Source organism: Microcoleus sp. D2_18a_D3 (assembly GCF_036702455.1).
GTDB lineage: Bacteria > Cyanobacteriota > Cyanobacteriia > Cyanobacteriales > Microcoleaceae > Microcoleus.
In genome coordinates, this window is record NZ_JAUBTK010000008.1 from 57672 (window position 1) to 115342 (window position 57671).

Genomic DNA, 57671 nt, shown 5'->3' on the forward strand with positions numbered 1-57671 from the left:
CAATTAGTAGCGCTTGCTGCTTGGCCTCGCTGGGTTTTTAACTGGCCTAGCTCTGCTATATCATTTTATACTCACATCTTGCACCATTGCCCGCAACAGGCAAGATGCCTGTTCCACAAGGAAATTCACCCTTTGTGGAACAGGCATCTTGCCTGTTAATCAAAGCTTATTGAGAATGGTGCCACATCTTATTTTATACCAACTTGGTTTGAAATAGCGATCGGCGCGGTTGACCGAAAGCATCCAGGATACAAGCCCCCGGATTCATCCGTCCAGAAATAAAAAACCTGTATCCGATGAAACTTGCCTCCCGAATTTATCCGTGGGGTCAATACTTCAATCTAAAATCTAAAATCTAAAATCTAAAATCGGTTGACCGCAGCCAACCGGAAACAGCTTGATTGCGGGACAATCTCTCAACGAGCATAAGGCCCTTTTTTCAAAACCTTAGCCAAAGCGTTATCGTTATCTCGCAAACCTTCGTAAAAAAACATCACTTCTCCTTGAATCCCGCGAGAGCGGTTGTAAGCAATTACTTGCAACAACAGTTCGGGAGTTATGCTATATTTGCTGCCACGATTCGCCAACAAAATACCGGGCGACACGCACTTTACTTGCTGCCCGCTAAGCTGTCCCCCAATCATTTTATCGACCAATTGTTTGTAAGCATTAAAATCGCGGCGATAAAACTGCGGGTGAAACAGATCGACCAAGTTTTTGTCAACCCAAGCTTTAGAATCTTGCAAATATTCCACCAGCCCCCAGTCATAAGGACTCGGCGACATCGATAGCAGCAAATCAGGATTAACAGCTTTCACTTCTCGGTGTAAACGAGCCACAAACTCAGTAATAATATCAGCGCGCCACTGCACCCAATGTTGTTCTTTACAATCCGATGGTGCGGCTCTACCGCATTCTTCTCGATAGCGTTTAACCGTTTTTTCGTCGTAACCGCCTTCTACCGGAAACGCAATGCGATCGTCTCCTTGAACCCCGTTTACCGGATAATTCTTAGCAACTTCCAGCATCAACCCCCGCACAAAGTCTTGCACTTCCGGGTCAAGAGAATTCATCCAGTCAAAGTTATTTTTCTTAAGTAAATTGCCGCTGGCATCACGGGCAATCCACTCAGGTTTTTTCGCCAGCAAATGACCGCCCTTGCGATTGTAAGAACTCACAAATCCGTATTCAAACCAAGGAATAACTTTGAGTCCGGCTCTATTTGCCTCAACAATTAATTCTGCCAAGGGGTCGCGACCTTGATACCGCGCGTCAATTTCCACCCCAAAGTTTTCTCGCATAATTTGAGAAGGATAAGCCGTAAAACCCCCGTTCCAAACTACAGGAAAAACGGTATTAAATCCCGTATCGGCGAGAAAGTCCATTGCCTCAGCAATTCGCTCTTTTGATGTGAGAACTTTGCAGTCAGTGCTGGGTATCCAAACGCCGCGAATTCCACCAGGATTGTTAGTCGCAAACGAACTTGGCAGCCCAGATGGATTGGGTGCAGAAAATCCATTCGCCAACCGCTGTTGGAGCGAAGAGACCAAACTGCGAATTGCAGATTGGAAAGGTGTGAAAAATCGCATTTATTTATTCTTTTTTTGTTGTAAGGTGCGGAGTAGGCACGCTACGTTATTAATCTGTAGCACCCGATATTATTTATGGATAAGGTGCGCCGAAGAACACCCGATATTATTTATGGATAAGGTGCGCGTAGCGCACCCTACATTCATTGGTAGCACCCGATATTATTTATGGATAAGGTGCGCTGCGCGCACCCCGAAAGTGTACTATCCAGCTACTCCAGACAACTTCTGGCTCAAAGCTTCTTTCAAAAGTTCTGCCTTATCAGTTTCCTCCCAAGGCAAATCTAAATCAGTGCGTCCGAAGTGACCGTAAGCCGCCACATCTTGATAGAAACGGCCGCCTCTTTCAGCAGGCAAATTCTGCAAGTTAAATGCTTGAATGATGCCCGCAGGACGCAGTTCAAAATGCTGCTTCACAACTTCCAAAAGGCGATCGTCATCAACTTTCCCAGTGCCAAAAGTTTCGATCATCATGCTAACAGGCCGCGCAACGCCGATCGCATAACTCAACTGCACTTCGCACTTTTGGGCCAAACCAGCCGCTACGATATTTTTAGCAACGTAGCGACAAGCATAAGCCGCGCTGCGGTCTACCTTGGTGGGGTCTTTCCCAGAAAAAGCGCCGCCGCCGTGACGGGAATAGCCGCCGTAGGTATCCACAATAATTTTGCGGCCCGTCAAACCCGAATCTCCTTGAGGCCCGCCGACCACAAATTTGCCAGTGGGGTTGACAAGGAAGCGAGTTTCTGCATCCGGCTTCACGCTAATATCGGCAAACACCGGTTCGACGATAGCAGTCCACAGGTCTTCTTTGATCTTGGCTTGAACTGCCGCTGTGTCTGTGATGTCGCCGATCGTTTCGGTATGCTGGGTAGAAATTAAAATTGTATCTATGCCAACAGGTTTGCCGTCCTCATAGATGACTGTAACTTGGCTTTTGCCGTCGGGACGCAGGTAAGATAACTGACCGGTTTTGCGGACTGCGGCCAGTTGACGGCAAATCCGGTGCGCTAAACTGATCGGCAGAGGCATCAATTCCGGCGTTTCGTTGCAAGCAAAGCCGAACATCAAACCTTGGTCGCCAGCGCCGATGGCGTCTAATTCCTCTTCACTCGATTGTTCCCGGCTTTCGTGGGCTGTATTCACCCCTTGAGCAATATCGGGAGACTGAGAATCAAGAGCCACCAGCACTGAGCAACTATTGGCCGAAAAGCCGTTGTCAGCGTGGATGTAGCCAATATCGGCTATTTTTTTCCGGGCTAATTCTATGTAATTTACCTGAGCTTTAGTGGTAATTTCGCCCGTCAGCAGCATTAAGCCGGTGTTGACGACAACTTCGGCTGCGACGCGGCTTTTGGGGTCTTCAGTCAGTAAGGCATCTAAAATCGTATCTGAAATTTGATCGCAGATTTTATCGGGATGGCCTTCAGTGACCGATTCAGAGGTAAACAGGTAGCGACGTGACAATGATTATATCTCCTTAGATAGGGGCTCTTCCTGCGCGACCTCGACGACCGACGAGTTATTTTTCCGGTAAAGGCCAAGAACGATCGCGTCTGGGCTACCGTCGAATTTTTGTCGGTCTGCAGAGCCGTGTTGAAGCAGGGTTTGAGATTGGGTAAAGTGACACTACTATAGCAAAGTGAGTTCCGGGAAGTTCCTAAAAACTTAGATTTTGTAGGATTGTCGATCGATCTTGGACATTGCTCGTTTACCCCCTAACCTGACAAAGGTAAGATACAGTCAGGGTATCGCCTTGCGGAACGACTATGCCAGGACTCCAAAAATCACCAAACTTGATCCAAACACTTGCCGACCTAGAATTTCCCGGTGGCCCCATACCGATTGACTCTCGATTTTATATTGAGCGCTCAGGGGCCGAAGCCCTGGCCTGTGCAGAAATTAGCAAACCCGGAGGCCTCGTTCGCATTAAAGCTCCCAAAAAAATGGGCAAAAGTTCGCTGATGCTGCGGATAATTCACGCCGCAGTCGATCGTGGATACCGGACAGTAACTGTAGACTTTCAGCAAGCCGACACAGCGGTTTTTGCTAGTTTAGATAAATTTTTGCGCTGGTTTTGTGTCAATGTCGCTCGGCAACTCAAACTCGAACCAAATATTGATGAATTCTGGGATGAAGATATGGGCAGCAAGGTAAGCTGCACTATTTACTTTGAAAACTATTTGCTCGAACAAATTGACAGTCCCATTGTCTTGGTTATCAACGAAATAAATCGAGTATTTGAACGCACAAACATTGCTCAAGATTTTCTTTCGCTGATCCGTTTTTGGTATGAACAAGCTCGCGCTAGCAAAACTTGGCAAAAACTCCGCCTCGTTGTCATTCATTCGACAGAAATTTATATTGCTTTAAATCTTAATCAATCTCCCTTTAATGTAGGAATGCCGATTAAACTATCAGAATTTACTGCTGAACAAGTTCAAGATTTGGCGTGCAGACACGGACTGAACTGGAGCGATAGCGATCCGATAGAGCAATTAATGAACATGGTAGGCGGGCATCCTTATTTAGTGCATTTAGCCCTGTATCACCTGGCAATTTTGCAACAAAATCGCCTATCCGTCGATCGGGATGAGCCTGGGGAGGAACTGGGGCGAGCCGAGTTGGCAGAACTTTTAACAGCAGCTCCTACTCACAGCGGAATTTATAGCGACTACTTGCAAAATCAGTCGATCGCCATTCAACAGGAGCCAGAACTCGCCTCCGCATTCCAACAAGTTGTCGATGCTAAAAATAGCATTTACCTCGAACCTGTGATGGCTTATCAGTTAGACAGCATGGGACTTATAAAATTAGAGGGAAATAACTGTAGTTTGTCTTGCGAATTATACCGCCTGTATTTTCAAGGGCAAAATTTTTGCGAGGAGAAGTTGTCGGTGGTTGGTTTTGAGGAGTTGCAGCAGGAAAATCAAAGGCTGCAAAGTTTGCTGAATGTGGACGAACTTACTCAAATTGGTAACAGGCGGCATTTTGATAGTTGCTTGCGAGCGGAATGGAAACACATGGCTCGTGAGGGGTCTCCGATATCTTTAATTTTGTGCGACCTCGATTATTTCAAAATATATAATGATACCTACGGACATCAAGCAGGAGATGAGTGTTTGCGATCGGTAGCTCAGACAATTCGCCGATCGCTCCAGCGTCCTGCTGATGTAGCTGCTCGCTACGGTGGCGAGGAATTTGCTGTGATTTTACCGGAAACTGATGCGTCGGCGGCTGTGGTTGTTGCCGAACAAATTAGAGCGAAAGTGAAAGCTTTGAATATTGTTTTTAACCCCGATAGTGTTGACGGTCTACCTAATTCTGTGGTAACGATTAGTTTGGGAATTGCCAGCGTTGTTCCGGGGCCGGAAAATGATGCGACAACGCTGCTACTGGCGGCTGATGAGGCTCTTTATGACTCGAAAAGGCACGGGCGCGATCGGTTCACTATGAGTACGCTTTTAAATTTTCGATTTGCTGCTGTTAATTAGCTAATTCCGGGGAAATATAATTCGTTTCTACACCTACAAAGTCCGCCCGCGCGGACTCTGAAGAAAACGATAGTTAAGAACTGGATTTGATGTTAATAGCGGGGGACGGTTCGATCGACCACCATTGAGTAAGCATCGATACCGCCAACGATATTTTTAACGTTAGTAAATCCTTGAGCGGCTAACCAGTGGCACATTTGAGCCGATCGCACTCCATGATGGCACAGAACTAGGGTTTCTGTGTCGCGATCGAGTCTAGCGTCAATTTCACCCGACCATTCGGCAAACTCGCTCAACGGAAAAGCTACAAATCCCGGCAGCGCCGCGAGTTCAATTTCGTGAGGTTCCCGCACGTCTACAAGCTGCAATTTCTCAGCATTGGTTTCTGCTAATTGGCGAGCTAATTCTTCGACTGTAATTTGAGCAAAAATTTCTGACATTTGATTAGGAAAAGTAGTCATTAGTCATTAGTCATCAGTCATTAGTCATTAGTCATTAGTCATTAGTTAACAGTCAACTGTCAACTGTCAACTGTCAACTGTTAACAGTCAACCGTTATTAATTGACGGGCGAAGGCGGTGGAATTAGCTCCACAGGAGGGGTAGGTGCAGGAGGCCCGTCCAACTGGCTCACGCTGTCCCTCGGATCGAGACAAGTGGCGATTAACCTATCAGTGGGAAAGTCGAGCCTGCCGCTTAAGCCGACTACGCATTCAGCAAACTGTTGTGGCAATAAACTGCGGCGGCATCCATCGAGCACTAACAGGGGAGCTGCTGGTTGAGTTCGACTTTTGCCGTTAATATTCACTACGCAAGTAGCCAATTCCTTGGGACGCCTCACCCGCCTACAGCTAGAGAGCGCTTCGACACCAGAAATATTGGTTTTGCGGTTGATTTGGAGAGCGCATCTAGATATGTCGCGGGGGCGGAGGGCGTCAGCACAAGCGCCGGCTGCGGCCTCTGCTCCCACTCCGGCTTCTATTAGTTCCAGGGCGCAGACGCGATAGGGATTCCTAGAGCGAGGGATTCTAATAGTGATGGCTGATGCTGGTGAGATTGGCAGTGCTGTGGCTAACAAACCAAGTGCTGCTAGCTGCGTGCCGAGAGCCAAAATCCAGCGCGCGGTAGGGCTTGAGCCTGTCGGTGCTGGTTTTGGGGAAGAAGTGCGGGAAAAATTGGGGTTGTGCATGGCAGATCGAGTAGTGAGTTTTTTTTGCTGATTGGGGCGATCGATCGATCGGCTTTTCCTTCAGAATTTACCTCACATTATGGCTTGCGCTGCGGTCGATCGTTTTTTTATCGATCTTTATTTGAATTTTGACCGTTACCAACATATAATATAGAGTCTGCATAAATATTGCATACAGATATTAGAGAGGAAAATAAATGTCTCGATATCGAGGCCCCCGATTGAGAATCGTCCGTCGCCTGAAAGAGTTGCCGGGTCTAACCCGCAAAACCCCCAGACGAGATTATCCGCCTGGACAGCACGGTCAAAACCGCAAAAAGCTCTCTGAGTATGCGGTTCGCTTGCAAGAAAAGCAAAAACTCCGTTTCAATTACGGTGTGACGGAACGCCAACTGCTCCGTTACGTCCGCAAAGCCCGCCGTGTCACGGGCTCCACAGGTCAAGTGTTACTGCAATTTTTGGAAATGCGCTTGGACAATACTGTGTTTCGGATGGGAATGGCTCCAACCATTCCGTCCGCTAGACAATTGGTAAATCACGGTCACATAACTGTCAACGACCGTGAAGTCAATATCGCCAGCTATCAGTGCAAGCCTGGTGATGTGGTTGCTGTGAAAAATAGAGAGCGCTCGCGCACAATGGTAGAAGCTAATCTCAAAGACCCAGGCTTGGCTCACTTGCCGAATCACTTGGAATTTGATAAGCAAAAACTGGTTGGCAAAGTTAACGGCGTTATCGAACGCGAGTGGATTGCTCTACAAATTAACGAACTGCTAGTGGTGGAATACTACTCACGGCAAGCTTAAGTTATTAGTCATCAGTCGTTGGTCATTAGTCATCAGTTGGTTGCTAGCAGAATAATTAATAATTGGGTAGGAACCCAGTTATTGATTAATTGCTACTGAATAATGAGGACTAAGGACTGAGGACTAAGAATTCAGAATTTTCAACACTCCCACCCCCTCAAAAGGGATGGGATTTTTTGAAGGCTTGGCTTGTTAACTTCCTTGAGTTGCCATGTGCTCAGACTACACCTGGCTGATGCCATTAAATCATGTCCCCGCCTCAAATTATTCCCTTAAAAAGTTTTTTCTCCGGTTGGTTCTTTGTGCACAATACCTCGCTTTTGAAGGCGATAGTTCGCTACAACGGGGTAAACCACACCGCGTATCCGATTGATCGCGCCTACTGGACGATGAACTGCTAAGCCGTTCCAGGGAGAATATCTCAGGTTTTCGTTGAAATCAGATTGTTTTTCATAATCAATAATCTGATGCTTGACAGTGAGACGACCTACAATCATTTTTGGAGTTGGTTTGCGTCAATTATCTCGCAGTTTATTTGGGATTTTCAGGAGTTGGCGATCCTGGATTTATAAACATTAGGAAGCCTCGAAAAATATCAGTATAGCTGATTATTCCATCGAAGGTAAATTTACCACTATCAGAGTCTTTTGTGCAAACTACAAGAGCAGTAGGTCTATCCTTAGAATTATCGGGAACAAATGTTTCAATCACTTTAGAGGTAACAGTCCCAGGACTTACGGTATTTCTCTCATTTACCCGAAGCATAATATGTTTCAACGGCAATTCTGAGTATCGATCAAAAGTTATATCGTGTAAGAAAGTATTAACCATTATATCATCAACTATTCCGGTCACAAATCTACCATCTGGTGTTGTGATAGGAATATGAGTGAAGGGATTTTCATTCAACGTACTTCGGGCTTGCAACAAATCGTCATCCTCAGTTAATACAGTAAGATCCTCTCTTTTCTTAAATAGGCTATTTTGATCTATAGTTGCCCTTAAGAACTGTGTATGATTTGGATCGTTGATTTTACGCAATACATCGGTGTAGGATATTGTTCCTACGATAAGCTTATTGTCTCCATATACACATAGAGTCCGATATCGTCGAGTAAAATTTTGTCCTTCAGGTCTTACAGGATTCATTAAAGCCTCAAAAACATCTCCAACTCTACTATTTCTTAGAGAAAGAGTCTTGACAGGTATCGTCATAAGTTGTGCAAAATCTGGAATTTGATCGAGACGTTTTGCATGAATTTCTTTAGTGAATTTTTGCACTTCCGATTTTTGTTTAGGTGTCAGAGGAAATTCTGGCGGATATAGTTCATTGGGAGGGGTTAAAATTTTTGCTAGGTCTGTCTTGCTAATAACAGTTTTTAACTCCCCTCTTGGTTCATCACTTTTAGGATCAATAGGCTCAATAATGGGAACGTGCCTGATCTTCCGTATGTCCATCATAGCATCTAACTTGGCCACTTTATCAGTTGGCTTTAACCACCATAATGGTCTATTCTCTTGGAATTCAGGGAACCCCTGATTAAAAAGTGATCCTGGGTTATTAATAGACATGGGTAAAATCCTCCATTGTTATTTAATTTTGACGGTAAACTTGTAAGCGAAGTTGTAAGATATCAATCGGCGTTACTACCATTTTCGGGTAAGTTTGGCCGTCTAATTGCTCTATAATAACTACTTCCTTAAATCCCAAATGTAAGTAAGCATTAATACACTCTTGCAAGGTTTGACTTTTCTCAACCAAACATAGTTTAGTTACAGGTTTCATTATTTCAGATAAAGATATACCCATTAAACTAAAATACATGGGATGAGTCAGTGTTGTCACCTGCTTTTTATCAACCATTCCTAGCAAATTGCCATCGCGATCGCAGATAGTTATATGCTCTATCGGCAAATATTTCATCGCAAATCGAGCTTGAGCTAGGGTATCTGATGGTAGTAGAGTATATGGTTGTTCCATACCACTCACTTCCGATAACGCTAAAAAGCGTTCGGCTTTCAATTGACAAAATTTTTGATTAGATTTAATGTGACTTAAGATGCTTTCGGGAGAAGCTACGCCATAAACTGTTTCGTCCTCATTGATAATAGGTAAAACTCTGATTGCTGACGTTAATTTATAGGATTCCACTAATTTATCGATCGCATAAATTAGCCTCTGATTTTTAGAAGTATAAGGCTTGATTTTTTCTAGTTTAAATACCTCGCTTATCGGCTTTTCTAAACTATTAACCAATTCCTCATTTAATTGTTTGCGAAATTTAGAGATTTTAATTCTAAACTTAACAGGTACATCTAAAACTGGCGGTGGTAGCGATCGTAGAATTGATAAGTCAGTTAGGATACCCGCAAATTTTTTATCCTCATCTACAATAACAATTTCACTCGCATTTTGCACAGTAATTAAAGCTAATGCTTCTGCTACTGTATCTGTATCTTTCAAGATACAAAAGTCATTGGTTATAACTTTTGTGTCTTCTATACTAACTGCATCGCTATTTCCCATAAATTTTCAACGATTACATATAAGTTACTGATTGAGATAATTTTTGAATCGCTTTCCAGTCATCACTATTTGTGATTTTACCATCATTATAGTATGTAACTATAAAGTCTATTAAATTTCGATTTTCTAAGAATTGTGCAAATATTGGATTTTTGTTCGTAGACTTGATTAAATTATCTATGCTATCATCTGTTCCACCTTCATTTTGCCAAGCAGTGTATATTTGATCCATAAGTTGATGATTGTTAGCTAAACGATCGTAAAACTCAGGAAAATTTAACTGGAGTAAAATTATTTTGCAAAATTTATACTTGTCATCAGTATTCCAGTCTATTTTTTTCTTTTCAAGTATGCTTCGATCGTCGGTTAATCGGGGTTGTGCGAGCTTATCAGCAATCGTCGAGTTGTGTTTTTTTACAATCTCTTGAATCATATAAAAAGCCGTAATAAATTGTTGCATTTTACGGATATTTGAATTAGTCGCTTTAGAAATCATCCCCCATATTTTTTCATCATTACTATACTGAGCAGTTAAAGAACCTTGAAGCAGTCTATCTTTAACTTCATCTCGATCTTTATCAGATAGAAAAAAGTTAAGATGGATGATTTTTTCTATATATTCCCTACCAGTAATACCAAGCTCTTTAGGGTATCTTTGTCCCACCGCTTGCTCAATAATTCTTTTGTCAAGTCCAATCACAAAAATACAGTTAGACTGATCTAAATGTAATTTCAAGCATTCTAGGACAGATAAAGCATTTTCTGGTAAGCAACGATCCAAATCATCAATAAATATCATCAATCGACCATCGTTACCCACATAACTTTGCACTGCATTTTTAAATACATTTTCAAAGTTGTTGATAAATTGATAAGGATTAATGAGGTGAGGGTTTTCATCAGGATTAACCAACATTTCCAATTGTTTAGCTATGGCTTGTGTATTAACAAAACCTGCTGTTTGAGCATTAACATATCCTCTGGCTAAAATGCCAGCTAATTTAAAAGCGCAAACTGAATAGGTTAAAGCCGCTTTTGTAATATTTTTGCGCTCTTCTGCATTAATACTTGTGTCTTCACATATTTGACTAAGAATAGTCTGGATTATGGCATTTTTAATGTCCAGTTTATCGTCATATTTCCAAGCATTAAACCAAACCGTTTTATATTTTTTTGCAGAACGAGTTCCTAATTGTTCAAAGTCACTTCTCATTCGTGCCATGAGGCTGGTTTTGCCGCTCCCCCAAGAACCAAAAATACCAATGGTAAAAGCACCTTCTTTACGAGCTTGATTTTGTGGTTGTGTAGCCTCGATCGCCATATTACACAGTAATTCTGCGTAAATATCATAATTAAGCTCACTGCTACTTCCTGGGCCACCACGAATGATATTTCTATCAACTTGATTAAAAGACATAACTTGTGTACTCCTTGATTTATCAATTAAAGGACTTCACGATGTACGAAAAACATGGGTTTGAGATTGCGACGCACAGCGAACAATGACAGAATTGCGTTAGGTATGCGTAAGTCCTGAATTAGGACTTAGTGGGCTTTTTGACTTCTGACAAAACTTCTTTAATTGCTGATGTAACTGCCTCTTTAGACATAAACCCGTTGATGGTTTCTAGCAACAACCATTCACTATATAAATTGATTAAAGGTGCAGTTTCTTCCTGAAAAATTTGGATGCGCCGCCGAATAACTTCTGGAGTATCATCTGTACGATTTTCCTTGATGGCCCTCTTTCTCAGTCGCTGAACTAAAACTGAGTCTGGTACGTCAAAATTAATTACACAATCACAACTTGGCTGACCTAAATCCTTTAATAATTTGTCTAAAGCTCCAACTTGAGCGACGTTCCGAGGAAATCCGTCTAATATCCAACCTGGTGTTGCTTCTTTTTTAGTCAATTGTTCTTTTACAATATCTAGCACAATGCTATCAGGGACTAATGACCCTTTATCTATATAAGATTGTGCTTTTTGACCTCTCTCAGTTTTGTTTTTTCGCTCCTCGCGCAGTAGTTCGCCCGTTGAAATGTGATGAATCCCGAAGGTCGTGGCTACGATCGCAGCTTGAGTGCCTTTGCCTGCGCCATTCGGGCCTAAAAATATAATTCGCATACTTTTTATGATTCAACTGTTGGATAAGCTAGGATTGTTTTGTTGATAACGAACTTAAAGCTAACAAAAACTACCAAATTACGTTATTATTACATTAGCTTTTTTCCCAAAGACTCGAAACTGCCACAAAAAAAATATGACCACAAGCATGAAAGACCAATGTAATATCTACCTTAAAACAAATAAAAATAATCTGCAACTATTGAACATTATCAATTTATGCTACCATTACGTTAGCAATTTCCACCAAGACTAAAAATGGTTACACGAAAACCTACTAGAAAGGATCTATTTGCCGAAGCTGCCCAAACTTGGGACTTGAATCGCATCTATGAACTATTTACCGAAGCTAAACGTCGTATTTTCCCCAAAGCCCGCCAAGGGCTCACTGATACAGAAAAATTATATTTGCGTGGTCTTTTGTGCAATTACAGCCCTAGTGATATTGCGCGTCAATTGTCGAAAAGTGCTAGGGGGGCTGAGGTTTATATGTGCAAAACTCTCTATCAATATTTTAAGGGTATTCCTGAAACTCCTAGTGATGATGTTGGTAATTGGCGCAATGTTCATCAATGGTTGGATAAAGCTGGTTATAAAGTAGATTTATCGGGTGATTCTACTGTCGGTAGGTCTTTACCGAAAGACGCTAAAATACATATAACTGATATCAATTTTTTTAGTGAAAATAATAATGCAACAATTTCTATAGATATTAATATTAAGTTATCATTTCCTTCAGAGGTAACAAATCAAGGTGAGGATCAAATAGCAAATGATTAAAGATAAACTAACGCTAACAGACTGAGGAATCGCCGAATTTAAAACTAGGGCGTTCGCTTAATCTCCTTCGATCGCACCTTTCCTAAATCTTAACATCCCCAACGGTTTCAAACACAATCCCAAAACAAAGTTACCGAACCTAACAGGTGCTTGCAGCGTATATAAAAATACTTGCTCCAAGAATTTACCCAAAGCTATTATAAATCGCTTCAGCGCAAAAACACCAAAAATTATAATAATTATACTTAAAATTGCGTGTGCAACTCCCCACATAAAAGCTTGACTTGCCCTAGCGATCGCACGATGAGAATCGATCCAAACTCTTACAGAAGGACATCATATTACTACACAGAATCCGGTAACTTCTGCGAAACCGGGTTTCTAGGCTGTACTAAAATGTTTCTTCTCCGGTTGGTTCTTGGTGGACAATACCTCGCTTTTGAAGGCGATAATTCGCTACAACGGGGTACACAACACCGCGTATCCGATTGATCGCACCTACTGGACGATGAACTGCTAAGCCGTTCCAGGGAGAATATCTCAGGTTTTCGTTGAAATCAGATTGTTTTTCATAATCAATAATCTGATGCTTGACGGTGAGACGACCTACTCTCAAGAAGGGTGATTCTTTTTCCTTCCAGACATTGATGCCATCGTCGATCGGCATTTTTAGGCTGGTTTGGAACTGAATGCCAAAATCCCACCAGTATTGGGCATCAGGTTTCGCCAAGGCTTGAATTAGATCGTCCCGATAATAATTGTCTGGTTGATTGGGATCTAAACCCAAGGCTTTAGCGCGATCGACAAAAGGAATTTTAGGAATTCCAGGTCGAGATTGTTCTGGAATTATCTCGTGCGGTGGTTCGGATGAAACCGGAGTAAACCCATACTTAATTACAGCAGGGTATTCGACAGGAACTACACCAGGCTTAGAGGGATCGAAATCGGGATTGAGGCCCAAAGCAGAGGGTGAACCGCTCCAATATTTGGCTGTTAGCAAACTCTTCGGAGTCCGGCTACCCGTAAGCGTCGAGACCGCTAGAAAGTGTCTGGGATGTCGTATTAGCCACTTTTTCAATGCCTCTGGTGATTCAACCAGAGCCGAAAAAAAGCCGTAGTAGTCTTTGATGGTTTGGCTCACAAATAGCTCTGAATTGTGAACAATGATGTCCTGGGTTTTTGACTCGTGGCTTTGCGCCAGTCGTTCCCCTTCCACCCCGATCACTTTCACTGATATTGAGCGCGAATCTTTTTGGTAATCAGGGTATACTTTGGTAGCCCCGTTAGCAAATCGCAACCAAACAGTATATTCTTTGGGTTTTGCTAGCAAACCTTGCTTAAGGGAAATAGCATTGAGTCGCGAAGAACTTAACGAAGCGCGTGTGCCCAATTCCCGTTTAATCGCTTCCTCATCAAAGTCAAAAATTTCCAGAGTTCCTTTAACGCAGGCATGAGCTTTGGCGTGAGTATCTCGCAGCGCCCGCTCCTTATTGCCGTAAAGATTATCCATCCGAAGCTTGGCCTGCTCAACAAGAAGATCGTAGTATTTGAGTTCGTCCTGTTCCGGATATTCGGTAAATAACTTTTTGTTCATAACATAACCTTCGGTTAATCGCTAAAAAAGGCTCTACACAAACCGTTGCATCTGTTAAACACTATAACTGCTGGTGCAATTGCTCCCGCATTGCCGTAGCCGAGCGCTTGCGAAAAGATCGCCTTTTTCTTCCTCATTTTTGAGAGCGCAGGTGTGTTTGCGCCCCCCACTACCGGGAGCATCTCATATTTGTAAAAACACTTATTATGGCTCCTTCCTTCTTCCTCCTTCCTTCTTCCTTCTTCTTCTTTCCTCCTGACTCCTGACTCCTGACTCCTGGCTCCAATTTCTAGCGGAGGGCTGCTTTCATTGAGATGCTCCCCCACTACCTTGAGTCTTAGTTGTCAGCTACAACTTAAAGATCGAAGGAGACTTTGTACTTGGGATCGCTTGGAGGAACATTACGATTCACTAAATCAGAGACTGTTTTGGTATTTTGGATAATTTCCCAACCAACCTCAGAAAAAGTTTCCTTATTGAAGACTTTAGGCGATAACAAAGGATTAGTTAAAGCCTGGGAGAAAGCATCAATGCCAATTATCCGTGCTACTAAAGGCGGAATTGCTGAATTTTCTCGGACATCTTCAGCGTACAATCCGACAAATAATTCAATCTTATCAACATGACCGTACAACTCTTTTAATTTCTGTTGAGCGTATTCGTCACCCGTAATTTGATTGAAATCAGTCACCCTGGGATAACCACACATTTCGCGGTAATCGTTATAACTGGCTAACTGCGCCTGCCGTCCGAGTTTAACAGATGCTAGTTCGGTAGCATCAATAAATGTATAGGGTGTTCCTGCGATCTTAAAATCAGGTGTGTTAAACAAACCAATTCTAGTGCCTGGTTGGGAACAACTTTCTTCCATCAATGCACCCAACCCTTTATCGATTAACATCTGATTATTCCAGAGGGAATCGTACATGGATGTTTCTTTGCCGTCATAGATAAAGGTTTCCGGAAGCGCACTATGCCATCGATAGACAAAACTAAACTCAATCGCCATCCAATTTTCTCGATACCAACTTTCCTTGGTAAAAGCTTCAGGATCGGCAAAGAACCTAAAATTATAGGGCGTAATGTGGAAAATGTACTCTTCCATAATGATATTGAGAACAATCACCATGAGAATATTTCTCGCGGTTTGGAAGAGCCTCTCATCGTCCCATTGCGGATAGCTTTTGGACAAAACATCACAAATTCGATTATGCTCCCTGATACATAAAGTGTTGAGCATGACATAGCCAATTTGGACGTTTGCCCGTTCAACTCCCATTGCAAATAGCTTGCCTTTCTTTTCGGGGGGTTGTCTTTTCTCATCATTAAGGGGTGCATGAAGACCTTCAAATTGAGGATCGATAATACCCTGCTCAGGATCGGCATAATAAAAGAGTGGATATTCTTCTTCTACGCCATCTTTGCGCTTGAGTTTTTGGGTTTTAAATTTGCCGTCTTTGAAAGCTCTGAGCATATTTGTTTGTTTGCGGGTCAACCCGTAAACATTACACATATCAATCTGATGGTTGGAGGTATTTTTGAAGCGGTTTTGCTGATCGATCCGCAGAAAACTATCTGTAAACCACTGCACCCAATAGGGAAAGAGCAGAGTCGATTTTTCCGAATAAATGGTTTTTCCATCTCTTTTTTGGAATAAGGTCTTTAATTTGCCCAGTGGTGGTAAATTCCCTTCTTTGTTCAATTCTGGGTCGGGAGGTAAATGTCGCCCAGTATAAGTCTTGTCTGTAAGTGAATCCCAAGAAATGTAGGTATCAGTTTTCTTGGGAATATCTGTCCCTGGAATTTTGGGATCTAAGCCCATTAAGCTATAGGGAAGCGGGCGAGTCGGAAGTTTGTAAATGATGCTATTGAGAAAAAATTTGTTTAGTTTACGTTTCAGAGGCTCGTAACTTTGAACTAAGTTCCAAATTGGTTTGAAATGAGTCAACGTATATGCTAAAGCTTTGTTGCTCAATCCATCTCTAGATGTATCTCTTGTCATGATTGCTTTTCCTTTCGATTGTTGGAGATTAGATCGTCTTCTTATTCTCGGCTCTGAGAGGTTGATAAAGTGCGATCATTTTTCTATATTTTCAATGACTTTGGAGAGAATTTTTTGCAGATTTTTAGGCCGATAGTCTTGGCGTTTTTTCAATCGCTCGATCGCGCTTTCATGAAGATCGTCAATGGTATCGCCCACATCGCGCCACTTGATTCCTGCCAATTTGAAGAACCCAGGATTGTTTTGAAATGGAACCTTATAATCAGGCTTGATATCCTCAATGGCCTCTAGCTCGAATTCCAGCTTCAATTCAAAGTCACTGATTTGATCCAACATCCACTTCAAGACAGCATCGGATAACCCCCGGTATGCTGGCGTACCACCGCCGATGCAGCCATGCTCGCCTGGAAACCAAACTTGACGAAGCTTCTGCTTGGGGGCATCAGGATTTTTCTTCATCAGGGTAACATCAAAGATTTCGCGAATTTCGTCGATCGCCACGGCGTGCAACGCATTCTCAATATCCTTATTTAAAGTGGTGTCGTGGAATTTGTACCTTGTTTTAATCTGTGCCTCAAACTTCTTGAAGGCGGGTACAAGAGGAATACCAAGGGCTCCAACGGTGTCGAAACAACCAAGCAAGGTAATCGGGACGCTATCGCCCCGATCTTTGCCGTTTTCTTTGCGGAACCTCTTTGCTTCCTCATCATTTGGTTTAATGCCTCGGTTACGGTAAAGCTCGTAAGCTTCTGATGCCTTGGTAACATAACGGCGGGATAGGAGACCGGAGCAATAGATCATCCCCGCTAGACTCCTGACTGTGTAAGCACCGCGACTGAACCCGAATAAATAGATTTCGTCACCGCGATCGTAGTTGAAAGAAAGAAAACGATAGGCATCTTGTATATTTTTATCGATTCCCAGCCCAGTAACTCCGCCCACAATCTTGTTACTGTCTACTCCAATTCCCTCGTCATAAAACACAATCTGCGGAACCCCGTCACTGGCTGTCCGTTTCACGGCCTGGGCAAGCCTAACCACATTAGTTGGGCACTGAGTATCTAGTTTGTTCCAAGTTCCATCACAGCAAACGATCAGACGTTTCATTTTTTAATTTTCTCTTTGAATCTGGAAGTTGAGAGCGAGCTGTCTTTGGTAATCGGTTACAAGAGAATTGCCAATTCCAGTGTTTCTATCGCCTGACAGCGATCGCCGATCGTTGATTGCTGGAAATCGATATTTTGCTGGCAATCTTTAGCTTTTTCGATTCTCAGGATAGTAGTCTCAAAACACCATCTAGTCTAGTTGGCTGTATTAAAATGTTAACTTTATTTATATTTCGTAACTAAAAAATTTACAGCGTGAAATAGTTGGTTGGGTTCTGGGAAAGTCCTCGATTTACCTAAAACGTAAAAAATTCAGAGCGTGAAATAGTAGGATGGGTTCTGGGAAAGTCCTCAATTCTCCTAACAGAAGTACCGATCCGACGCCCTAGCTAACAAACCTTGGAACACATTTACGCTCTGCTTTGTCAGTTTGTCAAACAGCTATATCTTATCGATTTGTCCGTTGACTGCAAGATAATAGTGAGGTATTGGCTACACAGGTATCAGGTTCGATGCTCTGTTGAGGTTAAAATTTGTTTCAATCACTCTCAGGTTTTCTGCGATCGGCTTGAAGTTTTTAACAATCGGTGGGCTTTTCTGGTTTCTCGATCGGCAAATTTGTGAGAAAATTTCCTAGCCGCGGTTAAATTTGAAACGTCCAAAAGTGGGGACGATCGACCGCAGCGACTGGCTACGAGGTTCTCGCACCAAAATCAAAGGCAGCAAGCCTACCAACCGCACAGCAGCCGAGAGGGCAAACAGTGAACCCAAACTCATGCCCGGAAGTTCCGCAAGAAAGCCGCCGGCGGTAGTTCCCAAAGCCCCAGCTAATCCCGAAACCGCTGCGCCGATCGCAAAATAAGTCGAAGGTTGCTCGATCGACGCTATCTCCATTTGAATATTGTTAGTACACAGCCCGATCGCCCCTAAAGTCGTTCCCCCCAGCAAGTGCAGCAGCGGCAGCCACACCCACACCGCAAACGGGTAATTGCCCGTACCCAACCACAGCAAAGGCGTTACGGCTACCACCAGCCCAACCGCAATTAGCAGGGGGCGATTTCCCCAGCGATCGGCCAACTTACCCCAAAACATCAGCAGCAGTAGATTTGCCCCGGAACTTAAGCTGGTGTAAATCGTTACCAAACTCACATCCAAGCTTAAATCTTTCAGCAGGTAGATATTAAAAAAAGGCGCGCTGAGATTAATAGCAAATGTCCACACACTGAAGTAAAGAATAAACATTAAAAAATTAGAATCTTTCAGCACAGAAGGCACAAAATCTGTTATGTGCTTGGCTTTTTTCTCTGTAAGTCGATCGCTCTCTGCATCTTTTTTGTATACCTGGGGATTTACATCAACCATGAAGGATTGACACCCCAAACTAATCATTCCCGCCAAAACACCCACAAATAAAACAATACCGTAGCCAAAAATTGGACCGCCGTCCCAAGTTGACACTCCCAATCCCATCAACGGCACTCCCAGCAAAGTGATGAAGCTGACAGCACTGTTGCGAAAGCCAAAATAGCGTCCCCGCAAGCGCTGAGGAACCACAGCAGCCATCCAACTGAACCAGCTAGAATTGGCAAAAGCTGCCAGCACACTAGCTGCTACGACTGTTAACAGTGTCCATTGCAGCAGTTGGTGGAGGTCTGCGTGCTGGGAACCCCAAACAATTGCCACCGCGAGCACCAGCCACAGCAGCCGCGACACGCCGAATACAAATAGGTTGTACCAGCGGCGGCTGGTTGTGCGGTCTGCGATGTAGGCTCCTACTGGTTGCAGGAGATTTACCACCATCGGAATAGCAGAAAATATACCTATTTCCACGCTGCTGGCGCCGAGTTGCAGCAAGAAGTTGCTCAGCAGCACGCCGGTGGTCGCCGACTCGAAGACAGTGGCAAAAACGCCGTCTAGAGTTGAGGCTTTCAGGGTCGATCGAACGTCTTTTTTGGAAAATTGGATATCTGTTTTTGGATATAAAGCGAGCTGAGATATTGGATTGTCTAGTATTTCAGGAGTCTGAAGAGATAGAGGTTTATTTAACTCTGTAACTGGTTCAATCATAGTCAATCAATTTGAGATTTGAGATTTGAGATTTGAGATTTGAGATTTGAGATTTGAGATTTGAGAATTGAAGTAACAGGGTTAGATAAAACCAGCCCCACCTTCAAGAGGCTAGCTCGAAAGTAGGACTGGCACGTCCGGGTAATTCAGATAAATATAAATGACTTGCAATCGCTAGGACATCAACCGGTTGGGAGATATAAATTTGCTAATTGTGAAAAAGTAGGTTTTAGGGCTTAACTGATATCTTGCACCATTGTCAAGAACGGGCTCTGGGGCCCGTTCCACAAAGAATGAGTCTTCTTGTGGAACAGGCCGAAAAGCCTGTTCCTAAACAAGTAATTGAGAATGGTGCAAGATGTGAGCTTAACCAAAAAGCGAGCGCAGCATTTCCCATACCAAAAATTTCTCGAATTCCGCCTCGAACAAGTCTCCGCAAGGGCCAAAACAAATTTCGCGCAAGCTCATCGACTCGGCTCTGACACCTTTACGGCTAGGTAAATTTATACAGTGAAAGACGATCGACTTGCCGAGTATAGCTGCTAACGATTTGTACCTAATTGCTGGAATCCGTTTGTTCAGTGCCAGCGCTCGCGATCGAGATTCCGGGTTTTTTGTGAAAATCGCCCCCAGGTGCCGGTAAAGCTTCGGAGTGGGTTATTGGCGATCCTACGAGGGCTTCGCTAACGCACCTCACAAAAGTGTGGCTTGCTTCAAGGCAACTCACAGGACAAAATTATAGTTGACAAAAATTACGCTAACTGCAGATAATAACAAACCCTAGAATTAAACTTAAACGTTTGAGGGGTATCAGTCCTAAGGCGTGATGTCTATCGCCAGCAAATTTACGGATGTTTGCATTAGATTGTGACTAAAACTAAACCTTTATCCGGGTATACACTGCCAGTATTTGCCTGTGCGGCCGCACTTGCAGCTTTGCGGTGCTTGCGTGAGGGTATTCACTCTTTAGATAGCGTATCAGTAAATTTACTGGAACCGCAAATAACGGCAGAAATTCCGATCGAACAGGCGTCTGTACTCAAAACTAATACCGCTTTAGGAGTGACTCGCTCCGATCCGGGGGACAATCTCGATTTGACTCGCAATACCCCCGTTTGGGCAATGGTGGAATTGGGGAATTGGGAAGAGGGAGAGAGGGAGAGAGAGGGAGAGAATGGGGGAGAGGGAGAGCAGATTGTGATTCTCGGCGGTGAAGGTATAGGGCGTCACACAGTCGGTGGAGGAGCAGCGATCTATGATTACGCAATGCGGCTGCTGCGATCGAATCTGAGCCTAAAACTCGCACGGGGAGAAAAAATTACTGTCACCCTGATTCTGCCGTCTGGGCGGCAACTAGCCACCCGCACTTCTAACGAAGCTTTCGGCGTGGTAGAAGGACTTTCGCTGCTGGGTACAACTGGCATTTCTCAACCGCTGAGTGCCCCTGGACAGTTGGAAGTTTACCGCGAACAACTGCAACAAAAAGCCGAATTGTTTGACTGTTTGGTTTTTTGCATCGGCGAAAACGGCTTGGATTTAGCGCGACAACTGGGGATTAATCCTGAGAGGCTCGTCAAAACCGCTAACTGGCTCGGCCCGCTGCTGGTAGAGGCCGGATATCAGGGCGTGCAGTCAATTTTGCTGTTTGGCTATCACGGGAAACTGATGAAATTGGCGGCGGGAATTTTTCACACTCACCACCACCTCGCTGACGGGCGCAGGGAAATTCTCACAGCTTACTGTGCTAAAGCTGGAATGCCGGCCGATGCGTGTTCCGCAATTTTTGCCGCAGCGACAGCCGAAGAGGCTATCGGGCAACTGCGGGCTTTGGACGCCGAGTTTGGGAGCAATTGGGTCGATCGAATTTACGGCGACATCGCCCGACAAATAGACTTGCGGTCATCGGATTGCATTTTTACTCACACTAACTTGCACATCCCCGTGGGCTCGGTCATGTTCGGGCGCGATCGCAAAATTATTGTTAAAAGTGATATAGGAGATACATTTTTGACTCAAATTTGTTAATCTAGTGTGAATATCCCTGAATTCTGTTTAAAACATCGCTCAGGGATAATATTTAACAAGTAATAATTCTTTGTCCCTAGACCTTAATTATACTAGGTTGCTTCGGGAAGTTATTTCTGAAGCAATAATTCTATTAATTAGGGTAAGGCTCGAAGTAAATCTATGCTTGCCCTGAACCCGATTAATCGACTAACATCGCTGACTGCAATCTAGTATGAATAAGATTTATTCCTAGCGACTAATGGTTCCTCGCCTTCCTTAGAATTGTACTGAGACCGCGACAGATACCTCCGCTACTTTCGACCCAATTAGCAATTAGCAATTACGCAATAACCGTGACTACTCAAATAAAAACTGAATCAGACCTCACAAACTCTTCTCTGGGGAAGATCGATCGCCAGATGATCGTGATTCTCGACTTCGGTTCGCAATATTCCGAACTGATTGCTCGTCGCATTCGCGAAACTCAAGTATATTCCGAAGTTATTTCTTACCGCACTACTGCAGAACAGTTAAAAGCTATCAATCCTAAAGGAATTATTCTTTCAGGAGGCCCGAGTTCTGTATACGATGAAAAAGCACCCCAATGCGACCCAGAAATTTGGAATTTGGGAATACCGGTGTTGGGAGTGTGTTACGGGATGCAGTTGATGGTAAAGCAGCTCGGAGGCACGGTTGAGCGCTCTAAATTAGCGGAATACGGCAAGGCATCGCTATTTATTGACGATCCTACGGATTTGCTGACAAATGTCGAAGAGGGCAGCACGATGTGGATGAGCCACGGAGACTCGTGTACTGAGCTGCCGACGGGTTTTGAGATCCTCGCTCACACTGACAATACTCCGTCTGCTGCTGTTGCTCACCACGAGAAAAATTTGTACGGGGTTCAGTTTCACCCAGAAGTAGTTCACTCGATCGGGGGAATAGCTTTAATTCGCAATTTTGTTTACCACATTTGCGAGTGCGAACCGACTTGGACGACTGCTACTTTTGTGGAGGAATCGATTCGGGAAATTCGCGAACAAGTGGGAGATAAACGAGTTTTGCTGGCTCTATCCGGTGGTGTAGATTCTTCTACTTTGGCTTTCTTGCTGCACAAGGCGATCGGCGACCAACTTACCTGTATGTTTATCGACCAAGGGTTTATGCGGAAGTATGAACCAGAACGGTTGGTAAAATTATTTAAAGAGCAATTCCACATTGACGTTGAGTATGTGAATGCTCGCGAACGCTTTTTAGCTCAACTTGAAGGGATTACCGATCCTGAAGTAAAACGCAAGCGGATTGGTCACGAGTTTATCAACGTATTTGAAGAAGAATCGAAGCGTCTAGGCCCCTTCGACTACCTCGCACAAGGTACTCTTTATCCTGATGTGATTGAGTCGGCTGACACTAATGTAGACCCGAAAAGTGGCGAGCGAGTTGCTGTTAAAATTAAAAGCCACCACAACGTCGGCGGTTTGCCGAAAGATTTGCGATTTAAGCTGATTGAACCGCTGCGAAAACTGTTTAAGGATGAGGTGCGAAAAGTCGGCCGGTCGATCGGGCTTCCCGAAGAAATCGTGAACCGGCAACCTTTCCCCGGCCCGGGATTGGCGATTCGGATTATAGGAGAAGTTACCGCAGAGAGACTAAATATTTTGCGGGATGCTGACTTCATTGTTCGCCAAGAAATTAACCGGCACGGATTGTACGGTGAACTTTGGCAAGCTTTTGCAGTTTTGCTGCCGATTCGCAGTGTAGGCGTGATGGGCGATCAGCGCACTTATGCTTACCCGATCGTCTTGCGATTTATTAAGAGTGAAGACGGGATGACGGCTGACTGGGCGCGGGTTCCTTACGATTTGTTGGAACTGATCTCGAACCGGATTGTGAATGAAGTTAAGGGGGTGAACCGGGTGGTTTACGATATTACTTCTAAGCCACCGGGAACGATCGAGTGGGAGTGATTTGTAGTTAGCGATTAAGTAGGCGGACTAATTTTTTTGTCTGTCTACTTATTTTGATTTTGGATAAAAGGGCGATTCCCCACATTCCGCCCTTTGACTCTCACATTTAGGTATTTTTGACCAAACCATGAGGTTTGCATCAATTGTGAGGGAATTCCCCGTCAACAGTTGCTCAAAGGGCGGAATGTGGGTTCTAATTGTTCCACCGCTGCATTGGTTTTAATGTTGTGACTTCGATCACTGGTAACACGGACTTGGTTCACCGAAGATTTTCAGTATTATCACGGAAAAAAACCAGCACCATCACTTGCTCTTAGGAGAAACCACGAGATGATTAAGGTGTCGAGTTCAAAACAATCCCATGTATCCAGTTAATCTTCTCCCCGGCGCTATCAACGAATTAATCGCCACTGTCACCGATACTCACCGCGTTACCAAAGCTGACCGCTACGGCATGATGGCCGCCATCCTCGATGAGTCCATCAGTGAAGAAGAACGTGGCTCACTCGATCGTCTGATTCGCTCCCTGGTCAAAGGTAGGATTCAAGTCAGTGATGAACTCTCCATCGTCTCTTGACATTCCCCAGCCATCAGGCGTGGGGATTCTTGGTTCTGGCGACATACCTTAAAACTATCTATCCGTGCGGCAATACTTAAACCAAATATCCGTTCAAAAAAACCAAATATCGAGCCTAATTTAGTTAGTCCCAGAGGGTTTTATCTCCCCAAGCGTTCGAGAATTACTTCTCATGTTACCGGATGCCCGCTCGGTACGTTTTAACTTCCAAAAATTTACTTTTCTGGTTTTGGCTTACGTTAGTCAGCCTAGCTATAGTCAGCCTAGCTATGTTTTTCGTGGTTTTCGCCACCCACTAACCATTATTATTTTCCGACCAGTCGTTTGAGCTTGGTGTCTCATGTGTATCGGCGGTTATTCTACCTGTGGTATAAGTATCATTGTACTCTACTTTAAATAGAATGCTAGGAAATTTAAAAAATAGATACTAACGCCAGTAAAGGATTAAAACAAAAATCGGCAATCAATTAAAGCCGTCCTATTAAGAAGGGGCTTTAGACCCAATTATCTTGGTAAGCAGAAAGCTGGTTGAGAACTCGACACTCTACAGCGGCTTTCCGTTGGGAAGTTTAAACAAGTCACTGATACAACTCTCTATAAAGAGCTTTTTGTATAAGCTGTCGCGCATTTAAATTGTATATTCAGGGCGGGCGGGACGCCCAACCCCTACTCCCCACAAGACTTTAATTTTTTTGGACATACAATTTAAAGGCACAACAGCTTAATGCACTTTTGACATAGACAATTAGCGTTCGCAACTTCATCACCATCATGACGGATACCATCCAGCATCTTATTGAGCCACACATTCAAGATTTGGGTGGATTCCAAGCCCGCCGCTTGCTTCCCTCAGATGTTCTAGCATTGGTAGGCCCGTTCATCTTTTTTGACCATCTTGGTCCTGCGGTGTTTCCACCCGGCCGGGGCGTGGATGTCAGACCGCATCCGCACATAAACTTAGCAACCGTCACCTACCTGTTTGAAGGTGTTTTGCTGCATCGTGATAGTGTCGGCAGTGTTCAAGAAATCCGTCCCGGTGCGGTGAACTGGATGACGGCAGGGCGAGGCATTGTCCACTCTGAACGCACCCCTGACGACGATCGCAGCAAAGAAGCCATCCTGCATGGCATTCAAACCTGGATAGCACTTCCCGATGAATACGAAGAAACCGACCCCTGGTTTCGGCATCATCCGGCTTCTGAGCTGCCTGTTTGGGAGGATGCAGGAGTTTCGTTCACCCTAATTGCGGGTGAGGCCTATGGTCGCACTTCCCCAGTTCAAATATTTTCCCCCATGATTTATCTGGACGTACAACTAACTGCTGGAAGAGAATTTACCTTACCGGGCGATTACAGCGAACAGGCGGTTTACAGCGTAACAGAGGGGCTTGTGATCGATGGAGTGCCTCTGGAACAACATCGGTTAGCAGTTCTCACTTCCGGCTCTGAAGTAAACATTTCTGCTTCAGGTAAGGCTCGTTGTATTGTGATTGGCGGTGAACCTGTTGGTGAGCGCTATAAGTGGTGGAATTTTGTTTCGAGTCGGCACTCGCGCATTGAGCAAGCTAAACTCGATTGGAGAGAGGGACGCTTTGCTCAGGTTCCTCAAGAGACAGAGTTTATTCCGCTGCCAGAAGAGCCACCTTCTCAAGCAGAGCAACCGTTGTGAATAACCACAGCGATATTTAAATTAAAAAAACGCCAATTAATTAGGTGAGAATATTGTAGGGTTGATTGATTAATTGTTCCTACAAGTTTAGGATAGTAATTACAGCCTCTTCCATGTTCATGAAGTACACTATAAAGCTATATTGTGTGGTGTTAATCTGTAGGGTGCGTCGCTGCGAAATATTGGTCGATAAAACTTACAGATTGACGGGTGGCGACGCACCTTACTTGCTAGAAGATTGTGTCTACCACATCTACATGGAATATGCTGTATATAAAGTCTGAGCGATCGATCGCAATACCTGAGAGTCTGGATGGTTGACCAATATTTGCATTAGGAATCCGAGTTCCGGGGGAACCCGTCCCTAAAGGATTGGAATGCTTTCGTAACTATCGGCCTATATTGCGCTTCATGCGATCGAGTTCTTCGTCTGCTTCCCAGCGTTGAAACTTTTCTTCTAAAGGATCGGCCGCATTAAAACTGTTATAATTTGAACTCTGATTCCAACCCTTTGTATCCCAATTTGGCTCTGTTTTAGTGGTAGGGCGAGCGGCAGCTTCTGCAGCTTTGGCTCGGACTTCTTTTCGCCGTACTTGAATTTGGCGGTACAGTTCTTTTGCTTTTTCAATCCGTTCTTTGCAGCCTTGCATTTGCCCCCAGCGCTGATTTCCCTGACGCAGCAAAGCTGCTTGCCGCTCTTGGGCGGCTTGAGCTAAATCGAGCCTTTGAGCAGCTTTAGCTTTGTTGATGCGATCGTTCCAGCGCTGAATTTCTTGGGCGGCCGAGAGAATTTCGGCTTGCAGTTTTTTCTCTTGTTTTTGGATATCGAGAATCAGCCGCAGAGTGTCTTCTTCTTGTTCCTTCAGTTGTTCTTCTATTGCCTGCAATTCCAGATGGGGATTGCTACGCAAAAATTCTTCTAATCGGGTTTCTAGAAAGCGGCTGAAATCATCAAATAAGCCCATTTTTTATAATTCCTCAGTCATCTGTTATGAGTCATTAGTCATTGGTCATTAGTTATTAGTCATTGGTTCTTAGTCACTGGAGATCGATTATCGATCCTGAGTTGTTAGTTATAGCAGAAGAAAGTTCGGCAACGAATTGGGGAAGCGATTTAACGGATAGAAGCAAGAAGTAATAAGAGCAATGGTTTCAGCAATTAAGAACGTCTTGACGGTTCCTATATTATAACTTTTTTCACTGCTCGTGATATACAGCCCGATCGCTGCCCATTACTGATTACCGATGACCTAACTCATAACTAATGACTGATGACTAATGACTCATAACTGATGACTGATTAGAACTTTTGGCCGACAAAAACCGAGCGCACATCTCCTCCCTTGCGGATAACTGCTTCTTGATTTTTGATTTCTGCCAGCGTCCAACCGCTAGCGCCGATGCTTTCGCCGACATAAATTCTGCGGGCTACGCCGTCTACTTCAAACAAAGCAGCCGATCGATCGCCCAACTCCAAAATCCCTACCAACGTGTGCGCGGAAGTCGGGGCGCTGCTGACGGCCGGTGCGGATTGCTCGGGCGCGGGCGCAGATTGCTGGGCAGCAGGCGCTGGTGCCGGTTCGGTTTCGCGAGCCAAAATCTTTGGCTGGGGAGACTCCGAGGGGGAAGGGGAAGTGGGGAGGGGAGAGCGAGTACCCGCAGCGGCGATCGCACGACCGGAGGCTGGAGCAGCAGGCGAGGGGGAAACTGCGCTGGTTTGAGGAGCAGCCGGAGCAGCCGGAGCAGCCGGAGCCGCAGCTACCGGAGCAGCCGGAGCCACAGTCACCTGAGCGGGGGGAGGGATGACTACGATTTGGGGTGCAGGTGCTCCCGGCTGCGCGCCGGCTTGTTCTAGGGCATCAGCGATGCGGTTGACTGCGGTCGAAAGACCTGCTGTTGCCGGCGGCGCGCCGGAAATGGGAATGCTCGGCAGAGTCCCTGGGGTGGGGGCTGCGGGAACTCCTGCAAGTTGCGGGTTAGCTTGGGGTGCTTTTTTTTGTTCGATCGCTTCTAGCGAGCGCTGCACGTATTCGACAAACGGGGTGTCAGGTGCTGTTTTGCCACTTGCTGCGGGTGTCTCTGGTGCGGGGGCGGCGGGCAAGCGCACGAGTCCCGATCTGCTTGCGAGCCATAACCCCATGACTAGCAGCAGCGACCCACATGCTGCTCCCAGCAGCATTCTGTCGAATGATTGTTTGGACTGCTGTTTTTGGGCTGTTTCTAGGGCGACTTGGCGGGCGATCGCTTCTACGTCTTTTTCCCCCCCCTGCGGCTGGGGGGGTGCCAACTGCGACAAAACTATTTGAGGTACCGAGATCGACTTGAGCGCCACGAATTCTGGCTGCACGGGCTCGGATGGCAGTCCGCCGCTACCGTCGAATGCTTGATCGACTCCTTCAAACAGTTCGTCCATCAACCTATCGGCGTAGGACTCTACTGCCACTGCTTCGGCTGGCACTGTTTCCACCGTCGCCATCACGGCGATCGGATCTGACGCTGATTCCAAAGACATCTGTTTGGCGATTACTTTTTGAGGCATAGTTTTCTGTTTGCTCCCGCTCCTCGACAACCCTGAGATTCTCAACTTCAGACTTCTACAGGATACTTGTGATGTTGACCAATTCTTGGTTAAGAACAGGTCAATTGTATCTCACCCATCACCATATTTTTAGTCCTCGGCCAACTTACTTTGCCCGATCGACTTTTGTTTTACCTGTTTTGGGCTTTTTCGTCCCTGTTTTCTGCTGCCAGTCTTATTTGCTTACCCTGACTTTTACTGCATATTCTAGTGCTTTTGTCAACCCCACCCTCCGGGGCTTCGCAGTTTTGGACACACAGCTTTACTTGAGGATCTCGCAAAAAAAGCGGGTTTTTTGCCGCTGTTTCCGATCGCATTGCAGCTTTAACAAGGATTTCAGACTTTTACTCGTCTTAAGTTTCTTTGTCCGTTTGCTTAAAATTGGATTTAGGACAATAATTTTAATCCCAACTCCCAATTTCAACTTCATGACAGCCAAAATATTGTCATTACTACCCCTTGACAGAGGATAAAAGCTAAGGGGAAAATCCAGCGAAACATTTGCATCATCCCAGCGGTGAAATCGGGTTTTTTGTGGTTTTTTAGCAAGAAATGTACGGTGACATTAGCCTGAATCGACAAAAAGAAAAAGATATAACAAATAAATATGTATGCGTCCAGCAGAGTCATGTAAGATAATCTCGGCAAAGCATTAGCAACAGTGAAGTTAAAAGTTATTGCCGTGAGGGTGCTGGTCATGCCTACACTCATCTGAGTGGTAAAAGCCGTGTTTGCATCTATCCAAAAAGTCGCCCAAGAAAGCAGCGTAATTAGCAGCAGGGGACTAAAGACTTTAAATAGGTAAAACTGGTAATTCCGCTTGAGGTTAAGTTCAAAAGTGTATCGCGAATAGGTTTTATTTTCTAGTTCAAAATTGTTGGAAGTGACTGTACTTTTCCCGTCAAGAATTTGCCATTCGGATAAAGAAACGAAAGAATCCTTGCTGTATCCAGTCATCTTGGGATCTTTTTGGAAAACTACACGTCGTTGACATCCTCCCCACTGATGAATCAGGGGGATTCCAATCTACCCAAACAAAGAAAGTTGTTTAGGGAATTGGTGGGTTGACGCTTCGCTGGAAGATGCCGCATTAGATGCGGTCTTACTCCGTCCTCCACGTCCGTTTTTAGTCTCAGGCAATCCACCCGCGACTTTTATATTAATTGCGGCATTTTTATCTCGGTCGTGAACAGCTCCACAAAATAAGCAAGTCCATTCGCGAACCGAGAGTTCTTTTTTACCGCCAATTTGTCCGCAACAAGAACATCTTTGGCTGGTTGGCTCCCAGCGACTGATTACCCGGAAATCTCTTCCGTATATGGACGATTTAGCTTCCAGCATTGTCCGAAAACTTCGCCAACCCAAATCAGAAATAGCACGAGATAATTTGCGGTTTTTCATCATACCGGAGACGTTAAGGTCTTCCAAAACTATCGTTTGGTTTTCACGAATAATTCTGGTACTCAACTTGTGTAAAAAATCTTTTCGGGTATCGGAGATTTTGGCATGAATTCGTGCCACCTTCCGACGCGCCAGTTCTCTTCGCTTACTTCCCTTCTGTTTTCTAGATAGTTTGCGTTGTGATGAGCGAAGTTTCCTCAGATGCTTCTTGAGTGGCTTAGGAGATTTTACTTTTTCGTCGGTACTCAAGGTAGCGAAGTCGGTAATACCTAAATCTATGCCAACAGATTGCCCGTTGTCGGGCAAGACTACCGGATTAACTTCAATCACAAAGCTAGCAAAATATCGATTCGCAGCATCTTTGATTATTGTGACTGAGCTTGGCGCAGATGGTAGATCCCTTGACCAGACAACCTTGATTCGCCCAATCCTAGCAAGGTAGACTTTCCCGTGTTTGATAGAAAAACCCCCTATCCTGAACCGGGCAGACTGTTTGCCGTTACGCTTCTTGAATTTTGGGCGGTGTACTTTCAGACCTTTTCTTTTGCCTTTAAGTGAATCAAAGTAGTTTTTCCAAGCTACTCCTAAATCAGAAATCGATTGTTGTAGTGGAATGTTTGAGACTTCCGCTAGCCATTCTCGCTCTTCTAGTTTTTTGGCTTGAGTAATGAAGGTCTTTTGCAAATCCCCATTACTGGGTAGCTTGTCTGATGAGTTACAGAATGCTAGTGAATCGTTCCATACAACCCGACAGCAACCAAACAATTTAGCAAGGCTACGAACTTGCTGAGAAGTTGGATATATGCGGTATTGATATCGTTGTTTCATGTAACTATTTTAGCAGTAAAACAACCATTGAAAAATGTACATATTTTAAGATTCCGGCTAACTCAAAAATGAAGGCGGTTGAAACCGCTGCCGACTTTTCCCCGTGTCTAAAGCCAGGGGCTTGCGTCTCGTTTTCCGGTCATCAAAAGACAATGATTCCCAAACAACCTTAGCTGTTTGCGTATCAAAGGGAAACTTTCTCAAATTTAAGTCAGACGATACCGTGGCGTTAACGAGTTCTAAATAAGTGACGGTGCCGTCGGGCTGCGCGGTTAATTCCACCGCGCCTTTTTTCGCCGCTGATGGAGAGTTGACAATTGTTAAAACTGGTTCCCATATTTTTTCGGGAGTGTAGCGAATTTCTGTGTCGCCAACTGCATTGGGGTCAAATGCTAGGCGCCGGTCTTGCCAAGTTGCCGACAAATAACCGCTGACATCAAAAGTTTCATCTGATTGATTAATGCGACCGATGTTGGTCAAGTAGAAGCCGATAGCCACTTCTGTTGGCTTGTCAGCGTTGGGAGGACTTTTGAGACCAGCTTTGGGAGTTTCTAGAGGCGGTGTTGTCGGGGCTGTGGCTGCGGTGGTTGACCTTGGTGCGGGTGCGGGGGAATTGGTGGGAGTATTTTGAGCGGCGACTGGGGAATAGGTAAAAAGGGCAGCAGTTAATGCTAAGCTCACCAGAGCTGAGATTGTGTGAGCTTTCAGTCGATTGTTGTTCATCTGATGGTATTCCTCGGACTAAGATGATTTTTTTTACTGTCGCTGAGCAGAATCGGCTGAGAAACCGAATTGTTAGCTATGGCGATTGAACTGCAATCAAGCAATTACCGGAATTAATGGGATTTCTGCATCCAAGATGGTTTAAGTTAGATGTACTCTGCTCAAAATTACTGACGAAAATTCCTGATGCTGGATTGGGTTGTTGATTGTTAGCGGTAATTTTTGTAAGACTACTGCATTGATTATTTATACTAGGACTGACGCAGAAATATCAAATAAACCGGGTTTTTTACTCCTAGTTAAAAGCTCAAATGCAGTTTTTTTGTTACAAAACCCGGTTTTTGGGTAAGTTTTGTATAATATCACCCACACAATTTTTTGTCAACAGCCCTGGGGTGCTGTGTATCTTCTTTTCAGAGCGATATACTGCCCAAGCTATTTATCGTTTCTCATTAAATTTGTGAAGCCATCGAAAACATCTCTTAAAATATTTCCAATTTCAGCAACCCCAAATTAACCCACCCGTTCGGCCAATTCCAACCAGCGCTCAGTCGCCCGATCGATCTGCTGCGTCAACTGAGCCAAACGATCCGATAACTTCTTCACCTCGGCAAACCCGCTGGGAGCATTGTTAGACAACCTCTTTTCAATCTCTTGTTTCTCAGCTTCCATCTGCGGAATTTGACTTTCTAATTGTTCGTATTCCCGCTTCTCATTAAAGGAAACTTTGGTAGATTTTTGAGTGGGATTTGTGGATTTTGAATTATTAGATTCAGCGGTGCGTGTAAGTTTTTCTTTTTCTTTTTGCCCTTTGATTTCCTTGGCTTCTTCGGCTTTCTTGTAGTCTAAATACACTGAATAATTGCCGGGATACAAGCGCAAATTCCCCCCAGGCTCCAAGGCGAAAACCATGTCGATCGTGCGATCGAGAAAATAGCGATCGTGGGACACCACAATCACGCAGCCGTTAAAATCTTCGAGATAATCCTCCAAAACCGCCAGAGTCTGCACGTCTAAGTCGTTTGTCGGTTCGTCCAAAATCAGCACGTTCGGCGCACTCATCAGCACTTTCAACAGAAATAACCGGCGCTTTTCCCCGCCAGAAAGTTTGCTAATTGGTGAATACTGTTGGTTCGGTGGAAACAGAAACTTTTCCAACATTTGAGAAGCGGTAATGATTTCCCCGTCCGCCGTTTGCACCAACTCTGCCACACTTTTCAAGTATTCAATAACTCGCTGGTCTTCGTTCGGCGTCAAATCCTCTGAATGCTGGTCAAAATAACCGATATGAATGGTTGTGCCTATTTCGACTGTACCCGAATCCGGCTGAATGCGTCCGGTGATGATATCCATCAGCGTCGATTTTCCCGCACCGTTGCAGCCAATAATTCCAATCCGGTCTTCGGGAGTGAAATTGTAGGTAAAATCTTTAATTAAAGTGCGATCGCCGTAAGCTTTACAGATATTCAGCAACTCAATCACCTTCTTACCAATCCGGCGGCCCGCTGTGGCAATTTCGACTTTGCCGTTGGCTGTTTTGAACTCCTGGGCTCGCATATCTTTAATGCGATCGATCCGAGCTTTTTGCTTGGTACTGCGCGCCTTCGGCCCGCGTTTGAGCCATTCCAATTCGCGCCGCAATACACCCGCGTGTTTGCGAACACTGCTGGCGGCGGATTCTTCAGCTAGGGCTTTTTTTTCCAAGTAATAAGCGTAATTGCCAGCATAATTGTAAAGGTCGCCGCGATCGATCTCCAGAATCCGATTAGTAACGCGATCGAGAAAATAGCGATCGTGCGTAATCAGCAGCAAAGCACCGCGATAGCCGTTCAAATAATTCTGCAACCACTCCACAGACAGCGCATCCAAGTGGTTTGTCGGTTCATCCATCAGCAACACATCGGGCTCGGACAACAAAGCCGTTGCTAAGGCAATTCGCTTGCGGTAGCCGCCGGACAAATCGGCAATTTTCGCATCAAAATCCTCAATCCCCAACTTGGTTAAAATCAATTTCGCCTTGGTTTCCAAATCCCACGCATCCACCTCATCAATGCGTTCAGACACTGCAGACAGACGCGCCATCAACTTGTCTGTATCGCCTTTGCCGTGGGACAATTGAGCGGAAATTTCCTCGTATTCTCGCACTAAAGCCATTTGTTCGCCGCTGTCGGCAAATACTTGCTCTAAGACAGTGTGATTTTCGTCTAAATCCGGCTGTTGGGGGAGATAAACAATTTTAGAGCCTGGATTGACCCAGCGATCGCCAGAGTCGATCGACTCCATACCCGCAATCATTTTCAGCAGGGTTGATTTCCCGGAACCGTTTGTGCCGATGAGTCCGACTTTATCGCCTTCATCGAGGCTGAAACTGGCATCTGTCAAGAGTTCCTTGATGCCGAAGTCTTTTTTGATCGATCGAAGAGTAAAAATAGTCATCAGTATAGAAAGTCATTTACCTGACTTAGTTTAGCGCTGACCTTCCCACTCCGGCACAAACAAGATTATTTAAGGAATCCCAAACAAACTTTGTACCACAGGCTACAGACTTTTTATCGGTTCGCCGTAAGCTACTCAATACAGCTCTTTGTTGTCGGGCCTAGCCTGTGCTTGAGCCGGAATGCGCCACTAACCGGGCGATCTAGAAAACGAGACACGCCTCCTTTGAAAGAGCAATCGCCAGCGGGACTCGGCCCACAAAAGATTTTAGTCTTACATTTTTGCCCAAAAATGTTATCCTGTCTCGCGCCTTTAAAAAGCATCTTTCAGCGTGCGAGCGACGGGCGCGTCCAATCCTCTCCCCAGTTGCCCTAACCGGTAAATTATATTTAGTTGAGCTGACCGCAGTTGCGGTATCATTTATTTTTAGGTAGAGTGGTTTGAAGACAAGGCGTCTAATTCAAAACTATTAGGATAATCCGGAGAAAAAAGCTGTGCCGATAAATGTTCTCTCTCTTCCATACCCTGTGACATTTGTGGTTCGGTATCCAGAACGTTGGCCTGAGCTATTTCAACCCTCGGAAACATCAATACCCGAACCCAACTCCTTACATGGTCGCATTAAAAGTTACGAAGAATGTTGGATTATCCTTACCTATTTGTATCTGAAGCAAAAACATCTCAATGTATCAATTTCCGACCAATTTACTCCGGGAGAGATTTGTGTTGTTAGTTCCATGGATTTGGGAATTAAGGATCGGACTTTTAACTCCTTTGTTGTAGGTTGTCGTAGTGATGGTTTTCAACCTCCTCTTTGCGATATCACGGTTGTGCAAAATAAAGTCTGTCTCGATTCAGAAACCGATATATTCATCCCTCACTGGCCCCAACCTGGTCTTATACCGAGGCTTAAGGAACGAGGCAGTACAATTGAAAATATTGTTTTCAAAGGTGACGAAATAAATTTGTATGAATCGTTTCGTTCTCCTGAATTTAAGCGAGAACTAGAAAAACTTGGTGTCACACTCAGAATTAATGGCAAACTTGAAAATCAACCTGTAATGTGGCATGATTACAGCACCGATGATTTAGTTTTAGCTGTGCGCGATCTCACAGAAAAAGATGCCTTACTCAAACCAGCTAGTAAACTGGTCAATGCTTGGATAGCGGGAGTACCAGCTTTACTCGGGCCTGAGCCAGCCTTCGGCGAACAGAGACAGTCAGACCTAGATTATATCGAAGTGACAACACCTCAAGCAGTATTGGAGGCAGTTAAATTACTTAAGTCACAGCCTGAACTCTATGAAAAAATGGTAGCCAACGGGCACAAGCGCGCTGAAGATTTCACAACAGAAAAAATGATTCAGCGATGGTATGAATTCCTTGCAGGCCCTGTAGCCGATGGGTACAAGCGCTGGAGCAAAAGAACGCAGGTTAGCCGCATCGCAGAGTTTTCTCTCAGGAGCATTCAGCATAAAATAGCTGGTAGAAAAGCGGCTTACGATCGCCACCACGGGTATCGTCCGATCTCGGGTAGACATACCTAATTCTGTTACAGCGTAGCCATTGCCGATCGACTATGCCGTTATCCTGCGTACTGTACAAAAGCACAACGACAAACAATCCTAGCGTAACTGCGGTAATAGGCTTAATCAGACTGGCGGTTCGTAAAGTGGATGTTCTAATTGAGTCAAAAAATGGTTTTGAGAATGATATTGGTGACTTTCATCTAAATCCGGCTGTTGGGGGAGATAGACAATTGTAGACTCTGGATTGACCCAGCGATCGCGGCTAGTCGATCGACTCCATACCGGCAATCATTTTCAGCAGGGTTGATTTCCCGGAACGGTTGGTGCCGATGAGTCCGACTTTATCCTCTTCATCGAGGCTGAAACTGGCATCTGTCAAGAGTTCCTTGATGCCGAAGTCTTTTTTGATCGCTCGCAGAGTAAAAATAGTCATCTGTATAGAAAGTCATTTACCTGACGCAAGTTTAACGCAAGTTCGATCGAGTCTGGCTGCATCACTTACGCACGTCGAGGTCATAAACTAGGTTTATTCGCAGACATTTAGCGATCGAGATTTTTCAGAGAAACCCGGTTGATGAGGCTAAGTCCTGCTATACTTTGATTATAGCTACAGTTACTTAAGCAAAGTTATATAGACGCAGGTTCTTATGTCTCAAGCAATTAGGCAAGACATCATCAGTATCGCCGAAGAGCAAATTGACGAAAGAAGGCAAGAAATTGACTACGACACCAGAGAAGTCACGATCGAATTCATAGTCAATAAATACCTGGAAAAAGATGACGATGAGTTCAGTGAGATTTATATCCCTGAATATCAAAGAGAATTGGTATGGGATATTAATCGTCAATGTCGATTCATTGAATCCATTATTCTTGGTCTGCCTATTGCTGTCATTATTGTCGCAGAAATAAAAGAAACTGGAAGACTAGAAATTGTTGATGGCTCTCAGAGGGTGAGGACTGTTGCAGCTTTCCTTACAAATCAGTTGCAATTGAGTAATCTCAAAACATTAGATTCTCTCAACGGTTCCTATTTTAAGGATCTCGCACCCTCACGCCAAAGAAAGTTTAAAAACACTCCGATCAGAATGATAGTTCTCTCAGACAAAACTGATGAAAAAGTAAGGAATGATGTGTTCTGTCGCATGAACTTGTGAGAATATATTGATTTTTTTGCAGATAGTTTTTGTAAGTTGATTTAAGAGATATTATGATAAGGACAAGCTTTTAAGTCACAGCTTATGAAAGAGTTTATCAGAGACTTTGACAGGCGAGTGGCAGAAATTCAGAAATATTTTGAATTAGTAGATAAAATTGAACAAATTGGTACATTGTCTGCTAAATCGATCGTCTTCCCATCAGGTGAATATATTGTTGATAGCCAGATTCAAAAAATCTTGAAGTCTCATTGTTATCTGCTATTATACAATCTTGTCGAATCTTCTCTTAGAAATGGTATAACTGCAATTCATGATATTATTTTAATCGAGCAATTAACTTATAAAGATTTAAGTCCAAAAATCAAGAGATTGTGGTTGCTGAACGATTTAAGTAAAAGCTTCAGAGATTTATATGTCAAAAAAGATACTGTCGCAGACAATCTTCAGGAATTAATTACATCGGTTTTAGATGATGAGATAGTTTCGTTAGATCCATCTAATATTCCCATATCGGGAAATTTGGATGCTAAAACTATCAAAGAACTCATCGATATGTATGGTTTCTTTGGAAATTTAGGAGTTGCGAGTAAAGAAATCGATGAGATTCTGAATTTTGTGGTTAAGATACGATGCGATTTGGCACATGGAAATGTTTCGTTTTGTGATGCTTCGAGTCAAATACTTTGGAGGAAGGTAGTTGACGATCGAGATAAATTGGTAAAATATTTAACTCATATGCTGAATAATATTGATGATTACATTCAGAAGAAGAAATACAGAATCTAGCCGTCGAATTTGAGGAGTAAAGTTTGCCTACCTCGCGCTATAGTTGGAGATTGACAAACAAAAAAAATATGCGGTAAAATCAGGAAAAAAGCACGGATAATTCCCAAATGAACGCTCGCTCGCTCCTCAGCAGATTTGATATCACCCGCAGAGTTACACCGCCAGCTTCACGACTTACTCCAGCAATTATCACCAGAACGATTACAGGTGCTTGCTGATTTTGCGGCTTACTTAGCCAATGCAGAAAGTGAAGCTGCAACTCAAGAACTTTTGGCAATTGCTGGATTGTTAAAGCGAGTTAAGCAAAATCAATCAAGCCCTAAAACTGATTACACAACCTGGAGAACTCTTCGCTCTGATTTATGAAGTTCTTCTCCAAGGTACTACAATTCAGAGGCAAACCTTTGTTGGAGTATTTTTATATGTCCTTGCAAGAGCTTAAAGAAAAAGCCAGCCAACTCTCAGTCAGCGATCGCCTGGCCCTGCTAGGTGCGATCGTTCAATCCCTGCAAAGTACACCAGAAATCGAGAATTGGCAATATTTAGTTTCACGTCCTCATGCTTGGCGCAAACAACTTTACATTAAGGGACGTAAATTACTAGCATCGACTATTTGGCGAGATATGACTGCTAATGGGATGTCACCGGAACAAGCTGCCGAAAATTGGGATTTACCACTTTCTGCTATCTATGAGGTGATTGATTACTGTGAGAATAATCAAGAACTTTTAAAATTAGAAGCAGACGAGGAACGCTATCGATTGGAAGTAAAAGGAGTCCAAGTTGAGCCTACGAATGCTGCTTGATGAAGATTCTCAAGCAAAGTATTTAGTCAATCTTCTTCAGGCAGCCGGTCACGATGTAGCCACAGTCAATACATTGGATTTAATGAATCATCCAGATTCAGTCGTGCTAGACGCTGCCAGAGAAAATGAGAGAGTGCTGCTTACACGCAATTGTGATGACTTTCAGCAATTGCATCAAGCGAACCCAGAACATTCAGGAATTTTGGCAGTTTATCAAGATTCTGAGGCTTCTAAAAATATGAGTTATCAGGCGATTGTGAAGGCAATTGATAATTTAGAGAGGGCAGAATATGACCTCAATAATCAGTTTGTGGTTCTCAATCAATGGAGTTATTAATTTATCAGAAACCAGGAAGAGATTCTAGTTGTTCACTTAGAATCTGCATAGATGACGAGGAGGCTGAATGAAAACCCCGATCGCCCTACCAATTGACCAAATCACCAAATTCTGCCAACAGTGGCAAATCATCGAACTCTCCCTCTTTGGTTCGATCCTTCGTGACGACTTTCATGCCGACAGCGACATCGATCCTCCACCATCCGAGTAGCGATCGTCGCATATTTTACCGTAAAACAATTGCTGGTAACTTCATAATTGCGAGCTTTGTTTTCACTAATTAACTGAAATTATGATTTTTTTTCATATTTTATGAGCAGGAAGTTTTGGCTTGCTACCCATCTGGGGGAATATGACAATCCTGTTGAGGTAAAAATAGCAATCTGGCAGATTCTCTGGCGATCGCAAGAAGTGAGTTTTGTTCTCCCCACAAGCGAGGGGGTAGCTAACCCGGATTTGATATGATGCTGGAATTCCTTGGAAGCAGTGTATTTGCTCGTTACGGATGAAATAAAGCCATGCGATTTGCCACCTATCTGCACCCCCAAACATTTTGTACTTCCAAACTCATTCAAGAAATTTCTTTTACGGGCTATTCTTTTACTTACTACAACCAAGTTAGACAGACTCTTAAAAAATCTCTGAAAAACTATCCTGCATTACCCTTAAGAAAGGCTAGGATAAGTGATTATCTTAGGGTTCACAGTCGCGAATATCTTCAAAAGATTATATTGCAAGCCCTCGATCGACCTCTGGATGAAATCAGCATATCCTTACCACAATTGAGTATTGAATGTCAAGGCTTGGAGTATTGTTTGCCCGGTTATCTCTACGGTTTGGGAGGAATGATGGAAGCGATCGACCAAATGAAACAGGGAAACCTAGAACGCGCTTACTGCTTCAGTATGGTTGGGCATCACGCTCATATTAATTGGGGACACGGTTACTGTCTCTTAAATCCTCTTGCTGCTGCTGCTCGATATGCTCAAGCCCAAGGATTTGAAAAAGTATTGATTGTTGACTGGGATATTCATCATGGCGATGGAACTCAGTCAATCTTTATCAACGATTGCAGCATCTATTGTATTAGCATTCATAGTGGCGTCGATCTCTACATGGCTAAAGCATCAGATTTGAAGGTTGGAACAACAACTGTTGCCGAAGCTGTGGGACACTGTAACATTCCGATCGTTAGTGAATCTTTTCCTGTTAAAGTTTTGGAGTCAGAGGGTATAACTGGCAGATTCTACTGCGGGCATCAGAGTATCAGCACTTTTGAGGAAGCTCTAGAAAACCTTCCCTGGCAACCTGACTTAGTTGCTATTTTTTCTGGTTACGATTCACACAGAGATGATTGTGGAAAGGGCATCACAGATTGGACAAATGCTGATTTCTGTAAACTAACGGAAATTGTATTAGATTTTGCTAAGAGATGTGGATGTCCAGTTCTCTCTACTCACGGAGGTGGCTACAGATTACCAGTTACAGTTGCAGCCGCTACTGCTCACGTCAGAACTTTAGCAACCTATGTTTAGTTTTCTGCTGTGTGACAACCCGCTTGAGCACGATCTGATTTTATTGTACTTCGCCAGTGCGATCGCTATCTCTGGGGTGCTTTTGAGAACTGGCATTGCAAGCCATAGCTTGATTGTGCCTAGATAGCAATCACTTTTCAAGTCATTGTAGAAATATAAAGTTTTAATTTTAATAATTTTCCCTGACTTTAGTTCGCTTGGTGTCCAACTTAAGGATTCAACAGACAGCAGCCACCTTGACATGGCTGGCAGTACGCACCTTACTTGTATCTAGAGACGGGTTGTTTCAACAATATCTTCTCTACCTTTAGGAAGAGATAAACCTGCCCTGATATAACGCCAAAAAAATAATGTTTTGAGTAAAAAGACGGGGGTGGAAAGTACGAATGCAGATTGTAGGGTTTCCTTGCCTGTCATTCCCAAGTGCGATCGCCGAAGATAAGAGTATAGAAATTAAACGGCTGGTTTTCACCCGCCCTTACACAAAATGAACTCACAAATAGAACAACAAGTAACAATTCTACAAGACGAAACAGCAGCGGCAGGAAATTCAGCCAACCCAACAGTTGAAACTCCTTTATACGCCTCAGAATTTGCAACCGAAGAAAAAGTCAGAGTGGAAGAATTTAAGATTAGCGGCGACAGCCTAATTGGTAAAGTCAAAGAACTAATTCAGCAAGGAAAACTCCGCCGCCTCGTCATCAAAAACTCGCAAGGGCGGACTTTGGCAGACATTCCGCTGATGGCTGGATTGGTGGGCGGCGTGGCAGGCTCAGTAGTCTTTCCAATCGCTGCTGTACTTGCTACAGTGGGAGCAGTTGTGGCTCATTTGACTGTAGCCATCGAGCGCAAAGAATAGTCATTAGTCCGCAGTCATTCGTCATTCAATAGTGTAATTTGTCATGGCGATTGAACCAATGCGAGAGCTGAGGGGGTTAATCTTTTAAGGCAGAGCCTGGTAACGCATATATACAGGCTCTGCCTTGCTGTTTCTAGTCTCAGTGTACTGTAGGCCGAGCCTAGGAACGAGATGATACCATAATTTTTAGGGTGAAGTATTCTGCTAGTTTAAGTTGTTTTCCCAGATGACTTTGCTACAATGGAATGGGGCTAATGAAAAGTTTTACCCCATATATATATTTATTTTTTTATAAAAAATATGCCAGAACGGATAACTCGTATCGATATAATTCGGGAAGAGCGAGGAGTGTCAGCCTACAAAAACATTGCTGTTGCAGACTTTCAGATTGGGAATGATAGTGGCGAATTGATAGCCGTCAGCGGTCGCTCGACTCGTCCCGGCACTGTTGGTTTACCAGACAAGCTATTATTTAAGACTTTTGAAGTCCCACCCGGACATTCACGGGCCTATGACAGCGAATACAAAATTCTTGAGGAAGTGGCATTGAGATATTTTCAAACACCAGAGGTTCAAGGTAACATAAATCTATGGACGGAAAGAGAACCCTGCGATTCCTGTTGTTACGTGATCGAGCAATTTCGCAGGCGGTTTCCCAACATCAGACTGACGGTAAACCATACAATTTAAACTCAGCAAAACCTACGCACAGCCAGATTTTTAAAGTGGGGATATCTCAAGGGTGGCGTTGCTAAATTGGGTTCGGAAATCTGTAAGGGCAATCCTCCCAAGAATTGCTTCCACCGCCGACACACTCCGGGGCCATCCCCCCACGATCACCCCGGAGGCATTACTTAAAGGATGTAGTAGCTATGTACTTAGATCGAGTCAAAAACCAACTGATAGAACTAAAACTCATAAGGCAAGATGAACTTGTAGGCTGTACCCGCGATGAGGTAATGGCCATCGAGCAACAGTTGGGGATTTCTCTGCCCCGCGCCTATCAAGAATTTCTGTTATCTATGGGGCGTAGTGCTGGTCAATTCTTGCGGGGGTCGGACTGTTTTTTGAATCATATACCTCAACTTCAGGAGTGGGCTGTCGAGTTATTACAGGAAAATAATTTTGCTGAATCCCTACCAGAGGATGCCTTTATTTTCTTGATGCACCAGGGCTATCAATTCAGCTTTTTTAGAGTATCAGAAGGCGCAGATCCCCCGACTTACTCATACTGCGAAGGGACTAACCAAATTTCTTTCATTAAAAGCCATGAAAGCTTTAGTGAATTTTTGGTGACAGAGGTCGAAATTCACGCGAAGTATTTGATGGCTGTTGCTAGCAAGTAATGACATCACATACAAAAGAATCTCACTTTACCGGAGGCAGAGCCTCCTGGCATTCATTCCCAGGCAGAGCCTGCGAATGAGAGGAAGAGGAAATGATTTAATTCGATGCTCTCGCCGCAGGTTGGTCTAAATAATTGTAAACAATCCGCGAAATTCGACGGACAAAATCTCTCACAATCGGGTCATTGTAAGGACGTTTAACAAAGATTGCCGCTAAATAACGCTTGCCGTTGGGCATATCAATAATTCCTGCATCGCCCACCACAAAGCCGATATCTCCGGTTTTGTCCGCAATCACGGCTCCCGGCCCCAAACCGGAAGGCAAAAGCGTTCTAGTTGTTGTGTGCCGCAGTAATTGTAAAGCTTGTTCCCGACTCGATTCAGACACTAATTTATCGCCAGACAGCATCGCCAGCAACTTTACCATATCCACAGAACTTGTGGTATTTGTTCCTTGAAAATCGCCGAGCCAATTGCGAATTCTGGTATCAGTTAATCCCCAACTGCGAAAACGCTCGTTGAGTTTAGCGATTCCCCCCAAACGTTCAATAATCATGTTGGTGGCTGTATTGTCGCTGATGGTAATCATTTTATCTACGGTTTCTCTGATGCTAAACCGAGTGCCATTTGGTCTGTCTTGCATAGTTCCAGAACCGCTGGCCACTAAGTCGGACTTCATAACTAATGTTTCGTCTAGCCTAACTTTGCCCGCGTCTACATCTTGATAAAAAGCAATCAGAATTGGTAATTTGATGGTACTCGCGGCCGGAAATACTCGATCGCCTTTGATATCCAAATAGTTGCCTGTATCTAAATCCAGAAAAAACATTCCGGCGCTGAGGGATCTATACTGTTCGATCGCACTTTCGATTTGAGGCTTGATGGCTGTCATTTCCGAGCCTGTTGACAGCCCCAAATCAACCGAATAGTTTCTCTGATTTCCCGGCGAAACAGCGGGCGTAACTTGACGTGCTGCTTGTTCTATGCGGGTAATAGCTGTTGGGATAAAAGACTCGTTGCCGGCTATTTGCTCTGGATTTGGCAACTGAAATGACCAGCGCGTGGCAGATTCTCTAATGACTCGGACTTTTTGCGGGTCTAACTTATAACCGGGAGTTAATTGTATCACTAACCTGGTAGTTCCGGTGTCAAACTGCCCGACTCTAATTTGTTGAATAGCTGAGTTGTAGCTTTGAGGAGTTTCGGGATATTCCAAGACTATTCCCGGTAAGTCAATTACTAAGCGGGTGGGATTAGCAATTAGTTTAACTTCCGGCTGAACTCCTGAATCTGTGGTTAAATTGAGCTGATTTCCCCTGGGATCGAAGTGCCAAGATGTTAGTGTATCAGCTTTTGCGGGCAGGGCGATCGAGAAAAGACTAAGGGCGGCCGGCAACAGCCATCGCAGTTTTAGAGTCATGTTTGAAGAGAAAGAGTTTAACGGCTGCTGCGAGAAAGCGGCTGGAAAAACGTTATCAACCGCTTTCGAGACGAAGCACCTAGCATCATACAGTCAACTCTTGCCCGCAGCCGTAAATTTTTTATTTTCTTTGAGAGTATTCCGTTTCCGGGACTCCTATCAAATCCGGTTCTCTTATCCCTTTTTCTTCCACTCTCGCGCAGGCAGACAAAACTTTGTACACTGGCGGATTCTCTTGGCAGAGTTCTTGTTTTGTAGGGACAAATTTTATTCACCTGAGATGAATTCAAGTTAGGCGACTTCTCGATTTCTAGCATCTTCGAGCGAGTCAATCGCGGCTTTGAGAAACACTTTTCCTTTAGCAACAAATCGGCGATCGCTCACAGGATCGTAAGCTTCCCAATTACCGCTAACTTCGCGATCGCGCCACAAAAACCAGCAGCGGTAGATTTCCCCGCTATCTATATCATCGCACAAAGCCAGCCAATCATCCCCCGTGAGAGCGCTGGCATCTAATGCTACCAATTCCACCCATGCAAGTGCAGTGCAGGCATCGATCGCCTCAGCATCAACCGAGTCAGATTTTGTAGCTATAGGTTGCGGCGAACAGAGTGTAGACTTCATAATTTCTCCTTAATTAAATTAAATCAATCAATGAATTTGCCTATTTATGGAACTGACCCGGTACCCCAAGTGGAAAAACTGTGTTTTGATAAATTTCTGGTTCGTCAAATTTACCAGCGGCTGATGCTTCTGTTAAATTATTAAGTGTATTAATTGTGAAAATGGCGGCAGTTCCCAAAGCGGCCATTGCCAGTCTGTGTAAGATTTTGTTCATTTGGGTGCTCCTTTTTTGCTTCGTGTATCTACTCTAAAAAGTTAAATCGTCATTAGCGGCGGAGATTGGGGAGTTAAGAAAAACTTTTTCTCCTCAAATATATTCAACTGTTGAAGCCGTTATCAGGACAGAGTTTGAGGAGTCGATCGCCCCAATAACCTCTTCAAGTAAAATCCCTTAAATTCCGGCTGGCTGATTATCTTCCTTAAAATCGCCTAAAATAGGGACTTAAGGCGTTAAAATTTCTAGATTCGTTCCCCTTTCAGTGCAAGCGAAGTGCTCAAGTCAAAACGCGATCGCGGTCGCATTCTCACTGCCTCTGGCTTAAAGAAACTTAACGAGGCGCTCCAAGAATGGTCTGACCGAAATAACATTAGAGGTACTCTGACTGAAATCGAGGCCGAGTCTGGCGTCGGTGCCGATACAGTCAGCAAAATTAAGCAGGGTAGAGAAGGTGCGGATTTGAGTAAAATTCGACAGTTGTTCGCGGCTTTTGAAATGACTCTGGCTGCTAGCGACCATCGATCGGCTAAACTTGAGGAACCGACAAATTTAGACGAGCTGGACAATTCGCAGGCAGCGGAAGATACAGCCAGCAGCAGAATTGTTAAAGTATTTGTCAGTTATCGCAGCGCCGAACCCGATCGCGAGTTAGGAAAACAGTTAGAAACGGCCTTAAGCGCGATCGGTCATACAGTTTTCACAGCAGAAAATAATATTAGATTAGGAGATAATTGGTTCGATCGCATTAATTTATTCCTCCAAGAATGCGATTATTTACTGCTACTGTTGCCGCCAACTGGCAATCAAAGCGAACTGCTAACATATCAAGTTCAGCAAGCAAAAGAACTACAAGACTCCCGCCCTGACAAGAAACCAATAATTCTCCCCATCCGCGTCGGTTTTCCCCTGAACGCCCCTCTAAATCACGACTTGCGTGGCTATCTGTACCGCATCAAACAGAGGGAATGGAAAACCACCGCCGACACTCCAATTATTATCGAAGAAGTTCTGAACTTGCTAGCAGAAACTCCCGCACCCGTCACGGAGGAAACGGAAGATTTAACACAAAAACAGCTATTAGAAATTAGCAACGACGAAATACCTCTACCCGCCGCCGAACCGGAATTACCGGGAGGACAAGTCGATGTCGCTTCTCAATTTTATGTAGAACGCCCGCCCATCGAAGAACGCTGCTATCAAACTATTGTGCAGCCCAGCGCCTTAATTAGAATCAAAGCACCGAGACAAATGGGCAAAACTTCCTTGATGGCAAGAATTTTGCATCACGGAGCTCGTCAAGGCTATTGCACCGTGCCACTAACTTTTCAGTTAGTAGATAAAGGCGTATTTGCCAACTTAGATAAATTCTTAAAGTGGTTTTGCGCTTACGTCGGCCGCGAGTTGCACTTACCCAATCAATTAGACGATTATTGGGACGAGATTTTTGGCAGCAAAGTTAACTGCAAAGATTACTTTGAAAAATACATTTTACCGCAAATCGACAGTCCTTTAATTTTAGGATTAGACGAGATCGATCGCGTTTTCCAATATCCCGACATTGCCGAAGACTTTTTAGGACTGCTGCGGGCGTGGCACGAAGAATCGAAGCGGCGCGACATCTGGAAAAAACTGCGATTAATTGTAGTTCACTCCACGGAAGTTTACATCCCGATGAACATCAATCAATCGCCTTTCAACGTCGGACTTCCCGTAGATTTGCCCGAATTCAACTCTCAGCAAATACAAGATTTAGCAGCGCGCCACAACTTGAATTGGTCGGAGGCAGAAGTTGAAAAATTGATGGCAATTGTCGGCGGACATCCGTATTTAGTGCGAGTTGCATTATATCACATTTCGCGATCGGGTTTGACACTCGATGAATTAAAAGAAAATGCGATCGCAGATGCGGGAATTTACAGCGACCATTTGCGCCGGCAGTTGTGGAATTTAGAAGAATATCCAGAGTTGGCGCAGGGGATGAGAGAGATTGTGGCGGCGGACTCTCCGGTGCAATTAAAAGCGATGCAGGCGTTTAAATTAGACAGTTTGGGGTTGGTGAGATTGCAGGGGAACGAGTGCGTGCCCAGGTGCGAACTGTACCGACAATATTTTCGATCGCACTTGAGCGCGATCGTCTAAGTCCGATCGCTCTGCTATCCTATAATTCCAGATATGGTAGGGGCGGGTTCACCGACAATAAGTGCCTAAAATGAACAATCTCATAAACCCGCCCCCACCAAACGAGAAATCACAATCTACCTCTTTTTAGATTAAAACAGCCCATGAACGATATTTTTTTGATAACTTCCGATAATTGGCTGGATTGGATAACTGTGTTTGGTTATCTAGGTGTTACTGTTTTCATTATGTGGCGCGTGTTCACCACAAAGTAGATGATATATCATGAAATTACCCTCTTCTTCTTCTTTCTTTCTTCGCTTCCTTCGCGCCTTCGCGGTTCGTTTAACTTTCGCAAAATCGGAATTTTTTCTAACTGTTCCGGCCGTATACTATCCCAGTTTAACCCAATTGGACGCGGATAACTTGTATTAGTCTCAATTACCTCCTGGGCAGTAACAATCCAATTCAGCGCCCAATCGTGAGCTTGCATCGGTAAACGCAAATCTTCAACTACTTGCAAAGAATGCACTGTGGTCACAATTGGCGTATCGATTTGTACTAACCCGAATTCTTTCAACATAGCCAATTCTAAATCGGCAAATCCTGCACCTTTCCCGGTTCTTCCACCGTTGGAACCCGCGGCTACACAGCCGACGATTACTAAATCAATCGGCTCCATTTCTGCAAAACTTACCAATTTTCCGCAAGTCAGTGCTTTGCGGGCGATCGCACTTTCGGCAATAGATATATTTTGCCGCTGCAAATCCTCAGCAGTCAACTCCACAAAACAGCGATCGTCTGTCAAGCGCGGTACTGCCATATACAGCCGTTTTCCATCTTGCAAAGCCCGCATCCGCACTGGAATTTGCGCCGAATCGGGATTGCACTTAATCGTTTTTGCTTGTTGCCATATTGGTAAATTTGCCAATCTTTCGGCAGCCACCTGTGCACCGACAAAGTTTGGAATATGACCGAACGGATCGCCAATAGATGCGGCTTGCTGCTTCAGCAAAGACCAAATTTCAGCTCTTAACTTGTCTTTGTCGTCGTTATATCCAGTCCAATCAGTTTTCATACTGTAAAAAGAAGGAAGTTCGGCAACGGATTGTGTAACGGATGTAACGGATGTCAGGAAAAAGGTAGAAGGTAGAAGATAGAAGGTAGAAGGTAGAATGAAAAATGCTCATATAGCCACTTTTTTAGCCATTTGTATCTGAGATTTAATTAAGTATATTCATTAATTGTGGTACAATTAATCATACAAAATTATAATTACTCCTCGATTCTTTAGTCTCTTAGAGAGGGACTGCGTTTGACTTTTGAGCGGTTTCAACCGCCGAATCTTCTTTTTTATTGTATGAATGTTACCACAAAACCGAGTTACTATCAAGTCGGCGGCAGTCTCACCAATAACGCTCCCAATTATGTGAAGCGGCAAGCCGACGACGACCTTTATAACGGATTAAAAGCCGGGGAATTTTGTTATGTTTTGAATTCCCGGCAAATGGGCAAATCTAGCTTGCAGGTGCGGACAATTCAGCGGCTGAGAAATGAAGGAATTGCTTGTGCTGCGATCGACATTTCGGAAATTGGCAACCGCGGCGTCACTCCCGAACAGTGGTATGCTGGTTTGCTACGCATTCTCGAAAATAACTTTAACCTGTCCGATATTGTCAACGTGCGGACTTGGTGGCGCGATCGCAATTTTTTAACCCCCGTTCAAAGATTGAGCGAATTCATCGAAACCATACTATTACCCAACATTTCCAGCAATATTGTCATTTTTATTGACGAAATCGACAGTATTCTCGCCCTAGATTTTCCCGCCGACGATTTTTTAGCCTTAATTCGATCGTGCTACAACAAGCGCGCCAACAATTCAGAGTTCGATCGCCTAACTTGGGCCCTCTTAGGCGTAGCATCGCCGACGGATTTGTGCCGCGAGCAAAATGCCACCAGCAATACCCCTTTTAATATTGGCAAGGCGATCGAATTAACTGGTTTTGACGAAACAGAAGCTCAACCGCTAGCAGCGGGGTTGGCAGAGCTTACAGACAGCCCTAATCAAGTTTTGAGAGAGGTTTTGTATTGGACGGGCGGGCAGCCTTTTTTGACTCAAAAGCTGTGCAAACTATTGTTGGAAAACCCACAATTAATGCCGAATTTACCCCCCCCAGCCCCCCCTTACCAAGGGGGGGAGAAAGATAAAATTAACACTTCTAAAGAGTGGGTTGAAAAGGTAGTGCGCTTGAAAATCGTGGAGAATTGGGAGTCTCAGGATGTCCCAGAACATTTGTCCACAATTCGCGATCGGCTTTTCAAAGAAAACCAGCGGATTGTCAGGAGACTAGGATTATATCAGCAAATTTTAGAACAAACTGAAACTGTGCCCGATGGTAGTGCCGAACAAATGGAGTTGCGATTAAGCGGATTAATCGTTAAGCGGGGGAAAAAACTAACAATTTCTAATCCTATTTATCAAGCTGTATTTAACAAAGGACTAATTGAAGAAAAATTACAAAAACTCTCGCCTTACTCGGAAGCAATCAAAGTCTGGCTAAATTCTAGCTGTGAAGATGATTCCCAACTGTTGCGAGGGGATGATTTGCAGTCAGCATTAGTTTGGGCGGCCGGAAAAAGTTTGAGAAACGAAGATTTTCAGTTTTTGACGGCCAGCCAGAAAGTTATTTTGAGCGACCAAAATCAACTGCTGCATTTAGCTACACTAGAAACCAAAAAAGCTGTATGTGATGCCGAAAAAGCGTTGATTGAAGCTGACTCTGCCAAACAAAAAGCCAAACAGTGGATCGGCATCGGTTCTGCGGTACTGGCAGCATCGTTACTGGCGGCGATCGGCTTTTCAACTCTCGCTTACCAGCGGTTTAAACTCGCACAAGCAAGTATTGAAATCGAACAAAATGGCAGCGATGCTTTACTGTTGGCCGTATCTCAAAAGACAGAAAACAGCGAAGCTTTATCAGAAGCTTTATTGAGGGCGATCGCCTCCGGTAAAAAATTAAAAACATTGGTACAAAATAAACACAAGCTAGAACAATACCCGGCAACTAGACCGCTATTAGCATTACAAATAATTCTTGATAAAATTAGCGCAACACAGGAGACAAAAGCCTCATCACTTCCGCCAACAAAGATAAATTGGCAAGCTCATAAAGGTGCAGTTACCAGCGTCACTTTTAGCCCAAACAGGCAGATTTTAGCAACCGCAGGAATAGACGATCGAGTTCGGATTTGGAACTTTTCCGGGCAAAAAATTGCTGAATGGAAAGCCTTGCAGCAGTCAGTTAATATGGTAAACTTTAGCCCGAATGGTAAATTTTTAGCGACTGCCGGAAGGGACAGCACAGTTAAAATATGGAATTTATCAGGTAAAAATATTTCTACTTTGACAGGAATTAAAGGCTCTGTTACCAGCATCACTTTTAGCCCTGAAGGAAAGTTATTAGCGGCGGCAGGGATAGACAGCTATGCTGCAATTTGGGATTTGTCTAAACTGCCACAATTAGTATCGCCTAGCCTGAAACTCCCAGGTCACAACGGCTTAGTGAGAAGCGTAAATTTTAGCCCAAACGGCGATTTTATAACGACTTTAGATGGCAAATCTACAGTGCGACTTTGGAATTTGTCGGGCAAGCTGAAAAAAACACTGCCTGTTCAGGCAATTGGGCTGAGTTTCAGTCCGGCTCAACACCAGTATCGCTTTGCTACAGTAACATTGAATGGCAAAGTTGGGCTGTGGAATCTGTCAGAAAAAGAATTAGTTAAGGAATTTCAAACCTTGCATTTTGATGCGAAATCAATTAGTTTTAGTCCCGACGGAGAACGGCTTGCTACAGTGGGAATTGACAAGACTGTACGGCTGTGGAATTTAGCGGGGCGGCAGGTTGCTCAATTTGAGTTCGAGGAGAATGTTGTTAGTGTCAGTTGGAGTGGAGAGGGAAAGCAAATTTCTGTAGCTGGAAGCAACGGCACTGTCTGGTTGAGGCAGGTTGAAGGGTTAGAAGAATTGCTGAAGCAAAGCTGCAATTTTTTCACCACTCAACCGAAGTATTTTACAAGAGTTTCAACTATCTGCAAGTAGGGACACGGCAATGCCCTTCTTCGTGTCAACTTAACGTTAAACCGATAGTCCGACAGGGGTTGAAACCCCTGCCTCAAAGCTAAAGTCCTCTTGCATAGGACTAATGAGTTCTTCAGTCCTCTTTGAGAGGACTTTAGCTATAAGCCCCGTGGAATTCATTCCCTGGCGGACTGCCGGGTGAGCGGGAGGACTGGCAGACGAAAAGCTTAAGTTAACACCTATGGGCAATGCCATGTCCCTACTAATGACTATCAATTTACTTTAACAGGCGAAACACTTACATTAGGATTTGTAACTCTTTTTAAGAGTTCTTGTCGGGCTTGTTCGGGATTTTGACCTTTGGGTACTTGATATAATAATCTACAGGAACCGTCTTGAGGATTAGCTGCACAAATAATTAGTTGACCGTTGCTAGATGCACCTGCTGTGACAACATTCTCCCAGCTTCCTTGCGGTTGCGAGTTGTTGAGAATTCCTGAGACTCTGGTGCACCGAGTAATCGCATCTTCTCCTGATTCATTGAAATAGTTATCAGCTAGCCACAAAATAACGGGAATATTTTTGCCTTGTTGGACAGCAATTGTAGCTGGCCGGCCGCCAGCAGCGCCGCAGAAGAATGAAGGCGCTTGGGCAAAGGCTGGACTGTTGGCTAAAATCTGAGCAGCAAGGGCAATAATTGACGCGCTAAAAGCTGACTTTAAGAGCCGAAATTTCATGAGCAGTAATAAGCTTTTTCATTTAAGGTTACTAATAGTCTAAAAAGTTAAACTGTTTGTTGCCGGGAAGATTAGGCATTTAGAGAAAAAAATAAAATTTATTTTGCAAATTTTTGCCTTCGCACAGACTGGCCTCCTCTGGGCCAAAACTCCGGGAAAAAAGCTCGCTGAGAAACACCAAAGGCAGAAAATAGATGCTGCCATAGGGGGCGCAGGCGCGAAGGTATAGGGTAAAGGATCGGTTTTTCAGCGTTTTTTGCGATCGCCTCGCTCTTCCCGATCCCGTCCCACCTAAATGGGAACCTGTGTTACCATCGGTAAAAATATTCTCTTTAATAATCAACAATGGGCAATGTTCTGGTGCTGAACGCCTCCTACGAACCCCTTAACATCACCAATTGGCGAAGGGCGGTAGTTTTGTTGCTGAAAGGAAAAGCAGAACAGGTAGAACACAACGGGAAATTTATTGCGCCAAACTTCCCGCTACCAACTGTGATCCGACTGCGGCATTATGTCCGAGTTCCCTATAAGGATATTCCGCTAACCCGCCGGAACATCTTGCACCGGGACGCACACTCTTGTCAATACTGTAGTTATACGGGCGACGATTTAACCCTCGATCATGTAATTCCCCGATCGCGCGGAGGAGGCGACAGTTGGGAAAACCTTGTCACCGCTTGCGTGCGCTGCAATGTCAATAAAGGCAGCCGCACGCCGAAAGAAGCGGGAATGCTGCTGCGCTATCCGCCGAGGAAACCTCACAGCGGTCTTTATTTTGAAGTGACTAAACACGTTAAGAGCGGTATGCACAAAGAATGGCAAAAATATGTAATAGGCCTTTAAAACCCCTGTCAGCGCAAGCGCGGGGGTTTTTTGCGGGAGTTATTAGTTCTGAGATTGCTTCGTTCCTAGCAACACACACTCTCTGCATGAATTAAAAAATTAAAGAGAGAATTTACGCTCTTAAATCAGGTTTGTCGTAAAAAGTATGGGCTTTGACAAACAGGCATCTACAAAGAAACCGGGTTTAAGATCGAATGTCGTGCAAATCCTGAAATAGTTAAATTGTTAATTTTCAACGATGAAAGACCATCCTCCTAACAATTCCGATGAAACATCCGGCAACCGCGAAGGTGAACTTGAGGCCAGCAGCGAGGTTGTACCCGCAGTGAGTGCGCCGGGGAAACGGCGCAGCAAAGCCGAAGTTGCTTCCGAAGAGAATCGCGGCCGTCTCCGCGAGGAATTGCACGATCGCAAAGTCGAGCAATTGCGCCAAATGTTCGATCGGCACAAAGGCACTCGCCAGTTAATCTTGCTGCAAGATTTTCCAGACCCCGACGCACTGTCAAGCGCTTGGACTTACAAATTAATCGCCGAACAGTACGATATCCAATGCGAGATTATCTACGCCGGCGCCCTCAGCCACCAAGAAAATATTGCCTTAGTTAAATTGACAGGGTTGCCGTTGCAGCGGTGGACGCTGGAAACAGTAAAAACTAAGGATTTGTCGGTGTTTCAGGGCTGCGCTTTCATTGACAACCAAGGGACGACTTGTAACTTAACCGGGTATATTTTAGCGGCTGGAGTTCCGATCGCCGCCGTCATCGATCATCATAATTTGCAGGGGGAAATGAACGCAGAATTTACCGATTTGCGCCCTCAAATCCGCGCTACAGCCACGATTTTTGCCGAGTATTTACAGTCTGGACTCCTAACTCTCGACGCCAGCGTCAGTCTGCACATCAAGTGTGCTACAGCTTTGATGCACGGTTTGCGATCGGACACGATCGCCCTCAGACAAGCTCAGGAAGAGGACTTTTTAGCTGCGGCTTATTTGAGCCGGTTTTACGACCCGCAGTTGCTGAATGCAGTGTTACAGTCGTCTCGTTCTAAGTGGGTGATGGACGCGATCGAGCGATCGCTCAAACACCGCACCGTCCAGAACAATTTTTCGATCGCCGGCATCGGCTACCTCCGCTATGACGATCGGGATTCTATTCCCCAAGCGGCGGACTTTTTAGTAACAGAGGAGAACGTACATACAGCCGTTGTTTACGCAATTGTTCACGACAAAGACGAAGAAATTGAAGTAGTAATTGGCTCGCTGCGAACTAATAAACTTACTCTCGACCCGGACGAATTCATTAAAGAAGCCTTCGGTCAAGATGCTCAAGGACGCTTTTTTGGCGGCGGTAGAAGTCAAGCAGGAGGTTTTGAAATTCCGGTGGGATTTCTTTCTGGCGGCAATGAGAACAGCGATTATGCAAGGCAGAAATGGGAAGTATTCGACGATCAGATCAAGCAAAAGTTGCTGCATTTAATTAGTCCTAAAGACAATCCTGTTTACGATCATTAACTCTAGGGTTTCTAGGTGCGGTATTGATTCCAGCAACAGCCTGGGAAGGCGATGCGGGGCTCAACCTCCGGTTGCTACCAGGTTTTGCCGTGTTTTTTTCTCATTCCGGGCAAAATCTCAACTTGATAATCAGTCCTGCCCGCACTTCTACTCTCATCAACCGGGTTTTTAACTCTTATTGAGGGTTGGAACTCACGCCCAGTGCACTTCTGTCATGAACAGGCTATCCAGCCTGTTCCACAAAAATTAAATTTTCTTATGGGGAGTAGGGGTTGGGCAGGAGAACCCGCGCATAAAAAGCTTATTGAAAATTGTTGACTGTTGACTGTTGACAAGCGAAATATTTTACACCTAATTTCCAGCTTCCCGATTCATCTGTAGAGTCAAATCTAAAATCTAAAATCTAAAATCTCAAATCGACTGGCTCTTGACTGTAGAAGGAGGGGTGGAAAAACTCAATGGTTGAGTGTTAACAGTCTACTCGATTTTATTATTACGATGCAACCTGAAACGATATAAGGGGGTTGAAAAACCAGGTTTATCCCTCCAGGACTACCAGTAATAAATTTTCTCCCCCTTTCGCAAAAATACACATCAAAGAAACCGGGTTTTTTAACTATTGTCAAGGGATACAACGAAGTATTTTGGTAAAAAAACCAGGTAGCGGGGCAAATTTATTGTGATCTAATTTACTAAACTCCACAATAATTATTAAGTTTTAACAATTATCCAGGGTTGATTTTTTGATATATTCTTATTTTTTCGCTAAATTAATCACAATTTGTTATATAGCAATCCTTGCAGAAGTCGTACAAAGATGTGTAGTGCCTTTCTTTGCCTACCCAGGCTAAAGCTGGGCAACCGGGCGTGGGTTTTGCCCCGACAATAATTACACAAATGATGCGAGGATTGTTATAGTTGGTGCAAAAGATTTTCGATAATAATTAGCAAAAAAACGCTTGAGAAGAAGCAAAATAGATACCAAACAACCTAAACCCTTGGCTAAATGACATAAAAAAAGCAATTGTAGCAGTCACAAAAAGTTTGGCTAGCTACATAAATATTGGTTGTTTCCTAAGCCCAGCCAGCGATTCCTACGAGTTAAAACAAAATTTTATATTTATTTGTCGCCGGTTAGAATAGTATAAAATTGCTTAACAAAAAAAGGAACATGGAGATGTCTACAAAACAGACTTTCTCTTGCTCGTTAGAGAAAATCATAGAAAAAGTTTCAGAAATTGCACTTCAAATCAACGAGGTCGGCGATCTGGAGACAATTTTGCAATGTGCGGTAGAAGAAACCAGGGTGCTGCTGCAAGCCGATCGCGTGATTATTTATCGCTTCCTACCGCATAGAGAGGGCGTAGTATTTGCTGAATCGGTTGATGCCCAGTGGCCACAAATCCTAGGAAAACAGATTTATGATCCTTGCTTTGAAGCTACCTGGGTAGAGCGTTACAGCCAGGGACAAACGAGCAGCATTTCTGATATTCACAGCGGTCATCTTCAAGCTTGTGATGTCGAATTGTTCGATCGCATCCAGGTTCAGGCAAATTTAGTGGTGCCAATCTTGCTAGATGGCAAACAGCAGCAATCTCCGAAGCTTTGGGGACTGTTGATTGGTCATCAATGCCGAAGTCCGCGTCAGTGGGAACCTCTCGATGTTCAGATCATGCAACACGTTGCAGCGCAGATCGGGTTGAGGATGCGGCATCTGGAATCTCACCACCCGGTGCCACCTTTCCATCAACCGCCGGAACTCAAAACAGAACCGAATCAAACTGATCCCAATACAGAAAGCGCGCCAAGAGTCAATCATCAAAATTGTCTACAACCCGAGTTTGCCTGTTCCCTCAGCGGCGATATTGTCCACCTCAAAGCCTTTGACTTGTTGCAAAACCCGATCTGGATATTTGATATTGAGGATTGGCAAATCCGCTGGGCCAACCAAGCCTCCTTGTACCTGTGGAATGTTTCGACGCGGCAGCAACTCGCGAGCCACAACTTTAGCGATATGTTGTCAGAGTGTACGCGAATTCGCTTGCAGAGCTATCTGCTGCAGTTTGAGCAAGGCCAAACCTTGTCCGAGCAGTGGACGTTTTATCCGGGCGGTGAGCCTGTTTCTGTCGGCTGTCGGTGCTCTGGCATCAGGATTGATAGCGGGCGTTTGGCAATCCTGGTCGAGGGTAAGGTCGAAACCGCTCCTCAAATCGAACCGGAAACCCTACGATCGATCGAGGCAATCCGACACACCTCGCTGATGGTTTCGCTATATACCCTCGAAGGTGTGCCACTGCTGCAAAACCCGGCGGCCTTGCGCTGTTACGGGGATGCGCTGCACCCTGGCTCTGCGACAGATAATGCTTTTTTGAGTCGCTTTGTTGACTCTCAGGTAGCAGAGCGAGCAATGGCAGTTCTTAAGTCCGGTGAGGTATTTAGCACGGAGGCTCAAGTGATGACTCTGGCGGGAATTCGCTGGCATGGGATGGACGTGCGGTGTACCAACGACCCGGTAACAGGCAACCCGATGTTGCTCGTGAACGAAAAAGACATTACCGACCGCCAGCAGACAGAAACAGCCCTGCAAAAGAGTGAAACTCGGTTGTCAGAAGCCCAGCGGGTTGCCCACATCGGTAGCTGGGAATTTGACGTGATTACGGGTAAAATTACCTGGTCTCCCGAACTCTTCAAGATTTTGGGACGCTCCAGCGCCCTAGGCGAACCTACCTATGAAGAAAACCTGCGGCTTTACCATCCCGAAAGTGCCAGACAGCTACACCGGGTAGTTCAACGAGCGCTCACTCACGGAGAGCCTTATCTATTGCGCCTCAGAATCGTGCGCCCGAATGGTTCTATCTGCCATACCGAAGCCAGAGGACAGGTCCAACTCAATGCAGAGGGACAAGTTATTCGGTTGTTTGGTACATCCCAAGACATTACGGATCGTGTCCAGGCGGAAACAGAACTCAGAGAAATGAGTATAGCCCTTGCTAATGCCGTCGAAGGCATCTCGCGGGTGGATATTTTCGGACGATATATCAGCGTTAATCAAGCCTACGGCAATATAGTGGGTTATCAACCTGAAGAAATGGTTGGTATGAATTGGCAGAAAACAGTTCATCCCGACGACTGCGACAGGATGATTGCTGCTTATCAAAAAATGCTAGCCGAGGGCCGAGTGGAGGTTGAGGGCCGTGGTATCAGGAAAGATGGTTCGATTTTTTACCAGCAATGGGTGATGTTGGCAGCCTACGACTCGCAGGAGCGATTGATCGGGCATCACTGCTTTATGAAGGATATCACCGCTCGCAAGCAAGCAGAAGCAGCATTACAACAAGAGTTCCAGCGTCTGGCTGTGGTGATTGCCACCCAACAGGAAATCGCCATCCGCAATCCCAATCTCGATGCAGTCATGGCAGTGATTACCGAGCGAACTCAAAAATCGCTCGGTGCCGATGGGGCCGTGATTGAAATGCTGGAAGGGGATGAGTTGGTGTATCGGGCAGCCAGCGGTATCGCCAGCGCCTATGTTGGATTACGGATCAAAGTAGCGACAAGTTTATCGGGAAAATGTATTGCCACCGGCCAAATCATGCTTTGCGATGATTCACAAACCGATGGACGGGTGGATCAGTCTGCCTGTCAGCGCATTGGTATCCGGTCACTGGTGGTTGTTCCCTTGTTCTATCAGGACGATCGGGTTGGCGTCTTAAAAGTTGTTTCCGGTACACCCTGTGCCTTTACAGAGTCAGATATTCATACCTTACAACTGATGGCGGGGTTTTTGGCGGGTAGTCTGCATCTGGCTTCAGAGTTTGATGCTAAAAACATTCTCCTGAGTCAATTACAGGAAAGCGAGGAACGGTATCGTTCTGTGATTACAAGCATGACTGAAGGCGTCGTACTTCAGCTAGCAGACGGAAAAATTACTACCTGTAATGCTAGTGCCGGAAGGATTCTCGGACTGAGCCCCGAACAACTGATGGGGCGTACATCCATAGATTTAGACTGGCGAACCGTTCAGGAAGATGGCTCTCCCTTCCCCTGCCAACAGCATCCGGCAATGATTACCCTACGGACGGGAAAACCCGTATCAAATGTGGTGATGGGCATTCACAAATCGGATAAAACGCTGACTTGGATTTCGATTAATTCGCAACCGCTGTTCCAAATGAATCAGTCTCAACCCTATGCAGTAGTAACGACTTTTGCTGATATTACAGAACGCAAGCGGGCCGAGGAGATGCTCAGACACCGGGCGGAACAAGAAAGATTAATTGCTACGACAGATGGGTT

The 57671-nt window shown here is 44.6% G+C and carries 51 protein-coding genes and 1 pseudogene (1 of these 52 only partly in view); 25 read left to right on the forward strand and 27 right to left on the reverse strand.

Going from position 1 to position 57671, the window contains the following annotated elements; all coding sequences use genetic code 11:
• Window positions 1-416: 416 nt before the first annotated feature.
• Both QUB06_RS06100 and metK read right to left on the reverse strand, forming a co-directional pair.
• Complete coding sequence (locus QUB06_RS06100) at window positions 417-1589, reverse strand: family 10 glycosylhydrolase (protein ID WP_333434524.1); 1173 nt, start codon at window positions 1587-1589, stop codon at window positions 417-419.
• 204 nt (window positions 1590-1793) lie between these two features.
• Window positions 1794-3056, reverse strand: a complete 1263-nt coding sequence (gene metK, locus QUB06_RS06105; protein WP_333434525.1) for a methionine adenosyltransferase — start codon at window positions 3054-3056, stop codon at window positions 1794-1796.
• Window positions 3057-3358: 302 nt separating this feature from the next.
• On the opposite strand from metK, the gene QUB06_RS06110 reads away from it, so the two are divergent.
• Complete coding sequence (locus tag QUB06_RS06110) at window positions 3359-5083, forward strand: AAA-like domain-containing protein (protein ID WP_333434526.1); 1725 nt, start codon at window positions 3359-3361, stop codon at window positions 5081-5083.
• A 92-nt stretch (window positions 5084-5175) separates the two neighbouring features.
• Here the strand turns inward: QUB06_RS06110 and QUB06_RS06115 are convergent, their stop codons facing one another.
• Entirely contained in the window at window positions 5176-5544 is a 369-nt protein-coding gene (locus QUB06_RS06115; protein ID WP_333434527.1) for a rhodanese-like domain-containing protein, read from the reverse strand.
• Between the two features lie 97 nt (window positions 5545-5641).
• On the reverse strand, window positions 5642-6271 hold the full coding sequence (locus tag QUB06_RS06120) for a hypothetical protein (protein ID WP_333434528.1): 630 nt from the start codon (window positions 6269-6271) through the stop codon (window positions 5642-5644).
• 197 nt (window positions 6272-6468) lie between these two features.
• Here QUB06_RS06120 and rpsD point away from each other — a divergent pair, with 197 nt between their 5' ends.
• On the forward strand, window positions 6469-7077 hold the full coding sequence (gene rpsD / locus QUB06_RS06125; RefSeq protein WP_172190738.1) for a 30S ribosomal protein S4: 609 nt from the start codon (window positions 6469-6471) through the stop codon (window positions 7075-7077).
• Between the two features lie 272 nt (window positions 7078-7349).
• Here rpsD and QUB06_RS06130 read toward each other — a convergent pair whose 3' ends face one another.
• The 5 genes from QUB06_RS06130 to QUB06_RS06150 form a co-directional block, all read right to left on the reverse strand.
• Entirely contained in the window at window positions 7350-7574 is a 225-nt protein-coding gene (locus tag QUB06_RS06130) for a hypothetical protein (RefSeq protein ID WP_333434529.1), read from the reverse strand.
• 34 nt (window positions 7575-7608) lie between these two features.
• On the reverse strand, window positions 7609-8649 hold the full coding sequence (locus tag QUB06_RS06135; RefSeq protein ID WP_333434530.1) for a CBS domain-containing protein: 1041 nt from the start codon (window positions 8647-8649) through the stop codon (window positions 7609-7611).
• Window positions 8650-8671: 22 nt separating this feature from the next.
• Window positions 8672-9604 carry a CBS domain-containing protein gene (locus QUB06_RS06140; protein WP_333434531.1) on the reverse strand — a complete coding sequence of 311 codons (933 nt, stop codon included), beginning with the start codon at window positions 9602-9604 and terminating at the stop codon, window positions 8672-8674.
• 13 nt (window positions 9605-9617) lie between these two features.
• Window positions 9618-11021 (reverse strand): P-loop NTPase fold protein, encoded by a 1404-nt coding sequence (locus tag QUB06_RS06145; protein ID WP_333434532.1) that lies wholly within the window; start codon window positions 11019-11021, stop codon window positions 9618-9620.
• A 121-nt stretch (window positions 11022-11142) separates the two neighbouring features.
• Window positions 11143-11730: an adenylate kinase gene (locus QUB06_RS06150; protein WP_333434533.1), complete on the reverse strand. Its 588-nt coding sequence runs from the start codon at window positions 11728-11730 to the stop codon at window positions 11143-11145.
• A 258-nt stretch (window positions 11731-11988) separates the two neighbouring features.
• Between QUB06_RS06150 and QUB06_RS06155 the strand changes: the two genes are divergently transcribed.
• Window positions 11989-12510 (forward strand): DNA-binding response regulator, encoded by a 522-nt coding sequence (locus QUB06_RS06155; protein ID WP_333434534.1) that lies wholly within the window; start codon window positions 11989-11991, stop codon window positions 12508-12510.
• A 57-nt stretch (window positions 12511-12567) separates the two neighbouring features.
• On the opposite strand, the gene QUB06_RS06160 is transcribed toward QUB06_RS06155, so the two are convergent.
• The 6 genes from QUB06_RS06160 to QUB06_RS06185 all read right to left on the reverse strand — a co-directional run bounded on the left by QUB06_RS06160 (window position 12568) and on the right by QUB06_RS06185 (window position 19279).
• Window positions 12568-12783, reverse strand: coding sequence for a hypothetical protein (locus QUB06_RS06160; protein ID WP_333434535.1), 216 nt, complete (start codon window positions 12781-12783; stop codon window positions 12568-12570).
• Between the two features lie 118 nt (window positions 12784-12901).
• A complete protein-coding gene (locus QUB06_RS06165) occupies window positions 12902-14104 on the reverse strand; it encodes a catalase (RefSeq protein WP_333434536.1) in 1203 nt (400 codons plus the stop codon).
• Between the two features lie 14 nt (window positions 14105-14118).
• Window positions 14119-14430, reverse strand: coding sequence for a hypothetical protein (locus tag QUB06_RS06170; protein WP_333434537.1), 312 nt, complete (start codon window positions 14428-14430; stop codon window positions 14119-14121).
• Between the two features lie 29 nt (window positions 14431-14459).
• Window positions 14460-16106, reverse strand: coding sequence for a peroxidase family protein (locus QUB06_RS06175; RefSeq protein ID WP_333434538.1), 1647 nt, complete (start codon window positions 16104-16106; stop codon window positions 14460-14462).
• A gap of 75 nt (window positions 16107-16181) precedes the next feature.
• Window positions 16182-17213 (reverse strand): DUF2235 domain-containing protein, encoded by a 1032-nt coding sequence (locus QUB06_RS06180; RefSeq protein ID WP_333434539.1) that lies wholly within the window; start codon window positions 17211-17213, stop codon window positions 16182-16184.
• A 632-nt stretch (window positions 17214-17845) separates the two neighbouring features.
• A complete protein-coding gene (locus QUB06_RS06185; protein ID WP_333434540.1) occupies window positions 17846-19279 on the reverse strand; it encodes an MFS transporter in 1434 nt (477 codons plus the stop codon).
• Window positions 19280-20146: 867 nt separating this feature from the next.
• Here QUB06_RS06185 and cbiD point away from each other — a divergent pair.
• From cbiD to QUB06_RS06210, 5 genes are all read left to right on the forward strand, one after another.
• Window positions 20147-21304, forward strand: a complete 1158-nt coding sequence (cbiD, locus tag QUB06_RS06190) for a cobalt-precorrin-5B (C(1))-methyltransferase CbiD (protein WP_333434541.1) — start codon at window positions 20147-20149, stop codon at window positions 21302-21304.
• Window positions 21305-21639: 335 nt separating this feature from the next.
• Window positions 21640-23253, forward strand: a complete 1614-nt coding sequence (gene guaA / locus QUB06_RS06195) for a glutamine-hydrolyzing GMP synthase (RefSeq protein ID WP_333434542.1) — start codon at window positions 21640-21642, stop codon at window positions 23251-23253.
• Window positions 23254-23614: 361 nt separating this feature from the next.
• Window positions 23615-23830 carry a hypothetical protein gene (locus tag QUB06_RS06200; protein WP_333054638.1) on the forward strand — a complete coding sequence of 72 codons (216 nt, stop codon included), beginning with the start codon at window positions 23615-23617 and terminating at the stop codon, window positions 23828-23830.
• Window positions 23831-24601: 771 nt separating this feature from the next.
• Entirely contained in the window at window positions 24602-25498 is an 897-nt protein-coding gene (locus tag QUB06_RS06205) for a pirin family protein (RefSeq protein ID WP_333434543.1), read from the forward strand.
• 119 nt (window positions 25499-25617) lie between these two features.
• Entirely contained in the window at window positions 25618-25782 is a 165-nt protein-coding gene (locus QUB06_RS06210) for a hypothetical protein (protein WP_333434544.1), read from the forward strand.
• A gap of 105 nt (window positions 25783-25887) precedes the next feature.
• Here the strand turns inward: QUB06_RS06210 and QUB06_RS06215 are convergent, their stop codons facing one another.
• The 6 genes from QUB06_RS06215 to QUB06_RS06240 all read right to left on the reverse strand — a co-directional run bounded on the left by QUB06_RS06215 (window position 25888) and on the right by QUB06_RS06240 (window position 33464).
• Complete coding sequence (locus QUB06_RS06215; protein ID WP_333109128.1) at window positions 25888-26463, reverse strand: TIGR04376 family protein; 576 nt, start codon at window positions 26461-26463, stop codon at window positions 25888-25890.
• A gap of 335 nt (window positions 26464-26798) precedes the next feature.
• Window positions 26799-28037 carry a hypothetical protein gene (locus QUB06_RS06220; protein WP_333434545.1) on the reverse strand — a complete coding sequence of 413 codons (1239 nt, stop codon included), beginning with the start codon at window positions 28035-28037 and terminating at the stop codon, window positions 26799-26801.
• A 465-nt stretch (window positions 28038-28502) separates the two neighbouring features.
• Window positions 28503-29033: a hypothetical protein gene (locus QUB06_RS06225; protein WP_333434546.1), complete on the reverse strand. Its 531-nt coding sequence runs from the start codon at window positions 29031-29033 to the stop codon at window positions 28503-28505.
• A gap of 69 nt (window positions 29034-29102) precedes the next feature.
• Entirely contained in the window at window positions 29103-30305 is a 1203-nt protein-coding gene (locus QUB06_RS06230; RefSeq protein ID WP_333434547.1) for an RNA-guided endonuclease TnpB family protein, read from the reverse strand.
• A gap of 57 nt (window positions 30306-30362) precedes the next feature.
• Window positions 30363-31028: a hypothetical protein gene (locus QUB06_RS06235; RefSeq protein WP_333434548.1), complete on the reverse strand. Its 666-nt coding sequence runs from the start codon at window positions 31026-31028 to the stop codon at window positions 30363-30365.
• A gap of 513 nt (window positions 31029-31541) precedes the next feature.
• A complete protein-coding gene (locus QUB06_RS06240) occupies window positions 31542-33464 on the reverse strand; it encodes an ATP-binding cassette domain-containing protein (protein ID WP_333434549.1) in 1923 nt (640 codons plus the stop codon).
• Between the two features lie 494 nt (window positions 33465-33958).
• Here QUB06_RS06240 and QUB06_RS06245 point away from each other — a divergent pair, with 494 nt between their 5' ends.
• The gene (locus QUB06_RS06245; RefSeq protein ID WP_333434550.1) at window positions 33959-35011 is read left to right on the forward strand and encodes a hypothetical protein; all 1053 of its coding nucleotides are present in this window, start codon (window positions 33959-33961) and stop codon (window positions 35009-35011) included.
• 171 nt (window positions 35012-35182) lie between these two features.
• Here the strand turns inward: QUB06_RS06245 and QUB06_RS06250 are convergent.
• Window positions 35183-35426: pseudogene (locus QUB06_RS06250) on the reverse strand (ATP-binding cassette domain-containing protein); the annotation flags it as partial.
• A gap of 214 nt (window positions 35427-35640) precedes the next feature.
• Between QUB06_RS06250 and QUB06_RS06255 the strand changes: the two are divergent.
• From QUB06_RS06255 to QUB06_RS06305, 11 genes are all read left to right on the forward strand, one after another.
• A complete protein-coding gene (locus QUB06_RS06255) occupies window positions 35641-36150 on the forward strand; it encodes a DUF262 domain-containing protein (RefSeq protein WP_333434551.1) in 510 nt (169 codons plus the stop codon).
• A gap of 84 nt (window positions 36151-36234) precedes the next feature.
• Window positions 36235-36939 (forward strand): MAE_28990/MAE_18760 family HEPN-like nuclease, encoded by a 705-nt coding sequence (locus QUB06_RS06260; RefSeq protein ID WP_333434552.1) that lies wholly within the window; start codon window positions 36235-36237, stop codon window positions 36937-36939.
• Between the two features lie 135 nt (window positions 36940-37074).
• Complete coding sequence (locus tag QUB06_RS06265) at window positions 37075-37305, forward strand: hypothetical protein (RefSeq protein WP_333434553.1); 231 nt, start codon at window positions 37075-37077, stop codon at window positions 37303-37305.
• A 56-nt stretch (window positions 37306-37361) separates the two neighbouring features.
• A complete protein-coding gene (locus tag QUB06_RS06270; protein WP_333434554.1) occupies window positions 37362-37745 on the forward strand; it encodes a hypothetical protein in 384 nt (127 codons plus the stop codon).
• Window positions 37723-38082: a DUF5615 family PIN-like protein gene (locus QUB06_RS06275; RefSeq protein WP_333434555.1), complete on the forward strand. Its 360-nt coding sequence runs from the start codon at window positions 37723-37725 to the stop codon at window positions 38080-38082. Before QUB06_RS06270 ends, QUB06_RS06275 begins: the two co-directional genes overlap by 23 nt.
• A 67-nt stretch (window positions 38083-38149) precedes the next feature.
• Window positions 38150-38293: a nucleotidyltransferase domain-containing protein gene (locus QUB06_RS06280; RefSeq protein ID WP_333434556.1), complete on the forward strand. Its 144-nt coding sequence runs from the start codon at window positions 38150-38152 to the stop codon at window positions 38291-38293.
• 101 nt (window positions 38294-38394) lie between these two features.
• Window positions 38395-38547: a hypothetical protein gene (locus tag QUB06_RS06285; protein WP_333434557.1), complete on the forward strand. Its 153-nt coding sequence runs from the start codon at window positions 38395-38397 to the stop codon at window positions 38545-38547.
• A gap of 53 nt (window positions 38548-38600) precedes the next feature.
• Window positions 38601-39617: a histone deacetylase gene (locus QUB06_RS06290; RefSeq protein ID WP_333434558.1), complete on the forward strand. Its 1017-nt coding sequence runs from the start codon at window positions 38601-38603 to the stop codon at window positions 39615-39617.
• Window positions 39618-40104: 487 nt separating this feature from the next.
• Window positions 40105-40476 (forward strand): DUF4342 domain-containing protein, encoded by a 372-nt coding sequence (locus tag QUB06_RS06295; protein ID WP_333434559.1) that lies wholly within the window; start codon window positions 40105-40107, stop codon window positions 40474-40476.
• A gap of 300 nt (window positions 40477-40776) precedes the next feature.
• The gene (locus QUB06_RS06300) at window positions 40777-41166 is read left to right on the forward strand and encodes a deaminase domain-containing protein (RefSeq protein ID WP_333434560.1); all 390 of its coding nucleotides are present in this window, start codon (window positions 40777-40779) and stop codon (window positions 41164-41166) included.
• 182 nt (window positions 41167-41348) lie between these two features.
• Window positions 41349-41822, forward strand: coding sequence for an SMI1/KNR4 family protein (locus QUB06_RS06305; RefSeq protein ID WP_333434561.1), 474 nt, complete (start codon window positions 41349-41351; stop codon window positions 41820-41822).
• Window positions 41823-41919: 97 nt separating this feature from the next.
• On the opposite strand, the gene QUB06_RS06310 is transcribed toward QUB06_RS06305, so the two are convergent.
• From QUB06_RS06310 to QUB06_RS06320, 3 genes are all read right to left on the reverse strand, one after another.
• The gene (locus QUB06_RS06310; RefSeq protein ID WP_333434562.1) at window positions 41920-43242 is read right to left on the reverse strand and encodes a serine hydrolase; all 1323 of its coding nucleotides are present in this window, start codon (window positions 43240-43242) and stop codon (window positions 41920-41922) included.
• Between the two features lie 291 nt (window positions 43243-43533).
• On the reverse strand, window positions 43534-43866 hold the full coding sequence (locus QUB06_RS06315) for a hypothetical protein (protein WP_333434563.1): 333 nt from the start codon (window positions 43864-43866) through the stop codon (window positions 43534-43536).
• 40 nt (window positions 43867-43906) lie between these two features.
• Window positions 43907-44080 (reverse strand): hypothetical protein, encoded by a 174-nt coding sequence (locus QUB06_RS06320; RefSeq protein ID WP_333141939.1) that lies wholly within the window; start codon window positions 44078-44080, stop codon window positions 43907-43909.
• A gap of 276 nt (window positions 44081-44356) precedes the next feature.
• Between QUB06_RS06320 and QUB06_RS06325 the strand changes: the two genes are divergently transcribed.
• A complete protein-coding gene (locus tag QUB06_RS06325; RefSeq protein ID WP_333434564.1) occupies window positions 44357-46222 on the forward strand; it encodes an AAA-like domain-containing protein in 1866 nt (621 codons plus the stop codon).
• 262 nt (window positions 46223-46484) lie between these two features.
• Here QUB06_RS06325 and QUB06_RS06330 read toward each other — a convergent pair whose 3' ends face one another.
• Window positions 46485-47279 (reverse strand): 5-formyltetrahydrofolate cyclo-ligase, encoded by a 795-nt coding sequence (locus QUB06_RS06330; RefSeq protein ID WP_333434565.1) that lies wholly within the window; start codon window positions 47277-47279, stop codon window positions 46485-46487.
• Between the two features lie 282 nt (window positions 47280-47561).
• On the opposite strand from QUB06_RS06330, the gene QUB06_RS06335 reads away from it, so the two are divergent.
• Window positions 47562-50303 (forward strand): AAA-like domain-containing protein, encoded by a 2742-nt coding sequence (locus QUB06_RS06335; RefSeq protein ID WP_333434566.1) that lies wholly within the window; start codon window positions 47562-47564, stop codon window positions 50301-50303.
• 251 nt (window positions 50304-50554) lie between these two features.
• Here QUB06_RS06335 and QUB06_RS06340 read toward each other — a convergent pair whose 3' ends face one another.
• Window positions 50555-51019: a COP23 domain-containing protein gene (locus QUB06_RS06340; RefSeq protein ID WP_333141933.1), complete on the reverse strand. Its 465-nt coding sequence runs from the start codon at window positions 51017-51019 to the stop codon at window positions 50555-50557.
• 345 nt (window positions 51020-51364) lie between these two features.
• Here QUB06_RS06340 and QUB06_RS06345 point away from each other — a divergent pair, with 345 nt between their 5' ends.
• The 3 genes from QUB06_RS06345 to QUB06_RS06355 form a co-directional block, all read left to right on the forward strand.
• Window positions 51365-51862 carry an HNH endonuclease gene (locus QUB06_RS06345; RefSeq protein WP_333130566.1) on the forward strand — a complete coding sequence of 166 codons (498 nt, stop codon included), beginning with the start codon at window positions 51365-51367 and terminating at the stop codon, window positions 51860-51862.
• A gap of 238 nt (window positions 51863-52100) precedes the next feature.
• Window positions 52101-53375 (forward strand): bifunctional oligoribonuclease/PAP phosphatase NrnA, encoded by a 1275-nt coding sequence (locus QUB06_RS06350; protein WP_333434567.1) that lies wholly within the window; start codon window positions 52101-52103, stop codon window positions 53373-53375.
• Window positions 53376-54552: 1177 nt separating this feature from the next.
• Window positions 54553-57671 carry the 5' portion of a diguanylate cyclase domain-containing protein gene (locus QUB06_RS06355; protein ID WP_333434568.1) on the forward strand. 523 nt of this gene lie beyond the right edge of the window, so 3119 of the gene's 3642 nt are visible here — the first part of the coding sequence; the start codon lies at window positions 54553-54555; its stop codon lies off the right edge, out of view.

What these genes read in the sequence shown, in the direction of transcription:
- QUB06_RS06100 (WP_333434524.1), bottom strand. Translation starts at nt 1,589, where the DNA reads ATGCGATTTTTCACACCTTTCCAATCTGCAATTCGCAGTTTGGTCTCT.
- QUB06_RS06110 (WP_333434526.1), top strand. Translation starts at nt 3,359, where the DNA reads ATGCCAGGACTCCAAAAATCACCAAACTTGATCCAAACACTTGCCGAC.
- QUB06_RS06115 (WP_333434527.1), bottom strand. Translation starts at nt 5,544, where the DNA reads ATGACTACTTTTCCTAATCAAATGTCAGAAATTTTTGCTCAAATTACA.
- QUB06_RS06120 (WP_333434528.1), bottom strand. Translation starts at nt 6,271, where the DNA reads ATGCACAACCCCAATTTTTCCCGCACTTCTTCCCCAAAACCAGCACCG.
- rpsD (WP_172190738.1), top strand. Translation starts at nt 6,469, where the DNA reads ATGTCTCGATATCGAGGCCCCCGATTGAGAATCGTCCGTCGCCTGAAA.
- QUB06_RS06130 (WP_333434529.1), bottom strand. Translation starts at nt 7,574, where the DNA reads ATGATTGTAGGTCGTCTCACTGTCAAGCATCAGATTATTGATTATGAA.
- QUB06_RS06135 (WP_333434530.1), bottom strand. Translation starts at nt 8,649, where the DNA reads ATGTCTATTAATAACCCAGGATCACTTTTTAATCAGGGGTTCCCTGAA.
- QUB06_RS06140 (WP_333434531.1), bottom strand. Translation starts at nt 9,604, where the DNA reads ATGGGAAATAGCGATGCAGTTAGTATAGAAGACACAAAAGTTATAACC.
- QUB06_RS06145 (WP_333434532.1), bottom strand. Translation starts at nt 11,021, where the DNA reads ATGTCTTTTAATCAAGTTGATAGAAATATCATTCGTGGTGGCCCAGGA.
- QUB06_RS06150 (WP_333434533.1), bottom strand. Translation starts at nt 11,730, where the DNA reads ATGCGAATTATATTTTTAGGCCCGAATGGCGCAGGCAAAGGCACTCAA.
- QUB06_RS06155 (WP_333434534.1), top strand. Translation starts at nt 11,989, where the DNA reads ATGGTTACACGAAAACCTACTAGAAAGGATCTATTTGCCGAAGCTGCC.
- QUB06_RS06160 (WP_333434535.1), bottom strand. Translation starts at nt 12,783, where the DNA reads ATGTGGGGAGTTGCACACGCAATTTTAAGTATAATTATTATAATTTTT.
- QUB06_RS06165 (WP_333434536.1), bottom strand. Translation starts at nt 14,104, where the DNA reads ATGAACAAAAAGTTATTTACCGAATATCCGGAACAGGACGAACTCAAA.
- QUB06_RS06175 (WP_333434538.1), bottom strand. Translation starts at nt 16,106, where the DNA reads ATGACAAGAGATACATCTAGAGATGGATTGAGCAACAAAGCTTTAGCA.
- QUB06_RS06180 (WP_333434539.1), bottom strand. Translation starts at nt 17,213, where the DNA reads ATGAAACGTCTGATCGTTTGCTGTGATGGAACTTGGAACAAACTAGAT.
- QUB06_RS06185 (WP_333434540.1), bottom strand. Translation starts at nt 19,279, where the DNA reads ATGATTGAACCAGTTACAGAGTTAAATAAACCTCTATCTCTTCAGACT.
- QUB06_RS06200 (WP_333054638.1), top strand. Translation starts at nt 23,615, where the DNA reads ATGTATCCAGTTAATCTTCTCCCCGGCGCTATCAACGAATTAATCGCC.
- QUB06_RS06205 (WP_333434543.1), top strand. Translation starts at nt 24,602, where the DNA reads ATGACGGATACCATCCAGCATCTTATTGAGCCACACATTCAAGATTTG.
- QUB06_RS06210 (WP_333434544.1), top strand. Translation starts at nt 25,618, where the DNA reads ATGAAGTACACTATAAAGCTATATTGTGTGGTGTTAATCTGTAGGGTG.
- QUB06_RS06215 (WP_333109128.1), bottom strand. Translation starts at nt 26,463, where the DNA reads ATGGGCTTATTTGATGATTTCAGCCGCTTTCTAGAAACCCGATTAGAA.
- QUB06_RS06220 (WP_333434545.1), bottom strand. Translation starts at nt 28,037, where the DNA reads ATGCCTCAAAAAGTAATCGCCAAACAGATGTCTTTGGAATCAGCGTCA.
- QUB06_RS06225 (WP_333434546.1), bottom strand. Translation starts at nt 29,033, where the DNA reads ATGACTGGATACAGCAAGGATTCTTTCGTTTCTTTATCCGAATGGCAA.
- QUB06_RS06230 (WP_333434547.1), bottom strand. Translation starts at nt 30,305, where the DNA reads ATGAAACAACGATATCAATACCGCATATATCCAACTTCTCAGCAAGTT.
- QUB06_RS06235 (WP_333434548.1), bottom strand. Translation starts at nt 31,028, where the DNA reads ATGAACAACAATCGACTGAAAGCTCACACAATCTCAGCTCTGGTGAGC.
- QUB06_RS06240 (WP_333434549.1), bottom strand. Translation starts at nt 33,464, where the DNA reads ATGACTATTTTTACTCTTCGATCGATCAAAAAAGACTTCGGCATCAAG.
- QUB06_RS06255 (WP_333434551.1), top strand. Translation starts at nt 35,641, where the DNA reads ATGTCTCAAGCAATTAGGCAAGACATCATCAGTATCGCCGAAGAGCAA.
- QUB06_RS06260 (WP_333434552.1), top strand. Translation starts at nt 36,235, where the DNA reads ATGAAAGAGTTTATCAGAGACTTTGACAGGCGAGTGGCAGAAATTCAG.
- QUB06_RS06270 (WP_333434554.1), top strand. Translation starts at nt 37,362, where the DNA reads ATGTCCTTGCAAGAGCTTAAAGAAAAAGCCAGCCAACTCTCAGTCAGC.
- QUB06_RS06280 (WP_333434556.1), top strand. Translation starts at nt 38,150, where the DNA reads ATGAAAACCCCGATCGCCCTACCAATTGACCAAATCACCAAATTCTGC.
- QUB06_RS06285 (WP_333434557.1), top strand. Translation starts at nt 38,395, where the DNA reads ATGAGCAGGAAGTTTTGGCTTGCTACCCATCTGGGGGAATATGACAAT.
- QUB06_RS06290 (WP_333434558.1), top strand. Translation starts at nt 38,601, where the DNA reads ATGCGATTTGCCACCTATCTGCACCCCCAAACATTTTGTACTTCCAAA.
- QUB06_RS06295 (WP_333434559.1), top strand. Translation starts at nt 40,105, where the DNA reads ATGAACTCACAAATAGAACAACAAGTAACAATTCTACAAGACGAAACA.
- QUB06_RS06300 (WP_333434560.1), top strand. Translation starts at nt 40,777, where the DNA reads ATGCCAGAACGGATAACTCGTATCGATATAATTCGGGAAGAGCGAGGA.
- QUB06_RS06305 (WP_333434561.1), top strand. Translation starts at nt 41,349, where the DNA reads ATGTACTTAGATCGAGTCAAAAACCAACTGATAGAACTAAAACTCATA.
- QUB06_RS06310 (WP_333434562.1), bottom strand. Translation starts at nt 43,242, where the DNA reads ATGACTCTAAAACTGCGATGGCTGTTGCCGGCCGCCCTTAGTCTTTTC.
- QUB06_RS06315 (WP_333434563.1), bottom strand. Translation starts at nt 43,866, where the DNA reads ATGAAGTCTACACTCTGTTCGCCGCAACCTATAGCTACAAAATCTGAC.
- QUB06_RS06320 (WP_333141939.1), bottom strand. Translation starts at nt 44,080, where the DNA reads ATGAACAAAATCTTACACAGACTGGCAATGGCCGCTTTGGGAACTGCC.
- QUB06_RS06330 (WP_333434565.1), bottom strand. Translation starts at nt 47,279, where the DNA reads ATGAAAACTGATTGGACTGGATATAACGACGACAAAGACAAGTTAAGA.
- QUB06_RS06335 (WP_333434566.1), top strand. Translation starts at nt 47,562, where the DNA reads ATGAATGTTACCACAAAACCGAGTTACTATCAAGTCGGCGGCAGTCTC.
- QUB06_RS06340 (WP_333141933.1), bottom strand. Translation starts at nt 51,019, where the DNA reads ATGAAATTTCGGCTCTTAAAGTCAGCTTTTAGCGCGTCAATTATTGCC.
- QUB06_RS06345 (WP_333130566.1), top strand. Translation starts at nt 51,365, where the DNA reads ATGGGCAATGTTCTGGTGCTGAACGCCTCCTACGAACCCCTTAACATC.
- QUB06_RS06350 (WP_333434567.1), top strand. Translation starts at nt 52,101, where the DNA reads ATGAAAGACCATCCTCCTAACAATTCCGATGAAACATCCGGCAACCGC.